The organism is Pseudomonas sp. SDO5271_S396 (genome assembly GCF_054071795.1).
This window is the reverse complement of sequence record NZ_JBSVWB010000043.1, coordinates 1-55,868: the sequence shown is the minus strand read 5'-3', so window position 1 is coordinate 55,868 and position 55,868 is coordinate 1. Positions and strand designations below refer to the sequence as shown.

Below are 55,868 nucleotides of genomic sequence, written 5' to 3'. Positions count from 1 at the left end.
GCGATGCGGCGATCCGACAAGCCAGCTCCCACATTTGTCAGGGTTTAGCCATTACCGCCATGAACAATGGCGACTCCAGAAAACGCTCAAGCCATGCCTGTAACCGTTTATACGAAGTCCCGGCAAACCACACTCGATCCACATGGGCATACTGACGCACGAAGGGCGCCAGTGCAGCATCCGCCAGGGTCAGGTGGTTGGCCACCAGGTAATCTCGCTCTGCCAGCAATCCTTCCAGCTTCTGCAAGAACACCTCACCCTCGGCCCGATAGTGTTCCATCGGCTGCTCGGGGTAGCGTTCGGCGTACTTGTATCGATTCAAGTGATACTTGAACCCGTTGTCGTTCTCTTCGATCAGCGCGAGCACTGCCGGATCGCCCTGTAGCAACCAATCATCCGGGTCATGCTGCGCCAAGGCCCACTGCATGATCTCCAGACTTTCTTCAATCACCTGCCCGTCAACGCTCAATACCGGCACCGTGCCCTTGGGCGACAGTGCAAGCATCTCGGCCGGCTTGGCCTTGAGGCTGACTTCGACAATGCGCACCGCAACGCCTGAATAACGCAAGGCCAGGCGGGCACGCATCGCATAGGGGCAGCGCCGGAACGAATACAGCAGCGCTTCGCTCACTTGACCTCCAGGGTACTCAAGCCGTTGCCTTGGCGCTTGACCTGGATCTGCACAGGGATGCGCTCGTGCATTTCCTGCACATGGGAAATCACCGCCACTTTGCGGCCCTGGGCCTGAAGGCCGTCGAGAGCGTCCATCGCCAATTGCAGCGATTCGGGGTCGAGGCTGCCAAAGCCCTCGTCGATAAACAGCGATTCGATCTTCAAGGTACTGGACGCCATCGACGCCAGGCCCAATGCCAGCGCCAGCGACACCAGGAAGGTTTCGCCGCCCGACAGCGAATGCACCGAGCGCAGTTCATCGCCCATTTCCGTGTCCAGCACCAGCAGGCCAAGCAGGCTGCCGCCGCGCTTGAGACGGTAACGGCGCACCAGTTGGCGCAACTGCACGTTGGCGTGGTGCACCAGCAAATCGAGGTTGTAGGCCTGGGCGATCTTGCGGAAGGTGTCGCCGCTGGATGAGCCGATCAGCGCGCTCAGGCGTGCCCAGCGTTGATGTTCGCCGTGGGCCTTGGCGATCCGTTCGGTCAGCGCGTTGTTGGCGTCCTGACGGCGCTGGTCTTCGGATTGGCGGGCACGCCATTCGATGATCTGTTTCTCACTGTCGGCCAACTGTTGGTTGAGCGTTTCGAGGGCACTGTCCAGTTGGTCGGCCTGCGGCCCGCCATTGTGTTGAGCCTGATGCTCGGCCAGGCGTTGCTCGCGCTCTTGCAACAGGACCCTGGCTTGCTCGACGGCCTTTTCGCTGCCCTGCAAATGCTGACGCAGTTCGTTGACCTGGGTGTCGCTGAACGCCAGCAAACCGTCGAGCCCTTCGCTGTCCAGTTCGGGGTGCCGGGCGCGCCATTCGTTGATCCGCATGTCGAGGCTCTGTTGCTCGTCGTGCAAGGTCTGTTGGCGTTCCTGCTGGGCCTTGAGGTCGGCGACAAGCTGGATCAGGGTGCTGTGAATGTCCTGCACTTGCTGATTGGCGTCGGTTTCAGCCTGGCGTGAGTGCGCCACGGCGGCGTCGAGTTGCTGTTGCCAATGCTCGGCGCTGCTGTATTGGCCGAGCAGGGCTCCCAGTCTTTCCTGAACCGTATGTTGCTGCGCTGCCGTTTCGGTGACCGCGTGCTGCGCGGCTTCCCATTGTTGCTGGCGATGCTGTTGATTGGCCTGTTCCTTATCGAGGGCCTGCTGGCGCTGTTGCTGCTCTTCCAGTTCTTCGCGTTGGCGGTCCAGCTGTTCGACGCGCTGGCTGACCTGCTGATCAAGCTGCATGAAGGTGCTGGCCGGGTCATTGCGCAAACCGTCCAGTATGTCGGCGGGCAACAGGCTGGCGAAGCTGCCGAGTTCTTCTTCAAGACGCTTGCGGTCGGCCTCCAGCTCGCGTTGCTGGTCAGTCAGCAACTGACGTGCCTGCTGGCTCTCTTCCTGTACGGCTTGCAGTTGTTGCTGCAAGCGCCCGGCGTTCTTTTGCAGGTTGAGCAGGGCGCTCTGGCGTTGTTCGTCCTGGGTGATGCTTTGGGTGAGTTGGCTGAGTTGCTGTACCAGCCAGGCGTTGCGTTGGGCCGTGTCCTGGTTGAGCAGCGAGGTGACGAGCGCGTGAGCTTGCAAGTTGGTCGTGCAAGTTGCCTGTAACGTAGCAAGATCTTCTTGCTGACTCAGGAAACCCTTTATCTGCCCGTTGATCCCACCCAGCTCGCCACGTAGCTCGATCAGTGTTTGATTGAGCGTATCGACGACATCTTGTGCAGTTTTTTGCTCATTCTCATCATGGCGCCCGAGGCTTTGCAGCAACGCTTCCGGTTGGTGATAAGGGTGTTCGTGACTCCCGCATACCGGGCAAGGATGATCGTCCTGAAGTGTTGCCCGCAGCTCTTCAACGCTTTCGCTACGTGCTGCACGTTGCCGTTCCAACAGTTGCTTGGTGACGGTCAACGTATGTTCGGCAGTCGTCAATTCAAGCTTTGCCTGCTTGCCCGATTGAATCAGACTTTCGCGTTGTTGATGGGCCTCTGCGAGTTTTTGAGTCAGTACGCCAGCTTGCTGGTCCAGCTGTACCTGGCTATCCCACAGACGCGTCAGTTCTTCGAACGCGCGGTGCTGTTTGCGATTGTCTTGCAGCAGGCTCGCCAGTAACTCGATTTGCTCGGCCACGGCATGGGGTTCGGCACCGGCTTCCTGATACAGCAGATTCAGGGCATCACGCTCCTGGGCGTACTGCTCGGCAGCGATTGCGGCGCGCTGTTCGAGCGCGGGCAACTCGGCCTGACCTTTGTTCAGTCGGCTACCGGTCTGCATCAGTTGTTGCAGGCTTGGGCGATACCCCTGCCAGGCTGAAGCGAGCGGCGCGAGCGCACTGCTGCGCTCCAACTCGGACGCCAGAAGCTCGATGTGCGCGGCGGCTTGCTGATGCCGTTCCTGCAACGTGTTCAGCGCTGCCTGACCGTCTGCACACGCGGTCTGTTTGAGGCGTTGTTCGTCGGTGCGCTTGCCCAGTTCCTGGGCCAGGTGCGTCAACGTTGTCTGTTCGGCGAAGGCTTGTTGCAGCAGAGGCGCCGCATCACCCTGATGTTTGAGCGCTTCGGCGAGGGCCGTGCCGGCCAGCGATTGCTGCTGTTGCGCCTGATTCTGGCGCGTATGCAGCACGCTTTGTTGTTCGGTGTGCTGCTGAATCTGCACGGCGAGAGGTACGAGCAAGCTGCCCAGTTCGGCCTGGCGCGCAAATTGATGGCGCTGGGGCGCCAGTTGCTCCAGTCGGCTCAGGTCCTGGCGTTGCGGGCCCTGGTTTTCCCAGTGTTGCTGAGTATCACGTAAGTTTTCGACAGCGCTGAGTTGACGCTCCTGCAATTCACGCAATTCCTTGAGCCACTTATGTTGCGACTCAAGCTGTTTGAGTTGTGCTTGCTGGGTCCTGAAGTGCTGCTGGGCGTCGGCCAGTTGCTGATCCAGTTCGGCGCGGGCTTCGGCGGTCAGGGGCGCCACGCCGGCGGATTGGTCTTGCAACAGCTTGAGCGCTTCGCGCGCTTCTTTGGTCTTGTCAAAGGCGCGGCGGCCGAGGCGGGTATACAGCGCCGTGTCGGTGAGTTTTTCCAGCAGTTCGCTGCGTTCGTTGTCATCGGCCTTGAGAAAGGCGCTGAACTCGCTTTGCGCCAGCAGCACGGCGCGGGTGAACTGTTCGAAGTTCAGGCCGAGTGCCGTTTCGAGTTGGGTCTTGTATTCGCCTTTCTGGCTGGCGAGCAATTGATCCTGGTCGATATCGCGCAGGCTCTGGCGGCTGGCCTGCAAATTTCCTCCGGCTTTCTCGCGGGCGCGATTGGCCTCCCAGCGCGCGCGGTAGCGACGACCGTCGATCCCGACGAAATCCACTTCGGCATAACCTTCTCCGGTACCACGGCGCAGCAACGTACGCGGGTCACCGATGGCGATTTCACCGTCGGCGTCGGGGATCTTTGCATCGCGTTTCGTGTGGTTCAAACGCGGTACCGCGCCAAACAACGCCAGGCACAGCGCATCCAGCAGGGTGCTTTTCCCGGCGCCGGTCGGCCCGGTAATCGCGAACAACCCGGCGCTGGCCAGGGGTTCGGCGGTAAAGTCGATCTCGAACGGGCCGGCCAGGGAAGCCAGGTTTTTCAGGCGAATGGCGAGAATCTTCATGGCTGTTCACCCTCCTGTTGTACTTCCTGGAGCAGTACGGCGAAATCCTTCAGGGTCTGTTCATCGACTTCGCTGCCATAACTGTCCTGCCAGGCGCGGCTGAACAGTTCCTGGGGCGTGAGCTGGTCCAGTTCGACGAGACGGTCCTCATCGTTGCCTTCACGATTGCCGTTACCCGCGTATTCGGCAGCGATGCGCACGAGGCGCACAGCCTTGCCTTGCAGGGCGTTTTCGATTTGCTGGCGCAGGTCCGGTTGAGGCTCGTCAAGGCGCACGCGTACTTCCAGCCAGGGTTGACGCTGGGTATCGGCGAGCAGGTCGATGTCGGGCAGCTCGGCCAGGGCTGCGAGAATATCGGCCAGGGGCGCGGCGTCCAGGCGTTGCAGGTTGACGGCGCGGGGAATCAGGCGGGGCTCGACGCTGACCAGTCGTTCGCCCTGGAAGCGCACATCGAGGATCTGATGCTTGTAGTTGATTTCGGAGAACGACAAGGGAATCGGCGATCCACTGTAGCGAATACGCTCCTCGCCATTCACCTGCTGCGGCTTGTGCAAGTGCCCGAGGGCGACATAGGCGACACGCCGGTCGAACAGTTTGGCCGGCAGCGCTTCGGCATTGCCAATGATCAGGCTGCGCTCGGAGTCTTCCGACACCGAGCCACCGGCCATGTGCGCATGGCTGATGGCAATCAACGCCTGGCCCTTATTGCGCTTGGCGTTGGCAGCGGCAATCAGCCCCTCGTGCACCTGGGCGATACCGTGCAGGTAGTCATCGCCCAAGTGTGCGCCCGTCACCTCTGCCGGACGCAAGAATGGCAGGGCCAGGCACCAGGCGGCGATTTTGCCTTTGGCGTTCGGCAGGGGGATCAACAGACGTTCGGCGTCGAGTTGACCGTCGTCCAGCCACAGCACCCGACCCAGGGCGTGGGTGCGCAGGCGGCGCATCAACGGCGCGGGCAATTCGATACGCGAACCGGAGTCATGGTTGCCGGCGATCATCACGATGGTGAGGTCGGGGTTCTGTTCGTGGGCGCTGATGATGAAGTCATACAGACGCTCCTGAGCCTTGAGTGGCGGGTTGACCGTGTCGAAGATATCGCCGGCGATCAGCAGCGCATCCGGGCGCTCGGCCTTTAACTGGCCCAGCAGCCACTGGAGAAAACAGGCATGTTCGAAGTCGCGCTCCTGGCCATGCAGGTTTTGCCCAAGGTGCCAGTCGGAGGTGTGAAACAGACGCAAGGCGAACTCCGTGAAGAAGATGAAAAGGAAGGGAGTTTACACGCAGATCCCGAGTGGGAGGGGCACCGTGTGGTAGACCGATGCGCTGTAGTGAGCGGGCTTGTCGAATCGTCGCACCGCCCGCGACGGGCTGCGCAGCAGACCCAATAGAGGCACCGTGTAGTCCGGGTTTGGGACCGCTTCGCGCTCCGGCGCAGGGCGCGGTGCCCAGCGCAACCATTATTTGGGGTAGAGCGGCGGCAGGCTGGTGGTGTCGGTGGCAGGGTCTTGCTCACGCTCGGCCACCGGGATGGCCTTGACTGCCCGCCACAGATCTTCGCCCAGCCAATAGTGACCACTCTCGCTGTACAGCGCACCGTTCAACCCATCCAGGGCATCGGACAATGGCACAAACCGCGCCGCCATGTCGGCCAGGGTTTCCGGTTGCTGGCGGGCCCAGGCGTCGAGGGCCTGGCGGGTGGCCTGGGGGTCGTTGGCCTGGGTGGCGCGCTTGAGGTCATCGAGCAGGGTACGCGGGCTCGGGCCGGTTTGTGCGGCGCGAAGTACCGCCGGTTGCCAGCGCGCGCGCCACCATAGGCCGAAGCCCAGCAAGGTGGTGCAGGCGAGGATGAGTGTGCTGAGCTGCCACAGCCACAGGTGGTTGTCATCGGGCGCGGTGATCACGGTGGGGGTCGCGGGGGTGTCCACCACCAGGCTCGGGTTGGTGGCCACCTGCAGGGTGCGGGCCGCTACGCTGGTGCGCTCCAGATGGTCTTCGTGGGTGTTCCACCACACCACTTCCACGGCGGGCAGTTCCACGGCGCCGGCACGGGTCGGCACCAGGGCCTCGCGGTCTTCACGGCTGCCGATCAGGCCGCGGTCATTGTTCTGATTGCCCAGCACCGGTTGGTCCGGGTAACGGCGCACGCCGTTGACTTCGGTACTCGGCAGCGCCGGCAGTTGCGCACTGGACAAGCCCTCGGCCTTGACCGTGAGGCTGCGGGTCAGAGAGTCGCCCACCTGCACATGCTCGGGCGTGGGGTTCCAGTTTTCCGTCAGGGTCAGGTTGCGCGCGGGCAGCCAGGCCGCGTCGGCGGGGTAGAGGCTTGGCTTGGGTTTGACTGTCAACGCCAGCGGCGCAGAACTGACGTGGATCAGCTTGCCCGGCTTGGTGCCTTGCAGGGTGTTTTCCTGGGGCGGGCGCGATTCCACCAGCGTGGCGCTGAAGGTCTGCGCAGGAACCTCGAGGCTGCCGCTGTGTTGCGGGTAGATCGCATAGCGGGTTTCGATCACGCCATGGCGAATGCTGTTGATGACCTTCTCGTAGGTGCGCGACTCCCCCAACTGCTCGATCCGCGCATCTGGAATCTGCAGCGGCGTGAGGCTGCTGTCGTCATACAGCGAAACCGAGTGGTACACGCGTACCGTCAAGAGCGCCTGGGCCTGAACGTACACGGTGTTCTGGTCAAGGTTGGCTTCGACGAATACCGGCGCCAGTTCCGCGTTGCTGTTCTGGCTGGCGGTTTCCACCACTTGCAGGGTGATCGGCTGCGTCTTGTACTCGCCCACTTGCAACGGCGGGATGACCACGTTGCCGTTTTCCCGGGGCAGCAGGGTGATGATCCAGCGCGTAGTGGCGTGGTTGTCGCCGCCCAGGGTGGTGAGTTGGTTGATCTGGCGCGTACCGCTGACTTCGAACTGCGCATCCAGGGGGGACAGGTCAGGTTTGCCGAACAGCGTGACGTCGTTGGACTCCACCGTCAGCTCCACCGTTTCCCCGGAATTGAGGCGGCTGCGGTCGACACTGGCGACCAGGTTCGCCGCCTGGGCGTGACCTGACAGCGCGAGCAGGAGCAGAAGGGTGGTGCGGCGGCTCATTGAGTCTTGTCCTGATGTTGTTGCTGTTCGTACCAGAATTTGCGGCGCAGCAGTTCACCCGGGTTGTCCGGAATCTCGCGCAGCCATTGCTCCAGGGCCTGGCGGTGTTCGCCGTCGAGGCTGGCATCATCGGGGCGCATCGGCGGGGTGGTGGTGTGTTCGTCACCCAGCTCGCTACCCGGCACCTCGTTGCCACCAGCCTGTGGAGCCGCGCCGGTCTGGGCATCGCCCTTGCCGGCTTCGCCCTGGCCCTGGGCAGACTGTTCGCCACCCGTGGCACCTTGTCCGGTTTCACCCGGTTGCGCAGTTTGGCCGGGTTGGGTGGTTTCGTCATCTTCGTTTTTGGCCGGTTTGGCCGGCGCCTGCCGGGCTTGTTCCTGCTCCTGCAGCAGGTTTTCCACCAGCGCCTTGTTTTTCAGCGCCGGTTGCAGGTCGGGTTGGGCCTCCAGGGCCTGCTCGTAGGCGTCGATGGCCGCCTCCAGCTCCCCGGATCGTGCCAACGCGTTACCCCGATTGTAGTGGGAATAGGCATCGCTGCCCTCGGCGAAGCGCTTGATCGCCTCGCTGTAGTTGCCGGCCTCGTACAGCGCCACGCCTTGCCATTGCGGGTCCTGAAAGTGTTCGGCGGCTTCGGCTGGGCGTTTTTTCTTCAACAGGTACTGACCTTGCTGGTCGGGGCGCAGCCACAAATCCTGCCATTCGAATGCATAGCTGGGCTGGGGGGCAACCAGCAACAGCAGTGGCAGGCAGAACAGCCAACCCCGACGCCCGGCACAGGCGGCCAGCAACAGTAAGGGCAACAGCAGCCAGTAACCCTGATCGGCCCAGGTGTCCAGGTGCAGCAACTGGCCGTCGTTGCGCAGGTTCTGCGGACTGTCGAGCACGCCGATCTGGCGCAGGTCCTTGTCGTCCAGGCGTGCGGCGCGGTAACGGCCGCCCATTTCACTGGCGAATGCCTTGAGGGTCGGACTGTCGAGCCGTGGCACCAGGATCGCGCCCTGTTCGTCCTTGAGGAATTCACCGCTTTCCTGGGTCACCGGCGTACCCTCGCGGCTGCCGATGCCGAGGATCGACAGGCTCGGAGCCTGGCCGTTTTGCAGCAGCAGGCGGATGCCCTGGCGTTCCTGTTTGGACAAGGATGAACCGATCAGCAGCAAGCGTCCCTGGCCCAGACCGCCATGCTTGAGCAGGGTCAGGGCTTTCTCCACGGCCAGGTCGGCGCGGTGGCCAGGCTCGGGCATGATCGAGGGGCGCAGGGCTTCGAGCAGGTTGCGGCTGGTCGCCAGGTCATCCGACAGCGGCACCAGCGTATGGGCACTGCCGGCGTACACGACGATAGCGGTTTGCGCATCGGTACGCGCTTGCAGCAAGTCGTAGAGCTTGCGCCGCGCTTGTTCCAGCCGGTTGGGCGGGCTGTCGGTGGCAAGCATTTCCGGGGTCAGTTCGAGCAGCACCACCAACGGGTCGGAGGGTTTCTGGCTGGATTGCTCGACCCGCTCCCAGCTCGGGCCCAGCAAGGCCAGCACGGCCAACAGCCAGGCAATACCGAGCACGACCCAGGGCGTCTTGCTCTCGCGGCCACTGCCACCACTGAGCAATACGGCATGGAAGGCCGGTGGCAGGATGACTTGCCAGCGCCCGGCGCGTTTCTGTCGATGCCACAGTTGCCACAGCAGCCAGCCGAGCAGCGGCAGCAGCAACAGCCACCAGGGGCGGAACCAGTGCGGCCATAGGTCGATCATCGACGCCTCCGCAAACGCAGGCGTTTGAGGCGCTGGCGCCACTCGGGGTGTTGTTGCAGAAAGTGGCCGCGGCGAGAGAGTCTGTCGAACAGGCGTTGCAGCGCATTGTTCGGCCAGCGTTCCTGGATCACCAGCAGCATGCTGAGGACCAGCGCCAGGGCCAGCGGTGCGCTGTACAGCGCCAGGGCAGGGCGGGCCTGGGTCGGTTGCTGTTCCACCGGTTCGAGTTTGTCCAGGGTTTGCTTGATGGCTTGCAGTTCTGCGCCGTCGCGGGCACGGAAGTATTGGCCACCAGTGGCCTCGGCAATCGCCTTCAGCGCGGGCTCGTCGAGGTCCAGGCTCGGGTTGACGCCCAGGATGCCCAGGGAACCGGTTTGCTCGGGGTCGGCGCCGATGCCGATGGGGTAGATTTTTACGCCTTCTTCGGCGGCCAGGCGCGCGGCGGTGAGCGGGTCGATCTGCCCGGCGTTGTTGGCGCCGTCGGTGACCAGGATCAACACGCGACTCTGCGCCGGGCGCTGGCGCAGGCGTTTGAGGGCCAGGCCAATGGCATCACCAATGGCGGTGTTCTTGCCGGCGATGCCGATGCGCGCTTCATCCAGCCAGGTGCGTACGGTTCGGCGGTCGAAAGTCAGCGGTGCTTGCAGGTAAGCCTGGCTGCCAAACAGGATCAGCCCCACGCGATCGCCCTCGCGCTCTTCCAGAAAGTCGCCGAGCAGGTGCTTGACCAGGCTCAGACGGCTGATGTCGTCGTCTTGCCAGTGCATATCGGGGAAGTCCATGGAGCCGGAGACGTCAACGGCCACCAGCAGGTCGCGGCCGCTGGCGGCAATCGGCAACGGCTCACCGAGCCATTCCGGGCGGGCGGCGGCGGTGAGCAACAGCAGCCACAACACCACGAACGGCGCTTGCTGGCGCCAGCCCGGCAGGTTGACGCGGGCGCGCCGCCGGGCCAGGCCTTCGAGGTCGCCGAGGAAGCTGACTTTCAAGGCCGGCTCGCCGCTGTCGGCCACCGGCAGCATCAGGCGCATCACCCACGGCAGAGGCAACAGGGCGAAGATCCACGGCCAGGCGAACTCAAACATGTTTGCGAATCCAGGTGTCGACGGCCTGGGTCAGGCCGGCGATGGCCTTGTCGTCGAGTTTGCATTCGGGTTTGTAGGCACCTTCGACCAGGACCATCCAGCGTGTCAGCCCCGCTGCCGGGCAGCGGTTGTCGAGGAACGCCAGCCACTTGCGACCGTTGAGGGTGTGACTCTGGCTGTAAGGGTAGTCGTTGCGGCACAGGCGTTTGAGCAAACCGTTGAGCTGCTGCAACCAGGCCCCGGCTGGCGCACCGTCGTAGGGGCGGGGCAACAGCGCGAGTTCGGCCAGGGCGGCAATGCGCAGCGGGTCCAGGGGTTGTTCGGCGCGTGCCAGCGGGCGCCGCGTCGGCAGGAAACGCCGCAGCGACCACAGGCCCCAGCCCAGCAGCGGGATCACCACCAGCAACAGCCACCAGCCCGGCGCCGGCGGCCAGAACCCGATGGCCGGCGGGGCGATCAGCGGTTGCAGTTGATCGATGCTGCTCATGGCTTTTTAACCGGGCGTTGCGGGTTGAGGTATTCGCGCAGTTGCTCGACCATCTCGCTCTGGGTGCTCAAGGGCATCAACAGTACCCGCAGCTTCTGCGCCAGCAGTTCCCAGCGGGCATTGCGCGCCTCGGCCTGAGCCTTGTAGGCCTGGCGCAGGTCAATGTTCAGGGTGTCCAGTTCCAGTTGGGCGCCTCGTTCCGCGAAACGTAACAGCCCGGCGGCGGGCAGGGCGTGGTCCAGCGGGTCGGAGACCGGCAGCAACAGCAAGTCGCAATGCCGTGACAGCAAGCTCAGTTGCTGCTCGGCACCATCGCTGAGCGCGCGTTCGTCGCAGATCACGATCACCAGGCTGCCCGGGCGCAGTACTTCACGGCCACGGCGCAGGGCCATGCCGAGGGCATCCGCCTCGGGGCGGCTTTCGGTGTTGAGGCTCTGATTGACCCGCACCAGGCGGTTGAGCAATTGCAGCAGGCTCTGTTTACTGCGTCGCGGCTTGATTTCGTAGTGTTCGTTGTCGCCGAACACCAGCCCGCCGACGCGGTCGTTATGGCCCAAAGCCGCCCATCCGATCAGGCTGGCGGCCTGCGCAGCCAGGACCGACTTGAACATCTGTCCCGAGCCGAAAAACAACCGGCAGCTCTGTTCCACCATGATAAAGATCGGCCGCTCGCGCTCTTCATGGAACAGCTTGGTGTGCGGCTCCTGGGTGCGCGCGGTCACGCGCCAGTCGATGGTGCGCACGTCGTCGCCGGCCTGGTAGACCCGCACCTGGTCGAAGTCCACTCCACGCCCGCGCAGCTTGGAGTGGTGCAGGCCGATCAGCGGGCTGCGCTGGCTTGGTGTGGAAAACAGCTGCACTTCGCGCACGCGGTGGCGCATCTCGATCAATTCGCTGAGGGTGACGCGGATGCCTGCGCTGGCGTTCATGGGGTTCAAGCGACGGCAACGACGTCGAGAATGCGTTGCACCACGCGGTCCTGGTCAATGCCGGCGGCTTCGGCTTCGAACGACAGAATGATGCGATGGCGCAACACGTCGAACAGCACCGCCTGGATGTCTTCCGGGCTGACGAAGTCGCGACCGGCCAGCCAGGCATGGGCTCGTGCGCAGCGGTCGAGCGCGATGGAACCGCGTGGGCTGGCGCCGTAGGCGATCCACTCGGCCATTTCCGCGTCGAACTTGGCCGGGGTGCGTGTGGCCATCACCAGTTGCACCAGGTATTCCTCCACCGCATCGGCCATGTACAGGCCGAGGATTTCCTTGCGCGCGGCGAAGATCGCCTGCTGGCTGACGCGGCGTTCCGGCTTGGTTTCGCCGTTGAGTGCTTCGCCCCGCGCCTGTTGGAGGATACGGCGCTCCACGGCGGCGTCCGGGAAGCCGATCTTGACGTGCATGAGGAAACGGTCGAGCTGGGCTTCGGGCAACGGGTAGGTACCTTCCTGCTCGATGGGGTTTTGCGTGGCCATCACCAGAAACAAGGGCGACAGGTCATAAGTGCTGCGTCCGACGCTGACCTGGCGCTCGGCCATGGCTTCGAGCAGGGCCGACTGAACCTTGGCCGGGGCGCGGTTGATTTCATCCGCAAGCACCAGATTGTGGAAGATCGGGCCTTGCTGGAACACGAAGCTGCCGGTTTCCGGACGATAGATTTCGGTACCGGTAATGTCGGCGGGGAGCAGGTCGGGGGTGAACTGGATGCGATGGAACTGCGCTTCGATGCCTTCGGCCAGCTCCTTGATCGCCTTGGTCTTGGCCAGGCCCGGAGCGCCTTCCACCAGCATGTGGCCGTCGGCGAGCAGGGCGATCAGCAAACGATCGATGAGTTTTTCCTGGCCGAGAATCTGCGAAGAAAGAAAGGTTCGCAGCGCGAGCAGCGCTTCACGATGTTCCATCGATGACGGTTCCTGGAGAGATGAGCCCGGGTGTCGATCAAAAAACGCCGGGGCTGGGGGGCTTACTTTAATGCATCGAAGGGGGTGGCGACTAACGGCGCGCGGAGTATTTTTAGGAAAACTTGTAGGATTTTTGTGTGTGGGGCGCAAATTCTACTGACGCGGCTCGGTCCCTGTGGGCGCTGGCTCGTCGGGTCGCCGCATCGCTGCGATTGCATCAGCGCGGTATCTCTGAAAAATCGAGGTGCCTGCATCGCAGGCAAGCCGGCTCCCACACAAGCCAGCTCCCACATGATGGGTCTCACATGATGGGTCTCACATTCAGATCCGGTTGAAGGTGCCGGTGCCCTTGAGGATGTTTTGCAGGGTTTCTTCCACTTCGGCCATGTCGGAGGTTGCGGTGGCGTGGGTGATCTCCAACTGGTCTTTGCCGCCCAGCGCGTCGGCATCGCCGGCTGCCAGTTCCACCAGTAGCGTTGTGGCGCTCAGGGTGACCTTCAGCCCGTCCAGGGTGGACGGCTCGTAATCCCAGGTCAGCTCCACTTCCTCTTCGTCCGGGTAACGGGTCAGCATGAACATCTCGCCGTTTTTGCCGTGGCAGCAGAGCATGGCCATGTTGTCTTCTTCGTCATCGCACGGATTGACGATCAGGTGGGCGGTGGTGAATTGCATGGGGAATCCTGTTTACGGGTGGTAAGTAGGGATTCTGCCATTCCCCATGCTTTTGTGCCGCTTATTAAGTCACGTCCGTGCGGGTGGCGCTTACTGGCTGGTGGCTTCAAACCTTGAAGGAAGCGTGCTTGATGGCTCCCGAAATCGGTATGAAGGCTTGCCCGAATCCCTCGAACAATATGGGTTTGCCGGTATTGAAGGCGCCGCTGAAGATGCGCTCGGTGGCGCCTGGCCGGTTGTTGATTTTGTCGTCAATGCCGATTCCGAGTTCCGTCGCGCCAAGAGCAACGCCCCCGACTGTGATTGCTGCACCGACGGGCGGGAAGGCCATGCCAAGCGGCGCAAGCAGCAATAAACCGTAAGAGGCAATCTTCAACCAACTGATCACCTTGTCTTTGGTATGGTCGCTATTGAGTACGAATCGCTGATCGGACGCAGCTTTGGCTGCTTTCTCTGTACGGTATTGGAGTTCTTCAAAGGGATTGCCCTTGATCACTTCCCCATCGAATACAATGCCTTCCTTCCAGAAACGTAGCTCTTCCTGGGTTTCTTCCGATATCCGGTTGTTCAACCTGTCAGTCATTAAATCAATCAACTTGTCTACGCCCAGAGACACGCCCCCAAGCGATCCTGCAACGGGGCCTACAGAGACACGGTCTTCCGGCCGGAACTGGATTTTAAGTGCATCTGCCTTTTGAGGGTCTTTCAGTTGTTCCCCCAGCCATCGATGCATTGCTTCAACCGAGTCAAAGCCCTGGAGGGGAGGCATTTGGCCGGGGATATATAAAAGTGTTCTTTGTGTGGTTTTGTCGCGAGAGTAGAACATTCTCGATGCGTAACCGTTGAACGTGAGGAATTTGGTTTCCAGGTCCGGGTCGCTTTTATAAGGCCGCACCAAATCCTCGGGCGTCGTACTCAGATAGGCTTTATCCGGGGATACGCCTGCGGCGCGCATGGCAATTTGCCTGTCATGTTCTGTCAATGATTTGTTGTGATGTTGAATGTGCGCACCCAATAAGTAGGTGACGGTCGCGGTGTTGATATATTCACGGCGTGTTTTACCCGTCCAGTAACTGTTCAAATAGTCGTCGTACGGCTTTTTGTAGGCGTGGTCCCAGACCATTTTTTTAAATTCTTCAGGATCTATTGGGACGTAGTTGCTGGCGTCGTAGGTGTTGGGGGCGCCAGGATTAGGCTCTATGTAAATCCCGTGAGTCCATTTGTTATAGGTGAAGTTTTCCGGAGTTGGGTAGGTCCCATCCGCACTTGCGGTATCGGTATGCCTCGACTTTTTGTCGATCTCGATCGGAGGCGGGCCACCAAGGTATTCACTGCTGGAGTCCGGGCCACTGAAAAACGGAAGGTGAATGTCCTGGACATTGAGCCGTGCTGCTTCGGTTAACGATATTTTTTGCGTGATGACGCCTTTATTAGGTTCCTTATCATTTTTGTGATTAAAAGCGATAGTGACCAAGTAAGTATGATCGGGATCAATGTTGGTGATTCCGAATTTTTCCGCGATATGCGCTTTTACCTGCTCTGAGGTGATCTCGTTATCCGACTTGATCGGTGTGTAGCTTCTGGCCAGGTTATCCAGTCGTACATTGCGTTTTACCGGTTCTTGAAAGTAGGCTGCTGAGGCCCACTCTGGCTGGAGAGTGGCCTTTGTTTGTGTCGGTGGGTTGGGGAGGCTCGACGGGTTATAGAGCGTATTCGGTGTTTTTGCGTTGCCTCCCTCGTTTGCATGCCCGGCTGCTTGAGGCGTAGGCATGTGTGGAAGGGTAGATGTTGTCGACGTAATAGGCATACAGACCTCTCGGGGTAGGGATAGAGATCTTCCTTGAACGAATTGACGCCCACTTTGAGTGACATGACCTTGGACTATGGTTCCACTGAGGTGTGGGATGCTGGGGCTGATTGCGTAGGGATACGTGTATCTACTCAAGCCTTTCGAGCATGGGTTGCTGCTTGTGCAACCGGGTCCTGCGTGCTGGTGACCGAATATGTCGCAGTGCAGCAAGCACCAGGCTTCTTACACTCGTTAAGCTGCGCAACGGATGTGCTCTGTGCCGGGAGTCTGACCTGCCCGTCGTACCGTCGCCCGGTGCGGTGTGCATCTCATGGAAGTTGTATGTGACCTGAATGTCTTGTCCAGCTTCACCCACCTGTCACTTCGATTTGCCAGGGTGCTTCTATCCTTACCCTCGAACCGGAGTCGACAAGTGAATAACACGCGACGCTTTCATCAATAACAAGCCCAAGCGGAGTACCACAGATGGCGTTCTTCACCGCAGCCAGCAAGGCCGACTTCCAGCATCAACTGCAAGCAGCACTGGCGCAGCACATCAGTGAACAGGCACTGCCACAAGTGGCGCTGTTCGCTGAACAATTCTTCGGCATCATTTCTCTGGACGAACTGACCCAGCGTCGCCTTTCCGACCTGGCCGGTTGCACCCTATCTGCGTGGCGCCTGCTTGAGCGCTTTGATCACACCCAGCCGCAAGTGCGGGTCTACAACCCCGATTACGAACGTCATGGCTGGCAGTCGACCCATACCGCGGTCGAAGTGCTGCACCATGACCTGCCGTTCCTGGTGGACTCGGTCCGCACCGAGCTCAACCGCCGTGGCTACAGCATCCATACCCTGCAGACCACCGTGCTCAGCGTGCGTCGTGGTGGCAAGGGTGAACTGCTGGAGATCCTGCCAAAAGGCACCCAGGGCGAGGGCATCCAGCAAGAATCGCTGATGTACCTGGAAATCGACCGTTGCGCCAATGCCGCCGAACTGAGCGTGCTGAGCAAAGAGCTCGAGCAGGTATTGGGCGAAGTGCGCGTGGCCGTGGCCGATTTCGAACCGATGAAAGCCAAGGTCCAGGACCTGCTGGCCGGTATCGACGCCAGCCCGTTCGCTATCGACGGCGAAGAGAAAGCCGAGATCAAGAGCTTCCTGGAATGGTTGGTGAACAACCATTTCACCTTCCTCGGTTATGAAGAGTTCGTGGTACGTGACGAGGCGGGCGGCGGTCATATCAAATATGACGCCGATTCGTTCCTCGGCCTGACCAAATTGCTGCGCGCCGGCCTCACCGCCGATGACCTGCGCATCGAAGACTACGCCGTGGCTTACCTGAACGAACCGACCGTGCTGTCGTTCGCCAAGGCCGCCCACCCAAGCCGCGTGCATCGCCCGGCTTACCCGGATTACGTGTCGATCCGCCAGCTCGACGCCGACGGCAAGGTTGTCAAGGAATGCCGCTTCATGGGCCTGTACACCTCGTCGGTGTATGGCGAAAGCGTGCGAGTGATTCCGTACATCCGCCGCAAGGTCGCGGAAATCGAACGCCGTTCGGGTTTCCAGGCCAAGGCTCACTTGGGCAAGGAACTGGCCCAGGTAGTTGAAGTGCTGCCCCGCGACGACCTGTTCCAGACCCCGGTCGACGAGCTGTTCAGCACCGTGATGTCCATCGTGCAGATCCAGGAACGCAACAAGATCCGCGTGTTCCTGCGCAAAGACCCATACGGTCGTTTCTGCTACTGCCTGGCCTACGTGCCGCGCGACATCTATTCCACCGAAGTGCGCCAGAAGATCCAGCAGGTGCTGATGGATCGCCTGAAAGCCTCGGACTGCGAGTTCTGGACCTTCTTCTCCGAGTCCGTGCTGGCCCGCGTGCAATTGATCCTGCGTGTAGACCCGAAGAACCGCATCGACATCGACCCGCTGCAACTGGAAAAAGAAGTGGTGCAGGCCTGCCGCAGCTGGCAGGACGACTACTCCAGCCTGGTGGTGGAAAGCTTGGGCGAAGCCCACGGCACCAACGTGCTGGCCGACTTCCCGAAAGGCTTCCCGGCCGGTTACCGCGAGCGCTTTGCTGCGCACTCGGCCGTGGTCGACATGCAACACCTGCTCAGCCTTACCGAAGCCAACCCGCTGGTGATGAGCTTCTACCAACCGCTGGGCCAGGTTTCCGGCCAGCGTGAGCTGCATTGCAAGCTGTACCACGCCGACACCCCGCTGGCGTTGTCCGACGTGCTGCCGATCCTGGAAAACCTCGGTCTGCGCGTGCTGGGCGAGTTCCCGTACCGTCTGCGCCATGCCAATGGCCGTGAGTTCTGGATTCACGATTTTGCGTTCATCGCCGCCGAAGGCGTGAACCTGGACATCCAGCAACTCAACGACACCCTGCAGGACGCGTTCGTGCACATCGTGCATGGCGACGCCGAAAACGATGCGTTCAACCGCCTGGTACTGACCGCCGGCCTGCCGTGGCGCGACGTGGCGCTGTTGCGTGCCTACGCCCGTTACCTGAAGCAGATCCGCCTGGGCTTCGACCTGGGTTACATCGCCAGCACCCTGAACAACCACACCGACATCGCCCGCGAGTTGACCCGGTTGTTCAAGACCCGCTTCTACCTGGCGCGCAAGCTCACTGCCGAAGACCTGGACGATAAGCAGCAACGCCTGGAACAAGCGATCCTCAGCGCTCTGGACGACGTTCAGGTGCTGAACGAAGACCGCATCCTGCGTCGCTACCTGGACCTGATCAAGGCCACCCTGCGTACCAACTTCTACCAGACCGACGCCAACGGCCAGAACAAGTCGTACTTCAGCTTCAAGTTCGACCCGCGTGCCATCCCCGAGCTGCCGAAACCGGTGCCGAAGTTCGAAATCTTCGTGTATTCGCCGCGTGTCGAAGGCGTGCACCTGCGCTTCGGCAACGTCGCTCGCGGCGGCCTGCGCTGGTCCGACCGTGAAGAAGACTTCCGTACCGAAGTGCTCGGCCTGGTAAAAGCCCAGCAAGTGAAGAACTCGGTCATCGTGCCGGTGGGTGCGAAAGGCGGCTTCCTGCCGCGTCGCCTGCCACTGGGCGGCAGCCGTGACGAGATCGCGGCCGAGGGCATCGCCTGCTACCGCATCTTCATTTCCGGCTTGCTGGACATTACCGACAACCTGAAAGAGGGCAACGTGGTGCCGCCGGCCAACGTCGTGCGTCATGACGATGATGACCCGTACCTGGTGGTCGCTGCGGATAAAGGCACCGCGACCTTCTCCGACATCGCCAACGGCATCGCCATCGACTACGGCTTCTGGTTGGGCGACGCGTTCGCCTCCGGTGGTTCCGCCGGTTACGACCACAAGAAGATGGGTATCACCGCCAAAGGCGCGTGGGTGGGTGTGCAGCGTCACTTCCGTGAGCGCGGTATCAACGTGCAGGAAGACAGCATCACCGTGGTAGGCGTGGGCGACATGGCCGGCGACGTATTCGGTAACGGCTTGTTGATGTCCGACAAGCTGCAACTGGTCGCGGCGTTCAACCACCTGCATATCTTCATCGATCCGAACCCGGACCCGGCCACCAGCTTCGTCGAGCGCAAGCGCATGTTCGAACTGCCGCGCTCGGCCTGGTCCGACTACGACACCAGCATCATGTCCGAAGGTGGCGGCATCTTCTCGCGTAGCGCGAAGAGCGTCGCGATCTCGCCCCAGATGAAAGAGCGTTTTGACATTCAGGCCGACAAGCTGACCCCGACCGAATTGCTGAACGCCCTGCTCAAGGCACCCGTGGACTTGCTGTGGAACGGCGGTATCGGTACCTACGTCAAGGCCAGCACTGAAAGCCACGCTGATGTGGGCGACAAGGCCAACGACGCTTTGCGCGTCAACGGCAACGAGCTGCGCTGCAAGGTGGTGGGCGAGGGCGGTAACCTGGGCATGACCCAGCTGGGTCGCGTCGAGTTCGGCCTCAACGGCGGCGGTTCCAACACCGACTTCATCGACAACGCCGGTGGCGTGGACTGCTCCGACCACGAAGTGAACATCAAGATCCTGCTCAACGAAGTGGTGCAGGCCGGTGACATGACCGACAAGCAACGCAATCAGTTGCTGGCGAGCATGACCGACGAAGTCGGCAACCTGGTGTTGGGCAACAACTACAAGCAGACCCAGGCCCTGTCCCTGGCCGCGCGTCGTGCCTACGAGCGTGCAGCCGAGTACAAGCGTCTGATGAACGACCTTGAAGGCCGTGGCAAGCTGGATCGAGCCATCGAGTACCTGCCGACCGAGGAGCAGCTCAACGAACGCCTCGGCGCTGGGAAGGGCCTGACCCGTCCGGAACTGTCGGTGCTGATCTCGTACAGCAAGATCGACCTCAAGGAAGCGTTGCTCAAGTCCCTGGTACCGGATGACGACTACCTGACCCGTGACATGGAAACCGCGTTCCCGCCGAGCCTGGTCGCCAAGTTCGGCGAAGCCATGCGTCGTCACCGTCTGAAACGCGAGATCGTCAGCACCCAGATCGCCAACGACCTGGTCAACCACATGGGTATCACCTTCGTTCAACGACTCAAGGAGTCGACCGGCATGAGCCCGGCGAACGTGGCCGGTGCCTACGTGATCGTGCGTGACATCTTCCACCTCCCGCACTGGTTCCGTCAGATCGAAGCCCTGGACCACCAGGTATCCGCTGACGTGCAACTGGAACTGATGGACGAGCTGATGCGCCTGGGCCGTCGCGCCACGCGCTGGTTCCTGCGCAGCCGTCGCAACGAGCAGGACGCCGGGCGTGACACCGCACACTTCGGTCCGCACCTGGCGGCGTTGGGTCTCAAGCTCGACGAACTGCTGGAAGGCCCGACCCGTGAAGGTTGGCAGACCCGCTACCAGGCTTACACCGAAGCCGGCGTTCCGGAGTTGTTGGCACGCATGGTTGCAGGCACTACCCACCTGTACACCTTGCTGCCGATCATCGAAGCCGCCGACGTGACCGGACATGACGCCGCCGAAGTGGCCAAGGCCTACTTCGCCGTCGGCAGTGCCCTGGACCTGCCGTGGTACCTGCAGCAGATCAGCGATCTGCCGGTGGCCAACAACTGGCAGGCCCAGGCTCGTGAAGCGTTCCGTGATGACGTGGACTGGCAGCAACGCGCGATCACCATCTCTGTCCTGCAAATGGCCGACGCGCCACAAGACATGGAAGCACGCGTGGCCCTGTGGCTTGAGCAGCACAAGGACATGGCCGATCGTTGGGTAGCGATGATGGTGGAAATTCGTGCTGCGGTCGGTACGGACTACGCCATGTATGCCGTGGCCAACCGCGAGCTGTTGGACCTGGCGTTGAGCGGTCAGTCGGTGCTTTAAACCATTGATCCGTCGTTGAAAACAAAAATCCCCGCATGGAATGATGCGGGGATTTTTTATGGGGCGTCAGTCGTAGAGCCTGCCCAGAAGAATCAAGGGTGACATCGATTTGAACACTCTGGGAATGGCTGCCTGCAGGCTGTTCGCTATTGCTTTCGACGCTAAATGCTGTTGTGACGTCATCTGATGCCAAATGGCGTCCATATCCTTCTCCAGTATTGTCGCGGCCGCGTAGTCGGTCATTTTGGACAGAGCCATATCCAGCAATGCATAGGCCTTGGCGAAGTCTTTCTCAAGCCCATAGGTGCGCGGTGCTGAGGGATGTCTCTGTGCAAAGTTGGACATCCCTTCGCCGCTCCTCGGCATGCTCGCCAGTGCATACCCATATTCCAGTAACGCGTCCATTTGTCCGGCACCTGCGAGTTGGATCAATCGCTGCTGTTTTTCCGGAACACTGGCGGTGGAATCTCTCGAAAAAATACGCTCCGCCAGTGCTTCCAGATTTCCTCCGTCAGCTGCTTTCTGCAAGAGTTCTTCAATCAGCGCATTGCGTTCCACGGCGTTGGGAATCAATCCCGGCGTCTTGCGGTACGCTTGGGCCAGTTGGAATTCTGCTGCGTGATCCCCCTTGGAGACAGCCATGTTCAGCCAGCTGACATTATTGGTGAGGGTGTACAGCAGTCCCATCGCCTGAGTGTCACCGGCGTTGGCCTTTGGCTGGAGCAGTTCATTCGCCTTGTGGAGGGAGTCGGTATCACCCAGGCGCATCAGGGAAGGAATGTGATGTTGTGCGGCTGCCGATCCGAGCCATTTACGGGTCTCGTCGGAGGGCGCGTAAAATCTACCGTCACGGCGTGTGACGCAGGTTGCCATTGCGTATTGGGCCTCAACGTTGCCTTGCGCGGCCGCGATCGTCAGGCATTGCTCGGCCTCGTGGTAACTCTCAAGAGAGAACAGTTCAAAGCCGATCCTGGTTGCAGTCTCATTCAGTTGTCCAAGTGCCCTGTTGGTCGTTTCGTCCAATAGGTCCTTCCGTGCGTTCAGCTGAGTGAGTAATGAGTACAGCGCCGGGAGTGTTTGGGAGTCTGTATACATGATGATGACCTGTGATTAGGCACTCGATTTGTGCAGGCACAGGTTGTGGGACCGCCCCGGATCAGGAGAGGTACATACCTAGGGGCTGGAGGTCAGTTGTCAGCGATTGAGTCGCTTGTCCAAATGATTCAGGTGTTCGGTCATCAGGTTCACTGCGCGGGTAACATCATGCTGCTCAATCGCGTCGACAATCGCCCCATGCTCCTGCCATGCGCAATAGGTGCAGGCTTGTGTTTCATATTGAGCAATCGCCAGCGATGTCAACGGCACCAAGCTGTTGAGGAAGTTTGTCAGCGGTGCGTTACCCGCAATTTTCGCTAATTGCAGGTGAAACTCCCCGGACATTCTAATTGCCGGCCCACGCTGATCTCGTTCAATGTATTCGCGTTCTCTGGTAATCAGCTCGCGCAGTTGGCGTACCCGGGCGGGTGTGGACTGGGCGCACGCCAGTTGCACCACCGTGATTTCCGTCATCCGTCGCGCTTCCAGAATCTGCCGCGTTTGCTGGGTATCCGGCGCGGCCACCTGGGCGCGCTGGTTGGGGCGCAGGATGATCACTTGCTGATGGGAAAGCTTGGCCAGTACCCGGCGGATCACGCTGCGGCTTACGCCAAAGATTTCGCCCAGGCCTTCTTCGGTAAAACGGCTGGCCGGTGCGATGCGTTGTTCGAGGATGGCGTCGAACAGGCGTGGGTAGATGTCATCCACCGATGGCTTTTTACCCGGCACCAGACGCAGGGCAGGGAGGATGGGGTCGTGTTGCAGCGCGTGAGCGGTCATGGCCTGTCTCCTGAAGTCAGCTGCCCAGATGGTCGTCCGGGATGTTCAAGCGGATGCCCATGCGCAGGCCTTCCTGGAGGATGTGCCGACGCATCTCGGCGCTGGCCAGCGCGCTGTTCTTGTTGCGGATGGCGCGGACCACGGCTTCGTTTTCTTGCAAGCGCTCCGCCAGGTGCTCTGGGGAGTTGCGCAGCACCTGGGCGCTTTGCTTGAGGGCGTTGCTGGTCTGTTGCACCACGTTCTGGAAGATCGGGTTGGAGGTCAACGCGAACAGCTCTTCGTGAAAACCGATGTAGGCGTTCATGCCCGCTTCGGCATCTTCGGCGTCGAGAGCTTCGCGCATGTCCATGAGGGTGAGGCGCAGTTGGCCGACTTCCTTGCTGCTGATGGACTGGGCCACCAGACCGACGATGAAGGGTTCAAGGGTGTAGCGTAGTTGCAGGATGTCTTCGAGGCTGGCGTCGGCGACGGCGTCGCTCGATTGCGGCTCGTTGACGCTGGTTTCCAGCACCACCACGCCTCTGCCGGGCATGGAGCGCACCAGGCCGAGGGTTTCCAGCACGATCACCGCTTCGCGCAGGCTCGGGCGGCTGATGCCCATCTGTTCAGCCAGTTCTCGTTGGCCGGGCAGCATTTCACCCTGGCGCCACTGGCCACGCGCCAGAGCGGCGCGCAGTTTTTCTACCACTGAATTGACGACGGTTGAGGTGCTGATCACGTCTACCTCTCCTTGATGTGGCGAATACGTTAGTTAATCCAGCGACAAACCCTTGTGGGAGCTGGCTTGCCTGCGATGACCGACTGTCAGCCGACATCATCTATTGGATGATCCATCGCCATCGCAGGCAAGCCAGCTCCCACATTGATGCGTGTTGCCTTCAGGAAAGCATCAGAACTCCTGATGCGCCGGCAACGCCGGTTTCTTGGCCTGAAAGGTATAACCTTGCTGGCCGTCGAGCACCTTGTTGGCCCGCTGGATATCGATGTCTTTTTCCCAGCGGGCGATGGCCACGGTGGCGACGCAGTTGCCGATCAGGTTAGTCAGTGCGCGCCCGATGCCCATGAACCAATCCACCGCCAACACCAGCACCAGGCCGACGACCGGAATCGCCGGGATCGCAGTGAGGGTTGCCGCCAGAATCACCAACGCCGAGCCGGGTATGCCGTGGGCACCCTTGGAGGTGATCAGCGATACCAGCAGGATGGTCAGCAGGTCGGTCATCGACAACGGTGTGCCGGTGGCATTGGCGATAAACACGATGGCCAGTGTCAGGTAGATGGAGAAACCGTCGAGGTTGAATGAATAGCCCGTCGGAATCACCAGGCCCACGGTGGAGCTGCCGATACCCAGGTGTTCGAGTTTGCGCATGATCTGTGGCAACACGGCGTCGGAGGAGGCGGTGCCCATCACGATCAGCAGTTCTTCGCGCAGGTATTTGAGCAACGGCAGCATGCGCAGGCCGGACAGGCGCATCACCAGGCCGAGGATCAGTGCGACGAACGCGAAGCAGGTCAGGTAGAACAGGCCCACCAGGCTGCCCAGGTGTTGCAGGGAGTCCAGGCCATAGGTGCTGGTGGTGAACGCGATTGCACCGAACACGCCGATGGGCGCCAGGCGCACGATCATGCCCATGATGCGAAACACGATATGGCTCAATTCGTTGATCAGCCGCGAAATCCCCGACGCCGACTCACCCACCAGGTTCAACGCGCTGCCGAACAGCACCGAGAACAGCAGCACTTGCAGCACGTTATTGTCGGCAAACGCGCCGATCACCGAGTTGGGGATCAGGTCCATCAGGAACTGGCTGGTGCCGCGGATGTGCTGGCCCTTGTCGGCCAGTTCATTCAGGCCTGCGGACGATAATTGCTCCAGGTGGATATTGGCGCCTTGGCCGATACCGGTGCTGAAGGCCATCACCAGGCCGATCACCAGGGCGACGGTGGTGAGCACTTCAAAGTAGATCACCGACTTGAGACCGATGCGCCCGACTTTCTTCAAGTCGCCGGCGCCGGAGATGCCGCTGACCACGACGCAAAACACGATCAGGCCGATCAGCATCTTGATCAGCTTGATAAAGCCGTCACCCAGGGGTTTGAGTTGCGAGGAGAATTCGGGAAGGGCCAAGCCGCACACGATGCCTAAGATCAGGCCGATCACGACTTGCAGGAAAATCGAACGCGAGCACCATCTGAACATGGGAAGGATCTCTATTCGGTGCCCTGGTGATTCCAGGGCTTAATTGTTGTGGTCATACCGGTAAGTCCAGTGCGGGGCCAGTCTACGCCGGGTTTTTTTGAAACTACAAGTAAATATTCGTCGGTTGACAGGTCCCGGTCTGACCAGTTGGTCGGTGAAGGTGATGCTTGAGCGGTTGGCGGGGGTAAAATTTTTTCGCTTATCATCCCGGGCCAAGCGTATGAGGTGATGGATGGAAATATCAGGACTGACCCCCGACGAATCCGGGCAAATGCACTGCACCTGGCGCACGGCCGCGCCGCAATACCCGCCTTATCACGATCATGAGTGGGGCGTGCCGGTAGCAGACGACGTGCAGTTGTTCGAAAAAATCTGCCTGGAAGGCTTTCAGGCGGGGCTGGCGTGGATCACCATCCTGCGCAAGCGCGAGGCGTTTCGGGCAGCGTTCGAGGGGTTCGATTTTCGCCGGCTGGCGCAGTATGGCGAGGCCGATATCGAGCGTCTGATGAATGATCCGGGCATCGTGCGCAACCGGGCCAAGATCGTCTCGGTCATCAACAATGCACGGCGTGCCTGCGAGCTGGTGGACGAAACCGGCTCATTGGCGCACTGGATGTGGGCGTTCGAGCCGGGTGAGGAAGAACGCCCGGCGGTGGTGGACCTGGCCTACTGGTCCGCCAACCCCACCTCGCCGGCATCGGTACGCCTGTCCAGGGCCTTGAAGAAACGCGGCTGGACGTACGTGGGGCCGACCACGATGTACGCGTTGATGCAGGCCATGGGCATGGTCAATGACCACCTCGAAGGTTGTGCCTGCCGCCAACGGATCGAGGACCTGCGCCGCGCCTTCAAGCGCCCATGACTGATCGGAGGAGTGTCACCTGGGGGCCGGATTATTTGGGCAAGGGCGTGAGCACGTCGGCCTTGTCATCCAGCACCATCACCACCAGCAGCTTGGCCGGCTTCGTCTGGCTGGCGTTGCTGGATTCGAAGTGCCGCGAACCGGCGGGTTCGTAGAAGGTCTCGCCGGCCTTGTAGGTCACGGCCTTTTCGTCGTTGACCCGTGAGGTGATTTCACCTTCCAGCACATAGGCCACGGCGGTGCCCGTGTGGCTGTGGGGCACGGTCGCCTGGCCGGGGGCGTAGCTCACGGTGAGCATGATGGTTTTCTTGCCGGGCACGTTGACCAGGGCGTGCTCTTGCAGCACCTTGATCGATTCCTGGTTGTACACCGGCTCATGGGCGAAGGCGCCGAACGAAGCGAGTATCAGGGAAGCTGTGATCAGTCGTTTCATGATGAGGTTTCCGAGTGATTCGAGACGCTTTCACCCTACGCCCAGGACGGCGGGTGACCAATGACCAATCCTGCGCAAGGCCGGGAGACCAATCGGTCAATGATCGAAGTCCAGGCGTGTAGCCAGGCACTGGCGGGTCAGTTCGATAAAGCCTTGCAGCGCCGGCAGCTCAAAGTGCGCGCGCAGTTCTTCGGCGCTGGCCCAGCGCCCGTTGACGGACCACAGGTCGGGGTCCACCGGGCTGCGGTGCACGGCATACTCCAGGCAGCCCGGCGCGCTGCGCACCGCCAGGGCAATCTTTTGCAGATGCTCGCCGAGCTCGGACGAACGCCCGGCGGCGGCACGAACGTGAACGGTGTTGAAGGCACTGGCAGGCATGGCGATGGTCTCCGGGGCGGGGTCAGTGCACAGGCTAGGGGCTGATCGCGCCGGGACCAATGACCAATTCGCCGGAAAGTCCGTCAGCCAATTTGCTGGAGGATGTCGCGCACCTTGTCCAGGGCCGGGTCGATGTCGAGGGTTTCGATGGCGCCAAAGCCGATGATCAGTCCCGGGCGAACCGGTGTCTCGTGGAAGAACACGTCCAGCGGGTACAGCCCCACCTCCACCTGGCGCGCCAGCCCGATCAGCAGGGGAATGTTCACCGTCACCTTGCACAGCGCCGCCATATGGAACCCGGCCACGGTCGGCACCGCTTCGAACCACGGTGACAGGTCGCCCGCCAGGCGCTGCAGAATGCGCTCGCGGCGCCCTGCGTACACGTTGTGGCAGCGGCGGATGTGCTTGAGCAGGTAACCCTCGCTGATGAACTTGGCCAGCGCCCATTGCGGCAGGGTGGAGCTGTGCTGGTCGGTCAATTGTTTGGCCTTGACGACCGCACCAAGCAGCACCGGTGGCAGCACCAGATAGCCCAGGCGCAATTCGGGCAGCAGGGTCTTCGAGAAAGTGCCGACATAGGTCACCACGCCCCGGGTATCCATGCTTTGCAGCGAGTCGGTGGGGCGACCTTCGTAGCGGAATTCGCTGTCGTAGTCGTCTTCGATCACGATCGCGCCCAGCTCGAACGCACGTGCCAGCAGCGCTTCACGGCGCGGCAGGCTCATGGGCATGCCGAGGGGGAACTGGTGTGAAGGCGTGACGTAGATCAGGCGTGTGCCGTCGGGAATCAGTTCGACTCGGATACCTTCTGCGTCCACCGGCACGCCCTGCACATGGGCGCCCATCGCCGTGAACAGCTGGCGCGCGGGGCTGTAGCCGGGGTCTTCCATGGCGACGGTGCAGCCCGGTTCCAGCACCACGCGGGCGAGCAGGTCCAGGGCCTGCTGCGCGCCATTGGTGACCACGATGTCGCTGTCGCGGCATTTGACCCCGCGCGAAAACGCGATGTGCCCGGCGATGGCATCGCGCAACACCGGCAGCCCCTCGGGCTGGCTGTAGAAACCGCTGTTCTGGGCGATCCGGCGCAAGGCGTCCTGGGTGCAGCGCCGCCATTCATCCTGGGGGAACTGGGTGCGGGTGGTGGCGCCACCGATGAATTCGTAGCGCAGGGTGCTGTCGCGGGTGGGATGACGCATGGGCGAGGGCAACGATGCCCATCGGGCCAGGCTGGTGGCGCAGGCCAGTTCGGTGGCAATCGGCAGGTGGTTGCTCTGGGGCGTGCGGGCGCTGACAAAGGTGCCGCGGCCCGTCTGGCCTACCAGCAAACCCTCGTAGGTCAGGGTCGCGTAGGTGTCGGAGACGGTCTTGCGGGACACGCCCAATTGTTCCGCCAGCAAGCGGCTCGGCGGCAGTTGCGCGCCGGCGGCCAGGCGCCCGGAACTGATCGCTTCGCGCAGTTGCCGGTAAAGCTGATCGGCCAAATCCTTTCGCCCGTTGATCACGACGTGCAGTTCCATGTTTCACCCTGTGGCATTCAAACTGCGACCAGATTACTCGCAATAACCCAGTCAGGAAAACGCCCAAAACGGCCTCCTCAAAAACCGCCGGATTGGCTATAGGGCTTATTCCACGTGGGCTTTAGGCTGGCTTGTCATCGAACCGATATCAGAGACCACTCCCATGGAACCGCGCCTGGATTACTACGCCGCCTCACCGCAAGCGCTCAAGGGCATGCTGATGCTGGAAGCGAACACCTTTGGCCTGTCGATCGAAAAGCCGTTGCTGGAATTGATCAAGATCCGCGTCTCGCAGCTCAACCACTGCGGGTTCTGCACCGACATGCATTCGATGGCAGCGCGTCAACGGGGCGAAAGCGAGCGCCGTCTGTTTGCCTTGTGCGTCTGGCGCGATTCGCCGTTTTTCTCGGCGCGGGAGAAGGCCGCTTTGGCCTGGAGCGAGTCGGTAGCATCGCTGCCGACCTCGGGGGTGCCGGATGAACTGTTCGCGGCGGTGCGCCTGGAGTTCAGCGAGCAGGAACTGGTGGACCTGACCATGGCGGTGTCCAGCATCAGTGGCTGGAACCGCCTGGCGGTGAGCTTTCGGCAGCAGCCGCCGAACGCCTGATCAGGACAGGAAGCCGCCGTCCACGTTCAGCGACACGCCGGTGGTGTAGCTGGACGCATCGCTGGCCAGGAACAGCACCGCACCGGCCATCTCGCTCGGCTCGGCCACGCGCTTGAGCGGGATCTGTGCCAGGGCCATTTTCAGGATCGAATCGTTCTTCACCAGGGCCGAAGCGAACTTGGTGTCGGTAAGGCCCGGCAGCAGGGCGTTGCAACGGATGCCGAAGGCCGCGCACTCCTTGGCGAACACCTTGGTCATGTTGATCACGGCGGCCTTGGTCACCGAATAGATGCCCTGGAACACGCCCGGGGAAATCCCGTTGATCGACGCAACGTTGATGATGCTGCCGCCGCCGTTCTCGCGCATCAGCTTGCCGGCTTCCACCGACATGAAGAAGTAACCGCGGATATTCACATCCACGGTTTTCTGGAAGGCGCCGAGGTCGGTGTCCAGCACGTTGCAGAACTGCGGGTTGGTGGCGGCGTTGTTGACCAGGATGTCCAGGCGGCCGAACTGCTCGCGAATCCCGGCGAACACCTGGGTGATCTGCTCCATCTCACCAATATGACAAGCCACGGCCGTGGCCTTGCCGCCGTCGGCGATAATCGCATCAGCCACGTGCTGGCAGCCTTCCAGCTTGCGGCTGGAGACGATCACATGGGCGCCTTGCTGGGCGAGCAGTTTGGCGATGGCCTCGCCGATACCCCGGCTGGCGCCGGACACAAACGCGATCTTGCCGTCGAGGTCGAACAGGTTGGTCTTGGACATGGAGGGTTCCTTGTTCTTGTAGTCAGAGGGCTGATTTACCGATGACGGCCAGGCTCATCTGCTCCAGCAGCTTGTTCATGTGGATGAACTGCGCAAAGCGTTTGTCCTGGGTCTGGCCGTGGAAGAAGCGGTAGTAGATCTGTTGCACGATGCCGGCCAGGCGGAACAGGCCGTAGGTGTAGTAGAAGTCGAAGTTATCGATGCGAATACCCGCGCGTTCGGCGTAATAGTCCACGAACTGGCGACGGGTGAGCATGCCGGGGGCATTGCTCGGTTGGCGGCGCATCAATTGGACGGGCGCCGGGTCGGCCGCTTCGATCCAGTAGGCGAGGGTGTTGCCCAAGTCCATCAGCGGGTCGCCCAGGGTGGTCAGCTCCCAGTCCAGCACGCCGATGATCTGCATCGGGTTGTGTGGATCGAGGATCACGTTGTCGAAGCGGTAGTCGTTGTGCACGATGCTCGACGTGGGATGGTCGGCGGGCATCTTGTCATTGAGCCAGGCACGCACGGCTTCCCAGCGTGGGGCGTCGGGAGTCAGGGCTTTCTCGTAGCGGTCGCTCCAGCCACGGATCTGACGTTCCACATAGCCTTCTGGCTTGCCCAGGTCGGCCAGGCCGCAGGCGCTGTAGTCCACCTGGTGCAATTCGACGAATTTGTCGATGAAGCTTTTGCACAGCGCCTCGGTTCGAGTGGCGTCCAGGCCCAGTTCGGCGGGCAAGTCGGAGCGCAGGATAATGCCGTTGACCCGCTCCATCACATAGAACTCGGCGCCGATCACCGAATCATCGGTGCAATGCACGTAGGCCTTGGGGCAGTACGGGAAGCCATCTTTCAGTTGGTTGAGAATGCGGTATTCGCGGCCCATGTCGTGGGCGGACTTGGCCTTGTGGCCAAAGGGCGGGCGACGCAGGACGAATTCCTGGCCCGGGTATTCCAGCAGGTAGGTCAGGTTCGACGCGCCGCCGGGGAACTGGCTGATGGTCGGTGTGCCATGCAGGCCCGGAATATGTGCCTTGAGGTAGGGATCGATCAGGCTGGCATCAAGTTCTTCGCCTGGGCGAATCTGGGTCGATTGGTCGTTAAGCGCCATGCTTATCCCTTCTGCTTATTCTAAAGGCCTCGGACTATTTCCTAATCTAATGCGCGCAGCCGCCCAGCGACAAGGTCGGGGCGGCTTAATAGGTTAGCGTGTTGGATGATAATCAGCGTGCCTGATCGGTCATTTTTCGGGTGGGGGCAGGGCGACCGGCGTGAGTACGGGGCGGCCGGCAAAGTACTCCACCAGGTTGTCGGCCACCCGTTGCACGGTATCGTGAGCGGCTTCCGGCGACAGACCGGCCACATGGGAAGTGAGCACGGTATTGCTCAGGCGCTTGAGCGCATCGGGCACCTTGGGTTCGTCGTCGAACACGTCCAGCGCCGCGCCGCCGATACGCCGCTGTTCAAGGGCTGCCACCAGGTCGTCGGTGACCACCACGCTGCCACGGCCGATATTCACCAGGTAGCCATTCGGCCCCAGCGCGTCCAGCGCGTGGCGGTCGATCAGGTGCCGAGTGCTGGGGCCACCGGGCGTGGCCAGGATCAGGAAGTCCGAATTGCGTGCCAGCTCCACGGCGGTGGCGCAGTAGGTGTAGTCCACGTCATCACGGGGTTGGCGATTGTGATAGCTCACTTCCATGCCGAAGCCCAGGGACGCGCGCCTGGCGATCTCCAGGCCCACGGCCCCCAGCCCGAGGATGCCTAGCTGCTTGCCGCCCAGGGACGGGCGCATCACCTTGGGCCACTCGCTGCGGCGTACCGCTGCGTCCGTCTGGGGAATGCCGCGTACCAGTGACAGCAGCAAGGCCATGGCGTGGTCGGCCACCGAAGGGGCATTGACCCCGGCACCGTTGGTGACCACGATCCCGCGATTGCTGGCGGCTTGCAGGTCCACATGCTCATAGCCGGCGCCGATCACGCAGATGATCTCCAGCAGCGGCAGGGCGGCGATTTCCTCGGCATACAGGCCCAGCGGACCACGGGTCAGCACAGCATTGATCTGCCCGCCGTGGGCCTTGATCGCCTGGGCGCGCTCCGCTGGCGTCGGCGCCAGAATCACATGAAAGTCGTTGCTCTCGATGATTTGCAGGTATTCGTTGATGGTTTCGACCAGAACCAGAACAGTGGTGGACATCGGAACGCTCTTCCTGAGGGGTTTGAGGGGCACAGGGGGATCAAGCGGGTTCGCTGGCTTTGCTGTCAAGGGTGTTGTCCGATTTCTTATCTGGCAGCAGGGTATTTCTCACTGCCTCCAGAAACTCGTCCGACAGATCATGGCCGCGAGTTGCACGCGCCAGGGTCAACGCGCCCACGATCATCGAGTAGTGGGCCAGCGCGGCCTGACGGTCTTCGCCTTCCAACTGCATGAATATCCCCACCGACTGCTCCACCCCGTGCAGGAAAGCGTGGTGCAGGGCGGTGTCCGCCGACTCATGACACATGTCCGGAGTGAACGCGGAGATCGGGCAACCGTCGCCCGGGTTGTCGCGGTGCGAGGCCGACAAGTACGGGCGCAGGATGGCCTCCCGAGCGGCCTGCGGGTCGTCACTGCGCTCGATTTTTTCCTGCCAGATCAGGTTCGATTGTTTGAAGGCCAGTTCGCAGGCTTCAGTGGCCAGGGCTTCCTTGGAGGCGAAGTGCCCGTAGAAGCCTCCATGGGTCAGGCCGGCGGCGGCCATCACGTCCGACAGGCTGATGCCATGCAGCCCGCGCTCACGGAACAGATGCGTGGCGGACTCGACGATGATTTCACGGTTGAGTTCGGCTTGTTTGCGGGAGACGCGAGGCATGGGCGGGCTCTCAGAATAAAGGGCGGATACCGCCTGGAAGCTACAGGAATGCGGGGAATTCTAAAATAGATTTGTACGGGAATTTATAACGCCTGCCCCCGAAAAATGCCTGCTCCGCACAACCGTTCCTCAGCTAAGTCTTTGCTTATTCAGGAGAATCCCGGACAATCGCGCCCCTTCTATGGTCGGGGCGCTGCCTGTCAGGTTTTTCTGACTCGTCCCGGCCGTGTAAATGCGGAGATCCGACCGGATGAATGATCAGGCCAATAGCGTCGACGAACGCTATGCAACGACACCTGCAACCCTCGCAAGCTGGAGCCGCCAGGACACCACCTGGATGCTCGGGCTGTTCGGTACGGCGATTGGCGCCGGTACTTTGTTTTTGCCCATCAATGCCGGCCTGGGTGGCTTCTGGCCGCTGCTGATCCTGGCGGTGCTGGCGTTCCCGATGACGTTCTTTGCCCACCGTGGCCTGACCCGTTTCGTCCTGTCCGGGCGTGAGGGTTCCGACATCACCGACGTGGTTGAAGAACACTTCGGCCTCAAGGCCGGTGCGGTGATCACCCTGCTGTACTTTTTTGCGATCTTTCCGATCCTGCTGATCTACAGCGTGGCGTTGACCAACACCGTCAGCAGCTTCATGGAGCACCAGTTGCACATCCTGCCGCCGCCCCGGGCGATCCTGTCGTTCGTGCTGATCCTCGGCCTGTTGGCGGTGGTGCGCTGCGGCGAGCAAGTGATCGTCAAGGCCATGAGCCTGATGGTGTATCCGTTCATCGTCGCGCTGCTGTTCCTTGCGGTGTACCTCATCCCGCACTGGAATGGCGGCATTCTCAGCACCGCCAGCGAGGTGCCGGCACCGTCGGCCTTGCTCAGCACCCTGTGGCTGGCGATTCCGGTGATGGTGTTCTCGTTCAACCATTCGCCGATCATTTCGGCTTTTGCGGTGGACCAGAAGCGTCAGTACGGCGCGCACGCAGACGAGCGCAGCTCGCAGATCCTGTCCCGCGCGCACGTGCTGATGGTGGTGATGGTGCTGTTCTTCGTGTTCAGCTGCGTGCTGACCCTGTCTCCGGCGCAACTGGCCGAAGCCAAGGCGCAGAACCTGTCGATCCTGTCGTACCTGGCCAACCACTTCAATAACCCGACCATCGCCTTTGCCGCGCCGTTGATTGCGTTCGTGGCGATTGCCAAGTCGTTCCTGGGTCACTACATCGGTGCCAGCGAAGGCCTCAAGGGCCTGGTGCTCAAAACCGGTCGCCGCCCGGCCGCCAAGACCCTGGATCGCTTGACCGCCGCCTTTATGCTGGTGGTGTGCTGGATTGTCGCCACGCTGAACCCGAGCATCCTCGGTATGATCGAGGCCCTGGGCGGTCCGATCATTGCGTCGATCCTGTTCCTGATGCCGATGTATGCGATCCGCAAGGTTCCGGCCATGGCCAAATACCGTGGGCAGGCGTCCAATGTGTTTGTCACGGCGGTTGGACTGGTGGCGATTAGTGCGGTGGTTTATTCGTTTTTTGTTTGAGGCTGTTTGGGGGTGGGTTGCCTGCGGTAGCGGGGTTCGGTGTGTATATCCGTTGCTGCGGTAACGGCTGAAATTGGTTCCGCTCTTACAGCGGGTCACTTTTGGAAAAGAGCCCCAAAAGTAACCAAAAGGGCTCTTGCCCCAACACTCGGCACCTCGCTTAGGCTCGGTGTGCCCTCACTCCGGCTTTGGAGCGTGGGCCGCCGCGATGGGCCATCCTTGGCCCAGCGCGGCTAACCCGGCGTCCTGCCGGGTTACCCACGCTCCAAAGCCTGCGTTCGGCCAGCGTGTTTGACGGGGCGCTCCAGATCAAAAGCAAAAGCGCGGCGGCCTGGTAGCCGACCGATCCTTTTCTGTCGATCTCGGTCCAAATGTGGGAGCTGGCTTGCCTGCGATTGCGTCAACTCGGTGTGCCTGATGTACCGAGGTGTCTGCATCGCAGGCAAGCCAGCTCCCACAGAAAAGCAGATCCAATTCGGCTCTGGCTCTGGCTTTGTTTTAGATCTTGATTTTGATCTTAGGCGACCCCCCAAATCACTGTCGGATTACGGGCATACCGAGCCTAGGCGAGGTACCGAGTGTTGGGGCAAGAGCGTTTTGCTTACTTTTGCGCTCTTCAAAAGTGAGCCGCTGTAAGAGCGGAACCAATCCCAGCCGTTACCCAAATAACGGATATGTACTCGATCTCACCCAACACGCCGGCCGATACCAAATCCCAGGCATAAAAAAACGCCGCGTATCTTTCGATACGCGGCGTTTTCATTGCATCAACACCTTAGGCTTGAATCACCGGGATGTTGGCGCTTGCAGCGATTTTGCGGAACTCGGCGATCTGGTCGAAGTTCAGGTAGCGGTAGACGTCACTGGCCATGGTGTCCAGTTTGGCCGCGTAGCCCATGTACTCTTCGACAGTCGGCAGGCGACCCAGGGTGGATGCCACTGCCGCCAGCTCGGCCGATGCCAGGTAGACGTTTGCACCATCACCCAGGCGGTTCGGGAAGTTACGGGTCGACGTCGATACAACGGTCGAGTTCGGCTCTACACGTGCCTGGTTACCCATGCACAGCGAGCAGCCCGGCATTTCCATGCGCGCGCCGGCCTTGCCGTAGATGCCGTAGTAGCCTTCCTCGGTCAGTTGGTGAGCGTCCATCTTGGTCGGCGGCGACAGCCACAGACGGGTTGGCAGCTGCCCCTTGACCTGATCCAGCAGTTTACCGGCAGCACGGAAGTGACCGATGTTGGTCATGCACGAACCGATGAACACTTCGTCGATCTTCTCGCCAGCAACGCTGGACAGCAGACGGGCGTCGTCCGGATCGTTCGGTGCGCAGAGCACAGGCTCGTTGATGTCGGCCAGGTCGATCTCGATGATTTCGGCGTATTCGGCGTCGGCATCGGCTTCCATCAGCTCAGGGTTCTTGACCCAGGCTTCCATCGCTTGGGCGCGACGTTCCAGGGTACGTGCATCGCCGTAGCCTTCACCGATCATCCAGCGCAGCAGGGTGATGTTGGAGTTCAGGTACTCGGTGATGGACTCTTTGGACAGCTTGATGGTGCAACCGGCAGCGGAGCGTTCAGCCGACGCGTCGGACAGCTCGAAAGCCTGTTCCAGCGTCAGGCCTTCCAGGCCTTCGATTTCCAGGATGCGGCCGGAGAAGGCGTTTTTCTTGCCTTTCTTCTCGACGGTCAACAGACCTTTCTGGATGGCGTAGTAAGGAATTGCATGAACCAGGTCACGCAGGGTGATGCCAGGTTTCATCTTGCCTTTGAAACGCACCAGGATCGATTCCGGCATGTCCAGTGGCATCACGCCAGTGGCTGCGGCGAACGCGACCAGGCCCGAACCGGCCGGGAACGAAATGCCCATCGGGAAACGGGTGTGGGAGTCACCACCGGTACCGACGGTATCCGGCAGCAGCATGCGGTTCAGCCAGCTGTGGATGATGCCGTCGCCTGGACGCAGCGAAACACCGCCACGGGTCATGATGAAGTCAGGCAAGGTGTGGTGGGTGGTCACGTCGATCGGCTTTGGATAGGCCGCGGTGTGGCAGAACGACTGCATCACCAGATCGGTCGAGAAGCCCAGGCACGCCAGGTCTTTCAGTTCGTCACGGGTCATCGGACCGGTGGTGTCCTGAGAGCCCACGGTGGTCATCTTCGGTTCGCAGTAGGTGCCAGGACGAACGCCTTTGCCTACCGGCAGACCGCATGCCTTGCCGACCATTTTCTGTGCCAGGGTGAAGCCCTTGCCGGTGTCGACAGGCGCTTCAGGCAGCTTGAACAGGTCGGTTGGGCCCAGGCCCAGTTCGGCACGCGCCTTGTCGGTCAGGCCGCGACCGATGATCAGCGGGATGCGGCCACCGGCGCGGACTTCGTCCAACAGCACCGGGGTCTTCATTTCGAAGGTGGTGATGACTTCGTCGGTGCCGTGTTTGCAGACTTTGCCAGCATGCGGGTACAGGTCGATCACGTCGCCCATGTTCATGTTGGACACGTCGAATTCGATCGGCAGTGCGCCGGCATCTTCCATGGTGTTGTAGAAGATAGGTGCGATCTTGCTGCCGAAGCAGAAGCCGCCGGCGCGCTTGTTCGGCACATAAGGGACGTCGTCGCCGAAGAACCACAGCACGGAGTTGGTCGCGGATTTGCGCGAGGAACCGGTACCGACCACGTCACCGACGTAGGCGATCGGGAAGCCTTGGCCGCGCATCTCTTCGATCTGCTTCATCGGGCCGGTCTTGCCTTGCTCGTCCGGCACGATGCCTTCGCGAGCCATTTTCAGCATGGCCAGGGCGTGCAGCGGGATGTCAGGGCGGGACCAGGCATCCGGAGCAGGGGACAGGTCGTCGGTGTTGGTTTCGCCGGTGACCTTGAACACGCGCAGGCTGATCTTGTCGGCCAGGACAGGGCGGTTGCTGAACCATTCGCCGTCGGCCCAGGACTGGATCACGGCCTTGGCGTGGGCGTTGCCTTTCTTGGCTTTTTCAGCCACGTCGTGGAAGGCATCGAACATCAGCAGGGTGTGCTTGAGTTGCGCAGCGGCAACCGGAGCCAGTTCGGCGTCGTCGAGCAGGTCGACCAGGGTCACGATGTTGTAGCCACCCTGCATGGTGCCGAGCAGCTCAACGGCGCGCTTCTTGTCCAGCAGAGGGGAGGTGGCTTCACCCTTGGCCAGGGCGGCCAGGAAACCGGCCTTGACGTAGGCAGCTTCGTCAACGCCTGGCGGAATGCGGTTGGTGATCAGGTCAACGAGGAATTCTTCTTCGCCAGCCGGGGGATTCTTCAGCAGCTCGACCAGGCCTGCGGTTTGTTCGGCGTTAAGCGGCTGGGGAACGATACCCAGGGCGGCACGCTCTTCGATATGTTTGCGGTAGGCTTCAAGCACAGTTATTACCCTCATCAGTGGTCCCACGGGACGCTCATCCAGAAATGAACGGCACGCATGCGCTCGGGGGCTTTTGGGGCCGCAAAGCCAGCGCTGCCGGCATTCCTCATAGAAGCTGCTTTCAAAGTTTTACGCCTGCAGAACGGAGCTGATGAGGGTTGGCGAGGGCGTTGACCTACCGAGTCAAGACCATCGCCAACACCGTTCTGAAGGAACGACTGTGCTCGTGACGCTTTGAAAACAGCTTCCAGCGGATTATTGGCGCCTTACAAGGCCGGATGATTCTACGGCAAAAAATTTCTAAAGGTAAGTTGCCTCGCCAAGTTTGCTGGGTGATCAACCTTAGACAAAGGGCTAACATGGCGCATTGTTTCGCTGATGTGCGTGTCGTTGCCCATGTCCAACTCAACCATCAAGACCCCCTGCGTCGGCCTGTGCTCCACGGTCTACGGCGATCTCGTGTGCCGTGGCTGCAAGCGCTTCCACCACGAAGTCGTGCAGTGGAACGGTTACAACGAAGAAGAAAAACGCGCCGTGTGGCTGCGCCTGGAGCAATTGCTGGTGCAGGTGATGGCCGGCAAGCTGGAGGTATTCGATCCCAAGGCCCTGCGCAGCCAGCTGGAGCAGCGCAAGATTCGCTTCGTGCCGCACCAGTCCGAATACTGCTGGGCCTACCAGTTGATCGCCCGTGGCGCCCGGGTGATCTCCAACCTGGAAGCCTATGGCATGGTGCTGTTGCCGGAGTTTCGGGAGTGGGCCCTGCCGGAATTGCGCGATGCCATTGACCGGGAGTTCTTCATCCTTTCCGAAGCGCATTACCAGCGCTATATCGCCCCGGGCTTTCTCAAGGATGTATTTTCCACCTGACACCCTACAAAGCATTTGTGGGAGCTGACAAACCAGCTCCCACGGAGATTTTCATGGTTTGAAAGGGCAGTGTCAGGGCTTGGTGGCCATCTCTTCCAGATGGTCCATCAACTCCTGGGGCTTGAGCACCAGCACATCGCTTTCCACCTCATCGAGCACCACCTCCGCCGTATTGCCGATCAGCGCTCCGGAAATACCGGTACGTCCCACCGTGCCGATGATGGTCACGCTGGCGTGCCATTTAAGTGCTGCATGGGGAATCAGTACATCCGCCGGGCCTTCCACCACATGCAGGTGGGCGTCGTCCACGTCGAATTCGGCCTGGAAGGCCTTGCATTGCTCGCGGTAGCGCGTCTCGATGGTTTCCTTGAGCTGGAACGTCGGGTCCGCCGCCGACAGCATGGGCGATGGATGGGCGGTGATCACATGCAGTTGCGCCTTGGCCAGGCGGGCGATGTCGAAACCGTGGTCGATGATGGAGTTATGCAGCGATCGATGCTCGCTATCGGTATTGCCCACATCGATTGCCGCCAGGATCACGCCGCCCGCCCAGGGCGTTGCGGTCTTGACCAGCAGCACCGCCGTCGGGCAATAGCGCAGCAGTTTCCAGTCGGCCGGGGTCAGCAAAGCCTTTTTCAGCGGGCTGTCGGGGAAGTGCTGCTTGACCACCAGGCCACAACCCTCGGCCTGCTGCACGTCAATGATGGTTTCATGCAGGCTGTCATTCCAGGCCTGCTCGGTGGTGACGCTATAGCCGTCTTCCTGCAGCCCCGCCTTGAGCAGGCTCAACAGCGCCGAGTGTTCGTGCTTGCGGTCGCACACCAGCAAGTGCAGATGCGCGCCGGTGACGCCGGCGATCAGTTTGGCGCGCTTGAGGGCCAGGCTTTCCGGATGTTCGGGCTCGATGACCACCAGGATGCTGCGAATGGCTTGCATGGACGGATCTCCGGGGCGAGAACGAAAGGGTCTGGCACAACTATAGTTGCTGCGCGCCAGACGTCATCTTGACGCGCATCAAGGCCGGTGGCTGGTGGTCTGCGGCGCGGTCGGTATAATCGGCGCCCTTTTGTGACCCTTTTTGCCCGTGAGCCTGATGAACCTGCCCGAAATCCACGAATTCCTCGGCTGCCGCACCCCCGATGCCTGGGTCCAGGCCGCGCTGGCCGATCAGGACACCTTGCTGATCGACCACAAGAATTGCGAATTCAAAGCCGCCAGCACCGCCCTGAGTCTGATCGCCAAGTACTACAGCCATGTTGACCTGATCAATATGATGTCGCGCCTGGCCCGTGAAGAGCTGGTGCACCACGAACAGGTCATGCGCCTGATGAAAAAGCGCAAAGTCGAGTTGCGTCAGTTGAATGCCGGTCGGTATGCCTCGGGTTTGCGCAAAGTGGTGCGCACCCATGAACCGGTCAAACTGGTGGACACCCTGGTGGTTGGCGCCTTTATCGAAGCCCGCAGTTGCGAGCGTTTCGAAGCGCTGGTACCGCATTTGGACGAAGAGCTCGGCAAGTTCTACTTCGGTCTGCTCAAAAGCGAAGCGCGGCACTTCCAGGGTTATCTGAAACTGGCCTACCAGTACGGTGACGCCAAGGACATCGCTCAGGTAATCGAGCGCGTGAGGGCGGCCGAGCAGGAACTGATCGAGTCACCCGACATCGAGTTCCGCTTTCACAGTGGCGTGCCAGCCTGAGGCCACGGCCACGCCGATCAGCGCGGTGATTGCCACCAGCAACAGGATCACCGTCTGCGTTCCCAGCGGCGCGGCCAGCAGCGCAATCAGCAGGCCGGCCAGCGGCTGGGCCAGGTTGTTGAGCAGGGTGATCACGCCCACGGTCTTGCCGAAGTCCTGCACCGGAATCACCCGTTGACGGGTGCTGCGCAGATAAACGTTGAACATTTTGTCGAAGCCGGTGACCAGCAGGAAGCCGACGGCGTACACCCAGACCCCCGGGCTCAGCGCCATGATCAACGCGCCGACGCCAATCATCGAGTAGGACAGGCCGCCCAACACCTTCAGCGACAGTCCGGCGCGCGCCAGGTAAAACAGAATCCCGATGGTCACCAGCGCGCCCGCCGCTTGCAGCAGGGCGTAGGCGTCCTTGCCCGCCGAGAACTGGCCGGTGACCATCGCCGCCGATGTGGCCAGGGTCACGCCGATGATCAGGTTGACGCCCACTGCCAGGGTGATGATGCGCTTGAGCTCCGCCAGGCGGCGGATATGCCCGAAGGCAATCAGCACGGGGCGCAACCAGATGTCCCGGTGCTGCTCGAACACTTCCAGATGCACCTGGCTGCGGCGCTGCCACACGCGCATCGCCAGGTCCGCCAGCAGGAACAGGCCGGCCACCGTCAGCACCACCCAGGACCAGCTCCAGGCTTCGAGCATCAATGCCGCCAACAGCGGGCCCAGCACCAGCCCGGTCTGGTCGGCAATCTGCGAATAGGAAAGGGTCTTGGTGTAGCTGTAGAGCTGGAAAATATGCGGCATCAGCACTTCACGGGCCATGATGCCCTGGGTGGTCAACACGCCGCACAGTGCCGAGAGCAGCACGATCCAGTGAATGCCGCCGAACGCGGCGTACAATGCGACCGCCAGTACGCAGGCCAGCGCCCGATAAATCTGGCTGATGTGCAGAATACGCACCGGGGAAAACCTGTCGCACAAGGCCCCGCACACGGGGAACGCCAGGTAGCGAGGCAATGACTCGACGAAAAATGCCAGCCCCGCCCAGGACACGCTGCCGGTGGTCTGAAATACGATCAGCGGGACGATGAACAACAGAATCTGGTCTGCCAGCCGCGAGAGAAACAGAGAAATAAAGAACGCCAGGTAGTCCTTGCGCATACCGCTCCTTGTGAATGGCGTTAAAGACTGCAGGCTTTTTGTAAAAAACTCTTAAAACCATGAAGCTTCGTCGGGCAATGCTGGCCAGCTGCTTTAGTTGCGCAGCTTGCCACCTATAATGCCCGCACTTCAATCCGTGTCGCACATTGAGAATTTATGGAAAACCTGGGACTGGGCAAAGTCTTGCTCGTTGAGGACGACGAGAAGCTGGCCGGGCTGATCGCGCATTTTCTGTCACAGCATGGCTTTGACGTGCACGTGGTGCACCGTGGCGATGAAGCCCTGGCCGCGTTCCTGGACTTCAAGCCCAAGATCGTCGTGCTCGACCTGATGCTGCCCGGCCAGAGCGGCCTGCATGTGTGCCGCGAAATTCGCACCGTGTCCGACACGCCTATCGTGATTCTCACGGCCAAGGAAGACGACCTGGACCATATCCTGGGCCTGGAGTCCGGCGCCGATGACTACGTGATCAAGCCGATCAAGCCTCCGGTGCTGCTGGCACGCCTGCGCGCATTGCAACGCCGTCAGGCGCCGGAGCCGACCGTGCGCGGCTCCCTGACGTTCGGCCGGTTGGTGATCGACCGCAGTTGCCGGGTGGTCAGCCTGGGCGACGACAAGCTCGATCTGACCACCATGGAGTTCGAGCTGCTTTGGCTGCTGGCCAGCAATTCCGGGTCCATCCTGTCCCGCGATGACATTCTCAACCGCATGCGCGGCATTGCCTTCGACGGCCTTAACCGCAGCGTCGACGTGTACATCAGCAAGCTGCGCGGCAAACTCAACGACAACCCCCGGGAGCCGGTGTGCATCAAGACCATCTGGGGCAAGGGCTACTTGTTCAACCCGTTTGCGTGGGAGGTCTAGATGCTGCGGCTTTACATGCGCCTGTACATCATCCTGGCGCTGGGACTGGCGGGAGCGATCTGGCTGGTCAACTACACCTTCGACGAATTGCTCCCCGAAGCCAACGAAACCTACAACCGCGAGGCCCTGCGCGGCCCGGCCTACGGCCTGGTCGAGCAACTGCGCCCGCTGGCCGGCGAAGACCGCGCCGCGCGACTGGCCGAACTGCAACCCCACTATGGACTGCACCTCAAGTTGGTGCAGCGCGATGAGCTGGCGCTGAGTGCCCGCGAGCAGCACTTGCTGGCCACCGGAAAGCTGGTGGTGCGCGGTGATTTCATGGAATTCATCGCCAATATCGACGGTGGTCCGCAATTGCTCAATATCAAGCTGCCCGAAGAACCCAAGTGGCTGTACCTGTGGGCCTACAGTCTGTTGGGGTTGAGCCTGGCGATTGTCTTGTATTTCTGGGTGCGCCCGCATTGGCGCGACCTGGAGCATATCCGCCTGGCGGCGCAACGTTTCGGTGACAACGACCTGGGTTCGCGCATTCTGCTGCCACGACGCTCCACCGTGCGCGAACTGGCTGGGCACTTCAACCAGATGGCCGAGCGTATCGAAAGCCTGATCGCCAACCAGCGCGAACTGACCAACGCGGTGTCCCACGAGCTGCGTACGCCCATCGCACGCCTGTCGTTCGAACTCGATCAGCTCAAGCAGCAAACCGACCCTCGCCAGCGGCGTGAGCTGATCAGCGATATGTACGCCGACCTCGGCGAGCTGGAAGAAATGGTCTCCGAACTGCTGACTTACGCCAGCCTGGAGCGTGGCGCCACCCAGGTGACGCGCGAGCGCATCGAAGCCCACAGCTGGCTCGACAGCGTGATCGGCAGTGTCGCCCTGGAAGCCGAGGCCGCTGGCGTTCAACTGTCGTTGCGCACCTGTGAGGTGGACTTTATCCAGATCGAGCCGCGCTTTATGGCGCGTGCGGTGATCAACCTGCTGCGCAACGCCATCCGTTACGCCGAGCGCCGGGTGGAAGTGTCGCTGGTCAAGTTCGGCAGTGGCTATGAAGTGCGCGTGTGCGACGACGGCCCAGGCGTGCCCGAGGAGGGCCGGGCGAAGATCTTCCAGCCGTTCATGCGCCTGGACGCCAGCCGCGATCGCCGCACCGGTGGTTTCGGCCTCGGCCTGGCGCTGGTGCAGCGTGTGTCGCAATGGCATGGCGGGCAGGTGGAAGTGCTGGATTCGGAGTGGGGCGGGGCGTCGTTCCGCATGACCTGGGCCTACGCCGAATAAGGCGGCCCGCGCCGAGGGCGCGGGCCGGCGCTTCAGAAGCTGTATTCGATCAACCCCATCACCGACGTCTGCAAGCGCCTCTCCACAATCGGGCTTTTGCCCGCCTCATCCGCCAGGTACTGCACATCCAGCAAGGTGCTGAACTGCGTGCGCTCGCTGATCGGCAGGCTCCAGGTCAGGTTCAGGCCGTTGCTGACCAGCCCACCCTTGGCGTTGTACGCGCGAAAGCGGCTGCGGGCGGCCTGGCCGGTGGTCACGCCGTACCAGGTCTGCAGGTAGTTATCGTCACCGAAGCGGCTGCTGATGGCGGCATCCACGCTGCCGTAGCGGCCATCGTACAGGTTGGTGCCCAGGCTCAGTTCGAGGCTGGTGAAAGCCTCGCCGCTGTCCTTGTGATCGTCTTCCTTGAGTGCATGCTCAAGCGTCGCGCCGACGATCACTGCGCCAAGGTTGTAACGTGCGCTCACGCCCAATTGCGGGCGTGACTTGATTTCCCCCATGCCCTTGAGCCGGTCGGCGCCCAGGCGCCCGCTCTTGGTTTTGTCTTTGCGCGAGCCACTGAGTCCGACGTAGGTGCTCAAGCTCAAGGCGTTGCCTTCATAACCCCAGCCCAGGCCCTTGTCGGTGTCGAGGAACAGCCCCCACGGGCTGATCACGGCGGCGCCGACCAATGGCGTGGTCACGCGTTCTTCACTGCCGCTGTAGCGGGGCAGGTTGGCCACGCCGGCTTTCAGGCTGTATTCCCAGTCCTGGGCTCGCACGGTGTCGGCACCGCCCAGCAGGCACAGTGAGGTAATCGAGAGGCACAGGTTTTTTACACGCATCGGGCTTTCGTCCAGGTTAGAAAATCAGGGGTGGGTGGGGCGATTCGGTGCGCTTGAAGGCGTAGCCCGAAGCGCTCAGGCCGTTGACCTGGCGGCTGACCGTGTCGCCCAGTCCGTAGCCGTTGCCGGCCAGCACCGCATGGGCGTTGTCCACCGGCAGCAGGATGTAGTCGGTCAGCGGCTGGTCGTGCAATTGGCCGCGGATCACCAGGAAGCCCTCTTCCAGGCGCACGCTGATGCCACTGAGTGGTGCGTCGGGCTCGTGGCTGTTGAGCACTTGATACGTGCCAATGGTGTCGGCCCAGGCCAGGGGCAGCGGCGGTGCTTCGATGCGTTCGCCAATCGCGATGCGCTGGCCGTGGCTGCGTGCGGTCAGCATTTGCCGACCCTGTACGGTCACCACGTCGAGCTGCACCTGGCCAAGCTCGCCCAGGTCCTTGAGCCAGAAGCCCAGTACTTTTTTCTGGGCCCGCAGCCAACCCTGGTCGTCGCGCAGCAGTTCGAAGTCAAGGCCGGCCAGCTCGCCTTGCAGCCGGTCACGCTCGTCCTTGATGCGGAATATGCCCCACGCGGTGGCGTAGAACCCGGCAAGGCGCTTGCGGTCTATGGCCGCCGGTACCTGGCGCAATTTGAGGCCATGGGCCGGCGTCTGGCAGTCTTCGGCGCAGGGTGCATCGCCGCTTTGCGCCTGAAGCATCAGGCGCAGGGTGTCGGTGGTCAGCGTGGCTACCAGGTCTTCGGCATTGCTGTCGTTGGCCATGACGATCACTGCCAGTTGCTGGTCCGGCAACAGGGTCAGTTGCGCGGCGAAGTCATCGCCACCGCCGCTGTGCTGATAGGTACGAATCCCCGGGGCCACCGGCTCGTCGCCACAGGGCGCAAGAAACCATCCCAGGCCCATCTGGCAGTCGAAATCCAGCGCATTGCCGCTGTTCTGCTGGGTGAACATCTGCTCGATCAACGGCTTGCCCAGCACCTGCTTGTCCTTGTAGACACCCCCGGCGAAGAGCATCTGCACGTAATGGCTCAAGTCCTTGGGGCTCGCCCACAAGCCGCCGGCGGCCAGGTCGCGCACCTGGGCGTCGGTGCTGGCGGCGCCGTCCTGATAACCCAGGGCGCGGAAGCTGAGCTGCGCGCCGGTGCCGACAAAGCTGGAGTGATACATCTCGAGCGGTGCGAGCAGACTGTGTTGCAGGCGGGTTTCGAAGTCGTTGCCGCTGCTGCGCTCGATGGCCGCTCCCACCAGCGCGTAACCGAGATTGGAGTACGCCACCTGGGTGCCGGGTGGTGTGCTCAGCCATACCCCGGAAAGGCGCATCGGCATCTGGCCCATGGCATAACTGTTACGCAGGTCGCGCAAATGTTCGCTGGGCAAGCCGGACTGATGGCTGAGCAGGCGCCGCAGGGTGATGTCCCGGTCGGCGTCATGCTGGTCGGCGTGGAAGCGCGAGCGCACGTAGAACTCGCGCAAGGTCTGCTGGATCGGCGCATCCAGCGCCAGGCGCTGTTGCTCCACCAGTTGCAGGGCGGCGGTGGCGGTCAGCAACTTGGAAATCGCGCCGGCGCGGAACGCCGTGTTCGGCGTCACCGGCACACCCAGTGCCTTGTCGGCCATGCCGAAGCCGCGCGCCCAGATCAGTTCCTGACCGTTGACCAGCGCGATGGACAGCCCCGGCACATGCTGGCGGGCCATTTCCCGGGGAATGCGGGTTTGCAGGTAGCGAATGATCGCGCTGTAGTCGCCCTTGGGGATCGACGGCGGAGCGGGCGGCTGCCCATGGCAACCCAGGCTGCCCAGCAGACAGCCCAGCAACGGAATACCACGCAATGTGCGAAGCATGAAAAGCATCCGGGTGGTTGGGATGCTCGAATGCTAGGCGCGGGGTCGTCCACGGTCTTTGACAGCTTTGTCGGGAAACTGTCAAAGAATGTTAAGGCGCCAATCCCTGACGGGCATGCCATTGGGCGATGGACTCTTCAGGGTATTCATCGAATTGCAAGTCGCCTTTGCGCACCGAGACCTCCACCCAGGGCGCCCGGGACCCGAGCATCAGGTGGGTATGTTCCGGCGGCACCGGCAGCGGCGTGTCGATGGCTGACGCAAACGGGTGGATCAACTCGGGCCATTCCGGGCTGAACAGCCACAAGGCGGTGCCGCACTGTGAGCAGAAGTGCCGCTCGGCCGTGCTCGCATGGGCGCGGCTGGCGCCGGTGGGCTTGAGCCGGGCGTGGTAGATCGAGATCAGCTTGCGCCCGCGCACCTTCAAACTGTTGGCGTCACCGGCCAGGTTGATCGCATAACCGCCACCGCCCTGGGTCTTGCGGCAGATCGAGCAGTAGCAACGCTGGTAGGGATAGGGATGGTCGCTGTGAAGGCTGAACGTCACGGCGCCGCAATGGCAGGATCCTTCGAGCTGCATGGGGTGTCTCCGGTAGTTATCGAGGCTCGGCTTATCGAAGCTTGGCTCTTACCTTAGTCCCATTCAGCCGGAACTGGCCGATTCCGGCATCAAGGTGGCGATCAAGGCCCGGATGGTACCCGGCAGGGCTTCCAGCTCACGCACCAGGATGCTGCGCTCGCGGATCGCCCAGCTTTCGTCCAGCTTGACCGTCACCAGTTGCATGGTGCGGCTGTGCCGTACGGCGGCGGACTCGGGAATGATGCCGATGCCCACGCCTGCCTCGACCATCCGGCAGATCGCTTCAAAGCTCGACACCTGAATGCGCAACGACAGGTGCTTGCCCAGGCGCTCGACATGTTCACGCAAAAAACTGAGCAGGGTGCTGCCTTCGTGCAGGCCGATGTGTTGATAGGCGAGGGTCTGTTCCAGGCTCACCGAGGTCTGACCGGCCAGCGGGTGGTCCGTCGGCACGATCAGCACCAGTTCATCGGTGCTGAAGTGCAGCACCTGCAAGCCCGCCGCTTCGACGGGGCCGGCGATGATGCCCATGTCGCTGGTGCCATCCAGCACGCCGCGCACGATATCCCGGGACAGGCGTTCTTGCAGGTCCACCGTCACCCCGGGGCGCTTGGACAGGAACCCGGCCAGCACTTCGGGCAGAAATTCGGTGACCGCCGTGGTGTTGGCAAAGATGCGGATATGGCCTGCCGAATCCACGCCGTACTGGGTGAATTCGCTTTTCAGGTAGTCCACCTGACGCATGATCAGCCGCGCATGGTGCAGCAGGCGTTCGCCCGCCGGGGTGATCTCCACGCCACGGCTGTCGCGGTACAGCAGGCGCGTGTCCAGTTGGCCCTCCAGCGCCTTGATCCGCGCGCTGGCGGCAGCGGGCGAGAGGAACGCACGCTTGGCGCCCTGGGTCAGGCTGGGGGATTCGGCGATATGGATGAACAGGCGCAGGTCGGCCAGATCGAAGTGCATGGTGGCTCCTGTTTCGGCAACGGTGAATGCCAAATGTGGGAGCTGGCCGCCTGCGATAGTGATGGGTCAGTCGTCGAATATTTTGACTGACACACCGCTATCGCAGGCAAGCCAGCTCCCACAGGGCTGTATTGTTGGACTCAATGGCGGCGTTCAGCATAACCGAACGCTGGTTTATTGAAATGCAAATTCTCAGAACGGGCGGGCGCTTGCATGATCCGGGGCAGACACCCACTGCCCGAGGACTTGCACTCGATGAGCGTCACAGACTGGATCGGCCGAAGCGAAACCACCCACGACCATTTGAGCCATAACCTGCTCAAACGCATTGCCGCCACTTTTGGCGAGCCAGTGCCGGAGGACGGCGCGCCGATTCCACCGCTGTGGCAATGGTGCTTTTTCCAGGACCCGCTGCCGGAAGCGGCCCTGGGAACCGACGGCCACCCGGCCCGTGGCGGTTTCCTGCCGCCGGCCGACAACCGCAACCGCATGTGGGCCGGTGGGCGTATCGAATTCGTGCAGGCGCTGCGTGCCGGTGAGGCGGCCACCCGTGTCTCGACCATCACCCAGGTCGAGGAAAAGGTTGGCCGCACCGGTTCGCTGCTGTTCGTCACCGTGCGCCATGACTATTCCCAGAACGGGCACCTGGCGATTCGCGAAGAACAAGACATTGTCTACCGCGAGCCCACGCCACCCAAGGCCGGCAACGGCGAGGCGCTGGCGGAGGGCGAATGGCGCGAAGCCGTCGAGCCCACTCCCACTTTGCTGTTCCGCTACAGCGCAGTGACCTTCAATGGCCACCGCATTCACTACGACTATCCCTATGTCACCGGCACCGAGGGGTATTCGGGCCTGGTGGTGCACGGGCCGCTGATCGCCACCTTGAACCTGCGCGCCTTTTGCCGTGCCCACCCCGACAAGACCTTGCGCAGTTTTGCCTATCGCGGCGTGCGCCCGTTGATTGCGCCGCAGCCGTTTGAAGTCGGTGGCCGGGTCACCCAGCCAGGTGTCGCCGAATTGTGGGCGGGTAACGCCCAGGGCCTCGCGCAACAAGCCCACGTCCATTTCGAATAATCCAAGAACAACAGGCGGAGAGCCGTTAATGAACCCGAATCACAATGAAGAACTCAATGCCATCCGCGAAGGCGTGCGCGCCTTGTGCGCCGAATTCGACGCGGCTTACTGGCGCAGGATCGACGAAGAAAAAGGCTTCCCCGAAGCCTTCGTCAAGGCCCTGACCGACGCCGGCTGGCTGTCGGCGATGATCCCTGAGGAATATGGCGGCTCCGGCCTCGGCCTGGCCGAAGCCTCGGTGATCCTTGAGGAGGTGAACCGTTGCGGCGGCAACTCCGGCACCGTACATGGCCAGATGTACAACATGTTCACCCTGCTGCGCCATGGCAGCGAGGCGCAAAAACGCTTCTACCTGCCCAAGCTCGCCAGCGGTGAGCTGCGCCTGCAATCGATGGGCGTCACCGAGCCCACCACCGGCACCGACACCACCAAGATCAAGACCACTGCGGTCAAGCGCGGTGACAAGTACGTGATCAACGGCCAGAAGGTGTGGATCTCGCGCATCCAGCATTCCGACCTGATGATCCTGCTGGCGCGCACTACGCCGCTGGCCGACGTGAAGAAAAAGTCCGAAGGCATGTCGATCTTCCTGGTCGACCTGCGCGAGGCCATCGGCAACGGCCTGACCGTGCAGCCCATCGCCAACATGGTCAACCACGAGACCAACGAGTTGTTCTTCGACAACCTGGAGTTGCCTGCCGACAGCCTGATCGGCGAGGAGGGCAAGGGCTTCAAATACATCCTCGATGGCCTCAACGCCGAGCGCACGCTGATCGCTGCCGAATGCATCGGCGATGGTCGCTGGTTCATCGAAAAGGCCAGCGCCTATGCCCGCGACCGCGTGGTGTTTGGCCGACCCATCGGGCAGAACCAGGGCGTGCAGTTCCCGATTGCCGAAGCGCACATCGAGATCGAAGCGGCAGACCTGATGCGCTGGCGTGCCTGCGAGGAATACGACAGCGGTCAGAATGCCGGGGCCAGCGCCAACATGGCCAAGTACCTGGCGGCCAAGGCGTCGTGGGAAGCGGCGAATGCCTGCCTGCAAACCCACGGCGGCTTCGGCTTTGCCTGCGAGTACGACGTGGAGCGCAAATTCCGCGAGACCCGTCTGTACCAGGTGGCGCCGATCTCCACCAACCTGATCCTGTCTTACGTGGCCGAGCACCTGCTCGAGCTGCCGCGCAGCTTCTGAGGGCCTGACCATGAGCCATACCCAAGCCCTGTGCCGGTTTCTCGCCGGCCTGAACTACGAAGACTTGCCCGAACAGGTGCTGGCGCGCACCGAAGACCTCTACCTCGACTGGCTGGCCTCGGCGCTGGCCAGCCAGGGCGCGCACCCGATTCCGCTGTTCGAGCGCTACGCACACAAGATGGGCCCGGCCACGGGGCCTGCGCAGGTGATCGTCAACGGCGGCAGCACCAGCGCGTATTTCGCCGCGCTGGTCAATGGCGCGTCGTCGCACCTGGTCGAACAGGACGACTTGCACAACAGCTCGGTGCTGCACCCGGCCACGGTGGTTTTCCCTGCCGCCCTGGCGGCGGCTCAAGACCTCGGCAAGTCCGGCCGCGACCTGTTGCTGGCGTCGGTGGCCGGCTATGAAGCCGGGATCCGCATTGGCGAGTTCATGGGGCGCTCCCATTACCGCATCTTTCACACCACGGCCACCGTCGGCACCCTGGCCGCTGCTGTGGCGGTGGGCAAGTTGCTCGATTTCAACGAAGAACAGTTCATCAACCTGCTCGGCAGCGCCGGCACCCAGGCGGCCGGGTTGTGGGAGTTCCTGCGCGACGCCGCTGACTCCAAGCAATTGCACACCGCCAAGGCCGCCGCCGATGGCTTGCTTGCGGCGTATCTCACGGCCGAAGGGCTGAGCGGCGCGCGCAATATCCTCGAAGGCGATCAGGGCCTTGCCGCCGGGATGTCCACCGACGCGCAACCGGCCAAGTTGTCCGCCGGGCTGGGCAGCCGCTGGGCACTGCTGGAAACCTCGTTCAAGTTCCACGCGTCGTGCCGTCACACCCATCCTGCCGCCGATGCGCTGCTGGACCTGATGCAGCGCGAAGGCCTCGGTGCCGACCAGATCGCCCGTGTGGAAACCCGCGTGCATCAAGGCGCCATCGACGTGCTGGGCCGCGTGACGGTGCCGGCCACCGTGCACCAGGCCAAGTTTTCCATGGGCACCGTGCTGGGCCTGATCGCGGTACACGGCAAGGCCGGGCTGACCGAGTTTCACGAACAGGCCCTGACCGATCCGGCGGTGTCTGCCTTTCGCGACAAGGTCAGCATGACCCTCGATCCCGAGGTCGACGACGCCTACCCGCAGCGCTGGCTGGGCCGCGTCACGGTCACCACCCTCGATGGACGTACCGTGCAGGGCGCCATCGATGAGCCCAAGGGCGACCCGGGCAACACCCTGAGCCGGGAAGAGCTGGCCGATAAATTCCAGCGCTTGACCCACTTCAGCAACGCCCGCACTCCGGCCCAGGCCCAGGCGCTGATCGAACGGGTCTGGGACCTGCGTAACGCCGCGTCCATGGCCCATTGGCTTTGAGGAACTGTCATGAATAACCAACGACCACTGGACGGCATCACTGTTGTCAGCCTGGAACACGCGATTGCCGCGCCGTTCTGCACCCGTCAACTGGCGGACCTCGGCGCCCGCGTGATCAAGGTGGAGCGCCCGGGTGTCGGCGACTTCGCCCGCGGCTACGACGAGCGCGTGCGCGGTTTGGCCTCGCATTTCGTGTGGACCAACCGCTCCAAGGAGAGCCTGAGCCTGGACCTCAAGCAGGACGAGGCGGGGGATATTCTCGACACCTTGCTGGCCGATGCCGATGTGCTGGTGCAGAACCTCGCGCCGGGCGCGGCGGCGCGCATGGGCCTGTCGTTCGAGGCGCTGCACGAACGCTTTCCACGCCTGATCGTGTGCGACATCTCCGGTTATGGCGAGGGCGGCCCCTACGAGAAAAAGAAAGCCTATGACTTGCTGATCCAGAGCGAGGGCGGCTTTTTGTCGGTGACCGGCGGCCCCGGTGACGATCAGATGGCCAAGGCCGGTTGCTCGGTCGCCGACATCGCGGCGGGCATGTACGCCTATAGCGGCATTCTTTCGGCGCTGCTGCTGCGCGGCAAGACCGGTCAAGGCAGTCGCATCGACGTGAGCATGCTGGAAAGCCTGGTGGAGTGGATGGGCTACCCGATGTACTACGCGTTCGACGGCGCGCCTCAGCCACCCCGCGCCGGCGCGGCGCATTCGACGATCTACCCCTATGGGCCGTTTCCCACCGGCGACGGCGGCACCGTGATGCTCGGCCTGCAGAACGAGCGCGAGTGGACGGCATTCTGCGACAAGGTGCTGCTTACCCCGGCGCTGGCGACGGATGAGCGTTTTTCCGCCAACTTCAAGCGCTCCAACAACCGCGAAGTGCTGCGCCAGATCATCGTCGACAGCTTTGCCCAGCTGGATGCCGAAGCAGTGATACAGCGCCTGGAAGACGCGCAGATCGCCAGTGCCCGGGTCAACGACATGCAAGGCGTGTGGGACCACCCGCAACTCAAGGCCCGTGACAGCTGGCGTGAAGTCGCCAGCCCGGCGGGCCCGTTGCCGTCGTTGCTGCCACCGGCGCGCAATGCGGCGTTCACCCCGCGCATGGATGCCGTTCCGGCGCTGGGGCAACACAGCCAGACGATTCTCGACCAGCTCGGTTATTCGGCTGAGGCCATCGACAGCCTGCGTACGCGCGGCGTCATCTAACAAGGAATTCAATGATGCCAATGCCATTCGTTCGTTCTGCGCTGTTTGTGCCGGGCAGCCGCCCGGATCGATTTGCCAAGGCCCTGGCCAGCGGCGCCGATGCGGTGATCGTGGATTTTGAAGACGCGGTGGAAGAACCGCTCAAGCGCCAGGCGCGGGATAACCTCGGCGTGTTTCTGCAAGGCAGTCCCGAGGCCCGGGTATGGGTGCGTATCAACGCGCCGGAACACGCCGAACATTTTGAAGATGTGGCGTTCTGCAAAGCCCATGCAAACGTCGCCGGCGTGCTGCTGCCCAAGGTCGAAAGCGCTGCTCAGGTGGCGGTGGTGGCCGCCGCCGGCAAGGTGATCTGGCCGATCATCGAAAGCGCACGGGGTTTGCTGGCCGTGGCCGAGATCGCTCACGCCCCCCAGGTGGAGCGTCTGTCGTTCGGCGGCCTGGACCTGGCGCTGGACTTGAACCTGAGCACGGATACCCCGGCCGCACGCTTTGCCCTGGACCAGGCCCGCCTGAGCTTGATCGTGCATTCCCGTGCTGCCGGGTTGGTGGCGCCGCTGGACGGTGTGCATCCGGCCATCGACGACCCCGACGGGCTGCGCCGCTCGATTCGGCATGCTTATGAGATGGGGTTTGCCGGGGCGCTGTGCATCCATCCCAAGCAAGTGGCGGTGATTCACGAGGCCCTGGCGCCCAGCGCCGCAGACCTGGCGTGGGCCCAGCGCGTGGTAGAGGCCGGTGCCAGCGGGGCAGGGGCGTTCCAGATCGATGGCCAGATGGTGGATGCGCCGGTGTTGTTGCGCGCGCAACGGCTGTTGGCCACCCATATCTAGCAGGAGGAACCCTATCAATCTGTGGGAGCTGGCTTGCCTGCGAGACGGTGGCACAGCCGACAGCAGTCTTGCCTGACACAGCGCTATCGCAGGCAAGCCAGCTCCCACGCTGCATCTTTGTTGCTCTCAGAACTGGCGTTCGTCCACACCGAACGCAGGTATCAAAAAATCGAAATTCACTACACGCGTCACATCAGGCACCTTGCCTTACAACACAACAATAAGAAGGTGATTTTCCATGCTCAAGCTCTCCCGGGCGCTGTTCTGCGCCGCTACCTTGTTCGCCGCGGGCCTGGCCCAGGCGGCGGACCCGATTGTCATCAAGTTCGCCCACGTGGTTGCCGAAAACACCCCCAAGGGCCAGGGCGCGTTGCTGTTCAAGAAGCTCGCGGAAGAACGCCTGCCCGGCAAGGTCAAGGTCGAGGTCTACCCGAACTCGTCGCTGTTCGGCGATGGCAAGGAAATGGAAGCCCTGCTGCTGGGCGACGTGCAGATGCTGGCACCGTCCCTGGCCAAGTTCGAGCAATACACCAAGCAGGTGCAGATCTATGACCTGCCGTTCCTGTTCAACGACCTGGCCGCGGTCGACCGCTTCCAGGCCGCCCAGGGCAAGGCCCTGCTGACCTCGATGCAGGACAAGAACATCCTCGGCCTGGCCTATTGGCACAACGGCCTCAAGCAACTGTCCTCGAACAAGGCGCTGCATGAACCCAAGGACGCCCGTGGCCTGAAATTCCGCGTACAGGCTTCCAGCGTGCTCGAAGAACAGTTCAAGGCGATTCGCGCCAACCCGCGCAAGATGAGCTTTGCCGAGGTGTACCAGGGCTTACAGACCGGGACCGTCAACGGCACCGAGAACACCTGGTCGAACTATGAAAGCCAGAAGGTCAACGAGGTGCAGAAGTACTTCACCGAGTCCAACCATGGCCTGATCGACTACATGGTGATCACCAACGCCAAGTTCTGGACCGGCCTGCCGCCGGATGTACGCAGCACCCTGGAGCAGATCATGGCCGAAGTCACCGTCGAGGTGAACAAGCAGGCCGAAGCGCTGAACCAGTCGGCCAAGCAGAAAATCGTCGACGCCAAGACCAGCGAAATCATCGAGCTGACCCCGGAGCAGCGCGCACTGTGGCGCGAAGCCATGCGCCCGGTGTGGCAGAAGTTCGAAGGCGAGATCGGGGCTGACCTGATCAAGGCGGCGGACGCTTCCAACCAGTAAGCATTGGCAGACGAGGACAGGCCTGTGTGGGAGCTGGCTTGCCTGCGATACGGGCAACTCGGTGTCCCTGTAGAACCGAGTTGATGCCATCGCGGGCAAGCCCGGCTCCCACAGAGGTCCACTCCCACAGTCTGACCCGGTTTCCACTCCGACATCATTCCCGCTTCGCGAGGTTTTGCCATGCAAACGCTAAGGCGCGTCTGGGAGCACCTGGAGGAAGGCTTCATCGCTTTCCTGCTGGCCGCCATGACCCTGGTGACTTTCGTCTACGTCATGCTCAACAACATCTACACGCTGTTCTTTTCCCTGGCGGACAAATGGACGTTCACCAGTGACTTCTTCAATGCCCTGGGCGATGGATCGATGACCTGGGCCCAGGACATGACCTGGAGCGTGGCGCTGACCAAGGCCATGTTCGGTTGGCTGATCTTCTTCGGTATTTCCTACGGCGTGCTCACTGCCGGCCACTTGGGCGTGGACGCGCTGGTCAAGCTGACCAGGCGCCCGGTGCAGCGCATTCTCGGCATGCTGGCCTGCCTGTGCTGCCTGGCCTATGCCGGGCTGTTCATGATTGCCAGCTACAAGTGGGTCAGTGCGGTGATGACCGCCCATATCGGCGCCGAAGACCTCGACCAGTACGGCGTGGACGTCGGCGACATCGTGGTGATCGTGCCCATCGGTTTCGCCATGGTGTTCATCCGCTACCTGGAAATTTTCTACCGCATCTTTACCCACCGTCAGGTCGGGTTGGGGCTGGCCGACGAGGCCGGTGAGGCCAGCAAGTTGGCCGGCAGCCATGAGGAGCGTCACTGATGGCCGTGCTCTGTCTGTTTCTGCTGTTGTTCGTGTTCATGTTCCTCGGCGTGCCGATCGCGATTTCCCTCGGGTTGTCCGGTGCGGTGTCGATCCTCATGTTCAGCCAGGACTCGGTGAGTTCCCTGGCGATCAAGCTGTTCGAGACCTCCGACGCCTACACCTTCCTGGCGATCCCGTTCTTCCTGTTGTCCGGGGCGTTCATGACCACCGGCGGCGTGGCGCAGCGGCTGATCGACTTCGCCAACGCCTGTGTCGGCCACATCCGAGGCGGTCTGGCCATCGCGGCGGTGCTGGCGTGCATGCTGTTCGCGGCGCTGTCGGGCTCCTCGCCGGCCACGGTGGCGGCGGTCGGTTCGATTGCCGTGGCGGGCATGGTGCGTTCCGGTTACCCGAAGGAGTTCGGCGCCGGGATCATCTGCAACGCCGGTACCCTGGGCATCCTGATTCCGCCGTCGATCGTGATGGTGGTGTACTCGGCGGCCACGGAAACCTCGGTGGGCAAGCTGTTCATGGCCGGGGTGATTCCTGGGATCCTGCTGGGCCTGATGCTGATGGTGGCGATCTATATCGTCGCGCGCATCAAGAAGCTGCCGGCGCAGCCACGGGCGACCTTCCGTGAGTGGTTGCGCTGCGCACGTCGTGCGTTCTGGGGGCTGTTGCTGTTGGTGATCATCCTCGGCGGGATCTACAGCGGCATGTTCACCCCGACCGAAGCGGCGGCGGTGGCAGCGGTGTACTCGGCGTTCGTCGCGCTGTTCATCTACAAGGACATGAAGTTCCGCGATTGCCCCAAGGTGCTGCTGGAGTCCGGGCGCCTGGCGATCATGCTGATGTTCATCATCGCCAACGCCATGCTGTTCGCCCATGTGCTGACCACTGAGCAGATCCCCCAGGAAATCACCGCGTGGGTGATCTCGGAAGGGCTGACGCCGATCGGGTTCCTGATCATGGTCAACATTGTGCTGCTGGTGGCGGGCAGTTTCATGGAGCCGTCGGCCATCGTGCTGATCCTGGCGCCGATCTTCTTCCCGATCGCCATGAAGCTGGGCATCGATCCGATTCACCTGGGCATCGTGATGGTGGTCAACATGGAAATCGGCCTGGTGCATCCACCGGTGGGGCTGAACCTGTTCGTGACTTCGGCGGTAACCGGCCTGAGCCTGGGGCAGACCATCCGCGCGGCGCTGCCGTGGCTGATGATCCTGCTGGTGTTCCTGATCATGGTCACCTACCTGCCGTTCATCTCCCTGGCGTTGCCGCACTGGTTGGGGATGTAACATGTAAAAAATGTGGGAGCCGGGCTTGCCCGCGATGGCGGTGTGTCAGTTGCCAGATTCACAGGCT

The 55,868-nt window shown here is 61.9% G+C and carries 46 protein-coding genes; 16 read left to right on the top strand and 30 right to left on the bottom strand.

The window, feature by feature from the left end:
- Window positions 1-37: 37 nt before the first annotated feature.
- From ACW9IN_RS23715 to ACW9IN_RS23665, 11 genes are all read right to left on the bottom strand, one after another.
- A complete protein-coding gene (locus ACW9IN_RS23715) occupies window positions 38-631 on the bottom strand; it encodes a glutathione S-transferase (protein WP_457368097.1) in 594 nt (197 codons plus the stop codon).
- Window positions 628-4,269, bottom strand: a complete 3,642-nt coding sequence (locus ACW9IN_RS23710) for an AAA family ATPase (protein ID WP_457368096.1) — start codon at window positions 4,267-4,269, stop codon at window positions 628-630. Before ACW9IN_RS23710 ends, ACW9IN_RS23715 begins: the two co-directional genes overlap by 4 nt.
- Window positions 4,266-5,507, bottom strand: coding sequence for an exonuclease SbcCD subunit D C-terminal domain-containing protein (locus ACW9IN_RS23705; protein ID WP_457368095.1), 1,242 nt, complete (start codon window positions 5,505-5,507; stop codon window positions 4,266-4,268). Before ACW9IN_RS23705 ends, ACW9IN_RS23710 begins: the two co-directional genes overlap by 4 nt.
- 219 nt (window positions 5,508-5,726) lie before the next feature.
- On the bottom strand, window positions 5,727-7,364 hold the full coding sequence (locus tag ACW9IN_RS23700) for a BatD family protein (RefSeq protein WP_457368094.1): 1,638 nt from the start codon (window positions 7,362-7,364) through the stop codon (window positions 5,727-5,729).
- Complete coding sequence (locus ACW9IN_RS23695; RefSeq protein ID WP_457368093.1) at window positions 7,361-9,106, bottom strand: tetratricopeptide repeat protein; 1,746 nt, start codon at window positions 9,104-9,106, stop codon at window positions 7,361-7,363. Before ACW9IN_RS23695 ends, ACW9IN_RS23700 begins: the two co-directional genes overlap by 4 nt.
- Window positions 9,103-10,191, bottom strand: coding sequence for a vWA domain-containing protein (locus tag ACW9IN_RS23690; RefSeq protein ID WP_457368092.1), 1,089 nt, complete (start codon window positions 10,189-10,191; stop codon window positions 9,103-9,105). Before ACW9IN_RS23690 ends, ACW9IN_RS23695 begins: the two co-directional genes overlap by 4 nt.
- Entirely contained in the window at window positions 10,184-10,678 is a 495-nt protein-coding gene (locus tag ACW9IN_RS23685) for a DUF4381 domain-containing protein (RefSeq protein ID WP_457368091.1), read from the bottom strand. Before ACW9IN_RS23685 ends, ACW9IN_RS23690 begins: the two co-directional genes overlap by 8 nt.
- A complete protein-coding gene (locus tag ACW9IN_RS23680) occupies window positions 10,675-11,607 on the bottom strand; it encodes a DUF58 domain-containing protein (RefSeq protein WP_457368090.1) in 933 nt (310 codons plus the stop codon). Before ACW9IN_RS23680 ends, ACW9IN_RS23685 begins: the two co-directional genes overlap by 4 nt.
- 5 nt (window positions 11,608-11,612) lie before the next feature.
- Entirely contained in the window at window positions 11,613-12,572 is a 960-nt protein-coding gene (locus ACW9IN_RS23675) for an AAA family ATPase (RefSeq protein WP_457368089.1), read from the bottom strand.
- Between the two features lie 321 nt (window positions 12,573-12,893).
- Entirely contained in the window at window positions 12,894-13,244 is a 351-nt protein-coding gene (locus tag ACW9IN_RS23670; RefSeq protein ID WP_457368088.1) for a hypothetical protein, read from the bottom strand.
- Between the two features lie 106 nt (window positions 13,245-13,350).
- Window positions 13,351-15,051 (bottom strand): dermonecrotic toxin domain-containing protein, encoded by a 1,701-nt coding sequence (locus tag ACW9IN_RS23665; protein WP_457368087.1) that lies wholly within the window; start codon window positions 15,049-15,051, stop codon window positions 13,351-13,353.
- A gap of 468 nt (window positions 15,052-15,519) precedes the next feature.
- Here ACW9IN_RS23665 and ACW9IN_RS23660 point away from each other — a divergent pair, with 468 nt between their 5' ends.
- Window positions 15,520-20,379 carry an NAD-glutamate dehydrogenase gene (locus ACW9IN_RS23660; protein WP_457368086.1) on the top strand — a complete coding sequence of 1,620 codons (4,860 nt, stop codon included), beginning with the start codon at window positions 15,520-15,522 and terminating at the stop codon, window positions 20,377-20,379.
- A 66-nt stretch (window positions 20,380-20,445) separates the two neighbouring features.
- Here ACW9IN_RS23660 and ACW9IN_RS23655 read toward each other — a convergent pair whose 3' ends face one another.
- From ACW9IN_RS23655 to ACW9IN_RS23640, 4 genes are all read right to left on the bottom strand, one after another.
- The gene (locus ACW9IN_RS23655) at window positions 20,446-21,402 is read right to left on the bottom strand and encodes a hypothetical protein (protein ID WP_457368085.1); all 957 of its coding nucleotides are present in this window, start codon (window positions 21,400-21,402) and stop codon (window positions 20,446-20,448) included.
- A 171-nt stretch (window positions 21,403-21,573) separates the two neighbouring features.
- Window positions 21,574-22,254, bottom strand: a complete 681-nt coding sequence (locus tag ACW9IN_RS23650) for a GntR family transcriptional regulator (protein ID WP_457368084.1) — start codon at window positions 22,252-22,254, stop codon at window positions 21,574-21,576.
- A 16-nt stretch (window positions 22,255-22,270) separates the two neighbouring features.
- The gene (locus tag ACW9IN_RS23645) at window positions 22,271-22,972 is read right to left on the bottom strand and encodes a FadR/GntR family transcriptional regulator (RefSeq protein ID WP_457368083.1); all 702 of its coding nucleotides are present in this window, start codon (window positions 22,970-22,972) and stop codon (window positions 22,271-22,273) included.
- Window positions 22,973-23,143: 171 nt separating this feature from the next.
- The gene (locus ACW9IN_RS23640; RefSeq protein ID WP_457368099.1) at window positions 23,144-24,469 is read right to left on the bottom strand and encodes a C4-dicarboxylate transporter DctA; all 1,326 of its coding nucleotides are present in this window, start codon (window positions 24,467-24,469) and stop codon (window positions 23,144-23,146) included.
- 217 nt (window positions 24,470-24,686) lie between these two features.
- Here ACW9IN_RS23640 and ACW9IN_RS23635 point away from each other — a divergent pair, with 217 nt between their 5' ends.
- Window positions 24,687-25,316 carry a DNA-3-methyladenine glycosylase I gene (locus tag ACW9IN_RS23635; protein WP_457368082.1) on the top strand — a complete coding sequence of 210 codons (630 nt, stop codon included), beginning with the start codon at window positions 24,687-24,689 and terminating at the stop codon, window positions 25,314-25,316.
- Between the two features lie 31 nt (window positions 25,317-25,347).
- Here the strand turns inward: ACW9IN_RS23635 and ACW9IN_RS23630 are convergent, their stop codons facing one another.
- The 3 genes from ACW9IN_RS23630 to pdxR form a co-directional block, all read right to left on the bottom strand.
- A complete protein-coding gene (locus ACW9IN_RS23630; RefSeq protein WP_457368081.1) occupies window positions 25,348-25,749 on the bottom strand; it encodes a cupin domain-containing protein in 402 nt (133 codons plus the stop codon).
- 96 nt (window positions 25,750-25,845) lie between these two features.
- Window positions 25,846-26,127 carry a putative quinol monooxygenase gene (locus ACW9IN_RS23625; RefSeq protein ID WP_457368080.1) on the bottom strand — a complete coding sequence of 94 codons (282 nt, stop codon included), beginning with the start codon at window positions 26,125-26,127 and terminating at the stop codon, window positions 25,846-25,848.
- An 83-nt stretch (window positions 26,128-26,210) separates the two neighbouring features.
- The gene (gene pdxR / locus ACW9IN_RS23620; RefSeq protein ID WP_457368079.1) at window positions 26,211-27,644 is read right to left on the bottom strand and encodes a MocR-like pyridoxine biosynthesis transcription factor PdxR; all 1,434 of its coding nucleotides are present in this window, start codon (window positions 27,642-27,644) and stop codon (window positions 26,211-26,213) included.
- 163 nt (window positions 27,645-27,807) lie between these two features.
- On the opposite strand from pdxR, the gene ACW9IN_RS23615 reads away from it, so the two are divergent.
- Window positions 27,808-28,251 (top strand): carboxymuconolactone decarboxylase family protein, encoded by a 444-nt coding sequence (locus ACW9IN_RS23615; protein WP_457368078.1) that lies wholly within the window; start codon window positions 27,808-27,810, stop codon window positions 28,249-28,251.
- Here the strand turns inward: ACW9IN_RS23615 and ACW9IN_RS23610 are convergent, their stop codons facing one another.
- The 4 genes from ACW9IN_RS23610 to ACW9IN_RS23595 all read right to left on the bottom strand — a co-directional run bounded on the left by ACW9IN_RS23610 (window position 28,252) and on the right by ACW9IN_RS23595 (window position 31,847).
- Window positions 28,252-29,019: an SDR family oxidoreductase gene (locus tag ACW9IN_RS23610; RefSeq protein WP_185705565.1), complete on the bottom strand. Its 768-nt coding sequence runs from the start codon at window positions 29,017-29,019 to the stop codon at window positions 28,252-28,254.
- A gap of 22 nt (window positions 29,020-29,041) precedes the next feature.
- Window positions 29,042-30,109: a phosphotransferase family protein gene (locus tag ACW9IN_RS23605; protein WP_457368077.1), complete on the bottom strand. Its 1,068-nt coding sequence runs from the start codon at window positions 30,107-30,109 to the stop codon at window positions 29,042-29,044.
- 129 nt (window positions 30,110-30,238) lie between these two features.
- On the bottom strand, window positions 30,239-31,192 hold the full coding sequence (locus ACW9IN_RS23600; protein WP_457368076.1) for a 2-hydroxyacid dehydrogenase: 954 nt from the start codon (window positions 31,190-31,192) through the stop codon (window positions 30,239-30,241).
- Window positions 31,193-31,232: 40 nt separating this feature from the next.
- Window positions 31,233-31,847: a TetR/AcrR family transcriptional regulator gene (locus tag ACW9IN_RS23595; protein ID WP_457368075.1), complete on the bottom strand. Its 615-nt coding sequence runs from the start codon at window positions 31,845-31,847 to the stop codon at window positions 31,233-31,235.
- A 250-nt stretch (window positions 31,848-32,097) separates the two neighbouring features.
- Here ACW9IN_RS23595 and ACW9IN_RS23590 point away from each other — a divergent pair, with 250 nt between their 5' ends.
- Window positions 32,098-33,375 (top strand): serine/threonine transporter, encoded by a 1,278-nt coding sequence (locus ACW9IN_RS23590; RefSeq protein WP_457368074.1) that lies wholly within the window; start codon window positions 32,098-32,100, stop codon window positions 33,373-33,375.
- A 616-nt stretch (window positions 33,376-33,991) separates the two neighbouring features.
- Here the strand turns inward: ACW9IN_RS23590 and ACW9IN_RS23585 are convergent.
- Both ACW9IN_RS23585 and acnB read right to left on the bottom strand, forming a co-directional pair.
- Window positions 33,992-34,138 (bottom strand): hypothetical protein, encoded by a 147-nt coding sequence (locus ACW9IN_RS23585; protein WP_457368073.1) that lies wholly within the window; start codon window positions 34,136-34,138, stop codon window positions 33,992-33,994.
- A gap of 12 nt (window positions 34,139-34,150) precedes the next feature.
- Complete coding sequence (gene acnB / locus ACW9IN_RS23580) at window positions 34,151-36,760, bottom strand: bifunctional aconitate hydratase 2/2-methylisocitrate dehydratase (RefSeq protein ID WP_457368098.1); 2,610 nt, start codon at window positions 36,758-36,760, stop codon at window positions 34,151-34,153.
- A gap of 396 nt (window positions 36,761-37,156) precedes the next feature.
- Between acnB and ACW9IN_RS23575 the strand changes: the two genes are divergently transcribed.
- Complete coding sequence (locus tag ACW9IN_RS23575) at window positions 37,157-37,627, top strand: DUF1289 domain-containing protein (RefSeq protein ID WP_457368072.1); 471 nt, start codon at window positions 37,157-37,159, stop codon at window positions 37,625-37,627.
- Between the two features lie 72 nt (window positions 37,628-37,699).
- Here the strand turns inward: ACW9IN_RS23575 and ACW9IN_RS23570 are convergent, their stop codons facing one another.
- Window positions 37,700-38,563: a universal stress protein gene (locus tag ACW9IN_RS23570; protein WP_457368071.1), complete on the bottom strand. Its 864-nt coding sequence runs from the start codon at window positions 38,561-38,563 to the stop codon at window positions 37,700-37,702.
- Window positions 38,564-38,720: 157 nt separating this feature from the next.
- On the opposite strand from ACW9IN_RS23570, the gene miaE reads away from it, so the two are divergent.
- Window positions 38,721-39,323 carry a tRNA isopentenyl-2-thiomethyl-A-37 hydroxylase MiaE gene (gene miaE, locus ACW9IN_RS23565; protein ID WP_457368070.1) on the top strand — a complete coding sequence of 201 codons (603 nt, stop codon included), beginning with the start codon at window positions 38,721-38,723 and terminating at the stop codon, window positions 39,321-39,323.
- On the opposite strand, the gene ACW9IN_RS23560 is transcribed toward miaE, so the two are convergent.
- The gene (locus ACW9IN_RS23560) at window positions 39,279-40,478 is read right to left on the bottom strand and encodes an MFS transporter (RefSeq protein WP_457368069.1); all 1,200 of its coding nucleotides are present in this window, start codon (window positions 40,476-40,478) and stop codon (window positions 39,279-39,281) included. The two genes, miaE and ACW9IN_RS23560, sit on opposite strands and share 45 nt — an antisense overlap.
- 156 nt (window positions 40,479-40,634) lie before the next feature.
- Between ACW9IN_RS23560 and ACW9IN_RS23555 the strand changes: the two genes are divergently transcribed.
- Window positions 40,635-41,342 carry a response regulator gene (locus tag ACW9IN_RS23555; RefSeq protein ID WP_457368068.1) on the top strand — a complete coding sequence of 236 codons (708 nt, stop codon included), beginning with the start codon at window positions 40,635-40,637 and terminating at the stop codon, window positions 41,340-41,342.
- Complete coding sequence (locus ACW9IN_RS23550; RefSeq protein ID WP_457368067.1) at window positions 41,343-42,620, top strand: ATP-binding protein; 1,278 nt, start codon at window positions 41,343-41,345, stop codon at window positions 42,618-42,620.
- Window positions 42,621-42,652: 32 nt separating this feature from the next.
- On the opposite strand, the gene ACW9IN_RS23545 is transcribed toward ACW9IN_RS23550, so the two are convergent.
- The 4 genes from ACW9IN_RS23545 to ACW9IN_RS23530 all read right to left on the bottom strand — a co-directional run bounded on the left by ACW9IN_RS23545 (window position 42,653) and on the right by ACW9IN_RS23530 (window position 46,827).
- Window positions 42,653-43,444 carry a MipA/OmpV family protein gene (locus tag ACW9IN_RS23545; RefSeq protein WP_457368066.1) on the bottom strand — a complete coding sequence of 264 codons (792 nt, stop codon included), beginning with the start codon at window positions 43,442-43,444 and terminating at the stop codon, window positions 42,653-42,655.
- A gap of 16 nt (window positions 43,445-43,460) precedes the next feature.
- A complete protein-coding gene (locus ACW9IN_RS23540) occupies window positions 43,461-45,284 on the bottom strand; it encodes a serine hydrolase domain-containing protein (protein ID WP_457368065.1) in 1,824 nt (607 codons plus the stop codon).
- Window positions 45,285-45,375: 91 nt separating this feature from the next.
- Entirely contained in the window at window positions 45,376-45,864 is a 489-nt protein-coding gene (locus ACW9IN_RS23535) for a GFA family protein (RefSeq protein ID WP_457368064.1), read from the bottom strand.
- 63 nt (window positions 45,865-45,927) lie between these two features.
- Window positions 45,928-46,827 (bottom strand): LysR family transcriptional regulator, encoded by a 900-nt coding sequence (locus ACW9IN_RS23530; RefSeq protein WP_457368063.1) that lies wholly within the window; start codon window positions 46,825-46,827, stop codon window positions 45,928-45,930.
- Window positions 46,828-47,082: 255 nt separating this feature from the next.
- Here ACW9IN_RS23530 and ACW9IN_RS23525 point away from each other — a divergent pair, with 255 nt between their 5' ends.
- From ACW9IN_RS23525 to dctM, 8 genes are all read left to right on the top strand, one after another.
- Window positions 47,083-47,901 carry an FAS1-like dehydratase domain-containing protein gene (locus ACW9IN_RS23525; RefSeq protein WP_457368062.1) on the top strand — a complete coding sequence of 273 codons (819 nt, stop codon included), beginning with the start codon at window positions 47,083-47,085 and terminating at the stop codon, window positions 47,899-47,901.
- Between the two features lie 28 nt (window positions 47,902-47,929).
- Window positions 47,930-49,093, top strand: coding sequence for an acyl-CoA dehydrogenase family protein (locus tag ACW9IN_RS23520; protein WP_457368061.1), 1,164 nt, complete (start codon window positions 47,930-47,932; stop codon window positions 49,091-49,093).
- Between the two features lie 10 nt (window positions 49,094-49,103).
- Window positions 49,104-50,453: an MmgE/PrpD family protein gene (locus ACW9IN_RS23515; RefSeq protein ID WP_457368060.1), complete on the top strand. Its 1,350-nt coding sequence runs from the start codon at window positions 49,104-49,106 to the stop codon at window positions 50,451-50,453.
- Between the two features lie 9 nt (window positions 50,454-50,462).
- A complete protein-coding gene (locus tag ACW9IN_RS23510; protein WP_457368059.1) occupies window positions 50,463-51,656 on the top strand; it encodes a CaiB/BaiF CoA transferase family protein in 1,194 nt (397 codons plus the stop codon).
- A gap of 14 nt (window positions 51,657-51,670) precedes the next feature.
- On the top strand, window positions 51,671-52,486 hold the full coding sequence (locus tag ACW9IN_RS23505) for an HpcH/HpaI aldolase/citrate lyase family protein (protein WP_457368058.1): 816 nt from the start codon (window positions 51,671-51,673) through the stop codon (window positions 52,484-52,486).
- Between the two features lie 238 nt (window positions 52,487-52,724).
- Window positions 52,725-53,708 carry a C4-dicarboxylate TRAP substrate-binding protein DctP gene (gene dctP / locus ACW9IN_RS23500; protein WP_457368057.1) on the top strand — a complete coding sequence of 328 codons (984 nt, stop codon included), beginning with the start codon at window positions 52,725-52,727 and terminating at the stop codon, window positions 53,706-53,708.
- Between the two features lie 180 nt (window positions 53,709-53,888).
- On the top strand, window positions 53,889-54,521 hold the full coding sequence (locus ACW9IN_RS23495; RefSeq protein ID WP_457368056.1) for a TRAP transporter small permease: 633 nt from the start codon (window positions 53,889-53,891) through the stop codon (window positions 54,519-54,521).
- Window positions 54,521-55,801 carry a C4-dicarboxylate TRAP transporter large permease protein DctM gene (dctM, locus tag ACW9IN_RS23490; protein WP_457368055.1) on the top strand — a complete coding sequence of 427 codons (1,281 nt, stop codon included), beginning with the start codon at window positions 54,521-54,523 and terminating at the stop codon, window positions 55,799-55,801. Before ACW9IN_RS23495 ends, dctM begins: the two co-directional genes overlap by 1 nt.
- Window positions 55,802-55,868 lie beyond the last annotated feature (67 nt).

Coding starts and splice junctions, on each gene's coding strand:
- ACW9IN_RS23710 (WP_457368096.1), bottom strand. CDS start 4,269: ATGAAGATTCTCGCCATTCGCCTGAAAAACCTGGCTTCCCTGGCCGGC.
- ACW9IN_RS23700 (WP_457368094.1), bottom strand. CDS start 7,364: ATGAGCCGCCGCACCACCCTTCTGCTCCTGCTCGCGCTGTCAGGTCAC.
- ACW9IN_RS23695 (WP_457368093.1), bottom strand. CDS start 9,106: ATGATCGACCTATGGCCGCACTGGTTCCGCCCCTGGTGGCTGTTGCTG.
- ACW9IN_RS23690 (WP_457368092.1), bottom strand. CDS start 10,191: ATGTTTGAGTTCGCCTGGCCGTGGATCTTCGCCCTGTTGCCTCTGCCG.
- ACW9IN_RS23685 (WP_457368091.1), bottom strand. CDS start 10,678: ATGAGCAGCATCGATCAACTGCAACCGCTGATCGCCCCGCCGGCCATC.
- ACW9IN_RS23680 (WP_457368090.1), bottom strand. CDS start 11,607: ATGAACGCCAGCGCAGGCATCCGCGTCACCCTCAGCGAATTGATCGAG.
- ACW9IN_RS23675 (WP_457368089.1), bottom strand. CDS start 12,572: ATGGAACATCGTGAAGCGCTGCTCGCGCTGCGAACCTTTCTTTCTTCG.
- ACW9IN_RS23670 (WP_457368088.1), bottom strand. CDS start 13,244: ATGCAATTCACCACCGCCCACCTGATCGTCAATCCGTGCGATGACGAA.
- ACW9IN_RS23665 (WP_457368087.1), bottom strand. CDS start 15,051: ATGCCTATTACGTCGACAACATCTACCCTTCCACACATGCCTACGCCT.
- ACW9IN_RS23660 (WP_457368086.1), top strand. CDS start 15,520: ATGGCGTTCTTCACCGCAGCCAGCAAGGCCGACTTCCAGCATCAACTG.
- ACW9IN_RS23650 (WP_457368084.1), bottom strand. CDS start 22,254: ATGACCGCTCACGCGCTGCAACACGACCCCATCCTCCCTGCCCTGCGT.
- ACW9IN_RS23635 (WP_457368082.1), top strand. CDS start 24,687: ATGGAAATATCAGGACTGACCCCCGACGAATCCGGGCAAATGCACTGC.
- ACW9IN_RS23630 (WP_457368081.1), bottom strand. CDS start 25,749: ATGAAACGACTGATCACAGCTTCCCTGATACTCGCTTCGTTCGGCGCC.
- ACW9IN_RS23625 (WP_457368080.1), bottom strand. CDS start 26,127: ATGCCTGCCAGTGCCTTCAACACCGTTCACGTTCGTGCCGCCGCCGGG.
- pdxR (WP_457368079.1), bottom strand. CDS start 27,644: ATGGAACTGCACGTCGTGATCAACGGGCGAAAGGATTTGGCCGATCAG.
- ACW9IN_RS23615 (WP_457368078.1), top strand. CDS start 27,808: ATGGAACCGCGCCTGGATTACTACGCCGCCTCACCGCAAGCGCTCAAG.
- ACW9IN_RS23610 (WP_185705565.1), bottom strand. CDS start 29,019: ATGTCCAAGACCAACCTGTTCGACCTCGACGGCAAGATCGCGTTTGTG.
- ACW9IN_RS23605 (WP_457368077.1), bottom strand. CDS start 30,109: ATGGCGCTTAACGACCAATCGACCCAGATTCGCCCAGGCGAAGAACTT.
- ACW9IN_RS23600 (WP_457368076.1), bottom strand. CDS start 31,192: ATGTCCACCACTGTTCTGGTTCTGGTCGAAACCATCAACGAATACCTG.
- ACW9IN_RS23595 (WP_457368075.1), bottom strand. CDS start 31,847: ATGCCTCGCGTCTCCCGCAAACAAGCCGAACTCAACCGTGAAATCATC.
- ACW9IN_RS23590 (WP_457368074.1), top strand. CDS start 32,098: ATGAATGATCAGGCCAATAGCGTCGACGAACGCTATGCAACGACACCT.
- ACW9IN_RS23585 (WP_457368073.1), bottom strand. CDS start 34,138: ATGAAAACGCCGCGTATCGAAAGATACGCGGCGTTTTTTTATGCCTGG.
- ACW9IN_RS23575 (WP_457368072.1), top strand. CDS start 37,157: ATGTCCAACTCAACCATCAAGACCCCCTGCGTCGGCCTGTGCTCCACG.
- ACW9IN_RS23570 (WP_457368071.1), bottom strand. CDS start 38,563: ATGCAAGCCATTCGCAGCATCCTGGTGGTCATCGAGCCCGAACATCCG.
- miaE (WP_457368070.1), top strand. CDS start 38,721: ATGAACCTGCCCGAAATCCACGAATTCCTCGGCTGCCGCACCCCCGAT.
- ACW9IN_RS23560 (WP_457368069.1), bottom strand. CDS start 40,478: ATGCGCAAGGACTACCTGGCGTTCTTTATTTCTCTGTTTCTCTCGCGG.
- ACW9IN_RS23555 (WP_457368068.1), top strand. CDS start 40,635: ATGGAAAACCTGGGACTGGGCAAAGTCTTGCTCGTTGAGGACGACGAG.
- ACW9IN_RS23550 (WP_457368067.1), top strand. CDS start 41,343: ATGCTGCGGCTTTACATGCGCCTGTACATCATCCTGGCGCTGGGACTG.
- ACW9IN_RS23545 (WP_457368066.1), bottom strand. CDS start 43,444: ATGCGTGTAAAAAACCTGTGCCTCTCGATTACCTCACTGTGCCTGCTG.
- ACW9IN_RS23540 (WP_457368065.1), bottom strand. CDS start 45,284: ATGCTTCGCACATTGCGTGGTATTCCGTTGCTGGGCTGTCTGCTGGGC.
- ACW9IN_RS23535 (WP_457368064.1), bottom strand. CDS start 45,864: ATGCAGCTCGAAGGATCCTGCCATTGCGGCGCCGTGACGTTCAGCCTT.
- ACW9IN_RS23530 (WP_457368063.1), bottom strand. CDS start 46,827: ATGCACTTCGATCTGGCCGACCTGCGCCTGTTCATCCATATCGCCGAA.
- ACW9IN_RS23525 (WP_457368062.1), top strand. CDS start 47,083: ATGAGCGTCACAGACTGGATCGGCCGAAGCGAAACCACCCACGACCAT.
- ACW9IN_RS23520 (WP_457368061.1), top strand. CDS start 47,930: ATGAACCCGAATCACAATGAAGAACTCAATGCCATCCGCGAAGGCGTG.
- ACW9IN_RS23515 (WP_457368060.1), top strand. CDS start 49,104: ATGAGCCATACCCAAGCCCTGTGCCGGTTTCTCGCCGGCCTGAACTAC.
- ACW9IN_RS23510 (WP_457368059.1), top strand. CDS start 50,463: ATGAATAACCAACGACCACTGGACGGCATCACTGTTGTCAGCCTGGAA.
- ACW9IN_RS23505 (WP_457368058.1), top strand. CDS start 51,671: ATGCCAATGCCATTCGTTCGTTCTGCGCTGTTTGTGCCGGGCAGCCGC.
- dctP (WP_457368057.1), top strand. CDS start 52,725: ATGCTCAAGCTCTCCCGGGCGCTGTTCTGCGCCGCTACCTTGTTCGCC.
- ACW9IN_RS23495 (WP_457368056.1), top strand. CDS start 53,889: ATGCAAACGCTAAGGCGCGTCTGGGAGCACCTGGAGGAAGGCTTCATC.
- dctM (WP_457368055.1), top strand. CDS start 54,521: ATGGCCGTGCTCTGTCTGTTTCTGCTGTTGTTCGTGTTCATGTTCCTC.